Source organism: Allomuricauda sp. d1, from assembly GCF_039592695.1.
Classification (GTDB): domain Bacteria; phylum Bacteroidota; class Bacteroidia; order Flavobacteriales; family Flavobacteriaceae; genus Flagellimonas_A.
The window spans coordinates 1,093,189-1,150,859 of record NZ_JBBUTK010000001.1 but is presented as its reverse complement, the minus strand read 5'-3'; the positions used below and the strand labels follow the sequence as shown (position 1 = coordinate 1,150,859).

Below are 57,671 nucleotides of genomic sequence, written 5' to 3'. Positions count from 1 at the left end.
GATATTGTAGGCCTTAAGAAAAAATTCAAATTTCGTTTGTTGGTCGATGATGCCCATGGCTTTGGAACACTTGGAAAGACAGGCGCGGGCGCAGGTGAGGAACAGGGTATTCAAGACGACATTGATGTCTACCTCGCTACGTTCGCAAAATCAATGGCCGGTATCGGGGCTTTTGTGGCTTCGGATAAAGAAATTATCGACTACCTGAAATATAATATGCGTTCGCAAATGTTTGCCAAATCGTTACCGATGGTCTATGTCAAAGGGGCGTTGAAACGTTTGGATATGTTGCGCACCAAACCTGAACTGAAGGCAAAACTTTGGGAGAACGTGAATGCGCTTCAAAACGGACTCAAAGAACGCGGATTCGATATCGGTACCACTCAAAGTTGTGTGACCCCAGTGTATTTGAACGGCAGTATTCCCGAAGCGATGGCATTGGTCAAAGACCTTCGTGAGAATTATGGAATATTCTGTAGCATAGTGGTTTATCCTGTGATACCTAAAGGATTGATTTTACTTCGAATGATTCCTACGGCTACCCATACCATGCAGGACATTGAGGAAACCTTGGATGCTTTTTCAGCTATTCGTGAACGTCTTCAAAATGGCACGTACAAGCGACTTTCCGCTGCAGTTGCTGCAGCGATGGGCGAGTAATTCAACCACCTCTTTCTCCCGAAGCACTTCGCTTTCGGAATTCATTCTCTTCCTTGCAAAGGAGGAGAGTTGACTGTGGGACTAAATATTCTAAAAAATATCAGGTATAATTGTCCCCTTGAGGGGACGGCCAAAAGCGTGCTTTTGGTAGGGGTGTTATTCGAATCAATAAAAATACTTCTTCAAAATCCGCAGTACAGAACCTAAATAAGAACTGCCAAACAGGTTTAGGTGTACCAGTAAATAGTACAACTGGTAAATATCTGTAAGTTCGGATTGATTCTCATTCGGCGGAATGATCTCATGATATGCCTTGTAAAACGATTCACCAAAACCACCAAATAGCTTTGTCATAGCGATATCCACTTCAGAATGCCCGACATAGACCGCTGGGTCAATCAAATAGGGCGTGCCATCAGTAGTAATAAGATAGTTGCCGCCCCACAGGTCGCCATGGAGCAGGGAAGGGGGCACTTCACCTAACAATTGCCGACACCGATTTAACAGTATCTCAGTTTCAGGAATTTGGGCTATTGTCAATAATGATTTCTGCTCTGCCATGTGCAATTGGGGCACCAAACGCTCTTGCACATAATACTCAGCCCAATTTTGATGCCGTTTGTTACACTGAGGCAAACTGCCGATAAAGTTGTCGTGATCGTTACCAAAAACAGCATCATTTTTTGCCTGGTGTAACGAAGCTAATTGGACTCCCAATCGTTCAAAATCTTGTAGATTTGGCCTTTTGGAAGCGATAAACTCCAATACTAAGTAGTCACTGCCTTCAAATTCACCTTTTGTAATGACTTTCGGTGTCGCTATGGTTTTGGTTGCTGCAATTTGTTGTAACCCCTTGGCTTCTGCTTCGTACATTTTCAAAGCTTGGTCATCAGACGAACTTTTTACGAAGTATGTGCTTTTTGCAGTATCAATTTTGTAGGCGTTTGAGATGTCACCTCCCGATACGTGAGATTTCTGCTTGATTTCTTCAGAAAGTTGGTCTTCAAGATGTTTTTGGAAGGAAGAGTGCAAGTTCTTGGGAGTTATTTATTCGTGCTAGCATCGAAAAACGGATGGCTTTCCAGCATTTTTTTGAATTGTTCAGGTTCATCAACATAAAAACCAAGTGCTTTAAATTTTTGGTTTATGCCGTAAATCCCACTAAAAAAGCTTTTCCTTTTGACCGTTAAGACCACATTGTGGCTGTCAAGCTCTCCTAAAAAAGATAGTTTTTTAAACCCATCTTCTTTTGGAAATGGGGTGGTGGTCAATTGAATATGCCCAATGTTGGATACATTGATTTCTGCTCCCCCCATAATTCCATACCTGAGTATAACCAAATTATCAGTAATACTGATGGGCCTTTTGGAGAGTGATTTTGCAAAAGCAAAAAACTGTATTGCCGTGTAAATGCTCAATCCGGTTAAAAGCCAAGCAATTATCGAATTCCACTTCATTAGTAGTATGTGCAAAATGTAGGTCTCAACACCTATTATCAAGATAAATGCTAGCAATAACGCCGGTGTGCCGCTATTCTTATGGTATGAAAACTCGTTGTCACTTAATTTGAGAGGTTTCCAGTGTAAAAATCCATAGTAGACCATGGCAATCTCTGTAGCAAACAGCGAAGCAATGTTTTTTGGTAGATATTCGGCACTCACACTTTTCATCAAATCGTAGAAATCCCGGGTTTTATTTTTCTCCTTCTTGAAACTTCTTGTGACCTGAACAAGCTTGAAACCCAACATACTGAAAATGGTCAACTCAATTACGGGCAAAAACCATGTTTTAAAAAGGTTGAGGTAGTTTTGATTCTCAATGGGCAATGTTAGTGAGCCAATGATAAGCCCCAATATCATAATGGGTATTATCGTAATTTTCGGGATGGATGCTCTTCGTATCGCTAAAAAATAGAACAGCGGTATCGTCAATAATAAGTCTAATGTAATCGCTAGGGAAAGCTCTTTGGTCAACGTATTTTTCTGACTTTGTATCAAAAGGATAAGTGCGATAAAGAGTATACCAACGATTAAAAATGGAACCCCTTTTTTTAGAAGACGAAGGTTTTTCACCATAATAACACATTCTTAATTATTAGTGGTTATGTATAAGGGAATGTTACAAGTCTTGTCGATATGTCTGCCGTTTTTTATGGGTCACAGGGTCAAAATGCTTCCACATTTGGCGTATGGCGACATTCTCTTCCAACTCTGGGGTGCGGATGCAGTTATCGATACCCTTTTCTGAAAAAGTATGGTAGTATTCGTTAAAAATGATGGCTGTGACCCCCTTGTTTTGGTATTCAGGATGGATTCCTATCAAATAAAAAATAACGTCCTTGCTTTTCTTTTTTGCCCGCAACAGATGGTAAAATCCAAACGGAAACAAACGACCGTTCGCCTTTTGCAGCGCTTTTGAAAATGACGGCATCACAATGGCAAAGGCAATCAGGTTATCCTCTTTATCAACCACAAATTTGATGTATTCGGGATTGATAAAAGCGATGTATTTTTTCTTGAAGTATTCTTTTTGTACATCGGTAATTTTGACAAAAGAGGAGAGTTTCGAGTAGGTCTCATTGAACAAATCGAACATTTTATCTACCCAAGGCATGATGTCACTGCTTTTGGTAAAATTCATCTCGCGCAGGCCAAACCTTTTTTTGATGAGCAGGTTGGCCTTTGCAAACAATTTAGGGTCGGCCGCAGCAGCCTTGAATTTGTTCTCTAGATACCCTTTTTCCTTTACGAATCCGTAATGTTCGTAATGTTTTGGGTAGTAGGCGTGGTTGTACCAGGTAATCATGGTGCCGATATGGTCAAAGCCATCCGTTAGTACCCCGACCTTATCGAGATTTGAAAACCCGACAGGACCTTCCATGTATTCCAAATCGTGGGATTTCCCGATTTCAACTACTTTATCCAAAAGTGCTTTTGAAACTTCCAAATCATCCACAAAGTCAAACCAACCAAAACGCATTTTTTTAAGGCCCTGTTCGTTGACTTCGAGCCAGTTGATGATGGCGGCAACACGACCCACTAGCTGACCATCTCTAAAAGCCAAGAAAAATTGGGCCTGGGCATTTTCAAAAACGGGATTTTTATCGGTGTCAAAACTCTCCAATTCTTCCTTGATGATGGGGGGCACCCAATAGGGATTGCCCTTATAGAGCTTAAAGGGAAACTTGACAAACTGGCTTAAATCTTTTTTGGTGGTAGCCTCTTTAACGGTAATCATTCAATCGATGTCTTAGAAGTTGAATGTAAATGTAAGGGTAAGTTGGGTAAATGTACTTCTCGATTCTTCTGGTCAGGAGAAAAAAGTCCCCTCTCCAACTGGAGAGGGGACTTACTGGAGAGGATTAAAAATCAACCTTGTCTTTCTTTCTATTCTTTTTGCGTCCCTTTTTGCGTTTTTTCATTGCTTTTCGCCCAATCTTGCTTTTTGGCTGTTGCTGTTGCACTGGTTTCAACTCGTCTTTATGGAAGTCCAATCGATATGAAAACCCCGTGGAAATAAAAATCCGGGAAGGGGTGCTTTTGAAACTGGCCCCAAGGTTGAAATCGGCCTGAAAGTTTTCACTGAACAAATGGACAACGCCCGTACGCAACAGCAAATCGGAATAACGGTCACTGTCAATGCCCTGGTGTTCGACAAAAACGCTCCATTTCGGATTTCGAAAGGCATGTTGCAACGACACCAAATAGCTCAGCTCAGGAAAATCGGTCGAGATACGGTCATAGGCCACATTGGTAATCAACACAAATCTTGGGGTCAGTCGGCTCTGTGTGGCCACCATACCGCGGTACGATATGGTCGGGTCCTCAGGGTAGAACGGATTATCGCCCAAATTAAAGGTTGCCCCGCCGTACAAAGATACAGAGGGAATCAAATTCCTTAGTTGAAATAAATTGTCTTTACGCCAGCTATAGAGGTTGGGCTTGTCATTTTTGTAGCGGTCGTAAATCAAATATTTTAATCCCAATCGGTTGCGCGAAAAATCCGTGCGGCGTTCCTCAAGGTCAAAGTTGTCAAAACTGATGTTTTGGCTCACAAACGTGCCTTCATAGTTGATTTCCAATTCTTCAAACAGCAATCCGTATCGTAGGGATAAATCCGCTCCAAAAATATTGGATGTCGTATTGAGGTCGGCATGGTCACGCTGTTCGTACAAGGGGCCAAATTCAGCCTGTACCACATTTTTGCCAACTGCATAGGCACTTACAGAGAGCCCTGGCCGGTTTGAATTGATCACGTCGGTATACTGCGAAATGGCAATCGAGGGTACTGCAATGAATAAAAGGGTAAGCCATTGAGACGCCTTTAAAATTGATTTTAATACTATTTTATGATACATAAAAGGTTTTTGAGAGACCAACAATGTAATTTTGAATCATATTAAGCGAAAATGGCTGTATTACAAACGATTTTAATCCTCATATTAGTATACTACGGACTCAAATTGACCTTGAAATGGTTGGCTCCAAGAATACTGAATTATGCCGCCAAAAAGACCCAAGAACGCTTTCAAGAGCAGTTTGGGCACTACCAAAACACTTCCGATACCACTGACCATGGCGATGCGACCACGGTGAAGAGAAAATCACATCGCAAGTCAAATCCTTCAAAAAAAGTTGGCGAATACATCGATTTTGAAGAGATTGAGTGACAATTAGGGGTTAGAATCTTAAAATCACCTTTAATTTTTAGAAAGCTGGCTGACTGCTGCTTGAGCAAATATTTTCACAAATTGTTATTAAGTTATTCGTTACTTTGCTGTTGTTTTCATGAAACATTCACCCAATGACCAGTAACTTATAAGGTATGAACCTTTCCGTTAAGGAATTTCTCAACGTATTTTTTGTAATCGTTTTTTTTGTGGTCGCCGCATTAGCCTATTTCTATCCCGTATTGCAGGATAAGGCCATTTACCAATCTGATATCGCCCTTTACAAGGGCATGGCGAAAGAGCGTGATGACTTTAAGGAAGCCACAGGTAATGAATCATACTGGACCAACAGTGCCTTTGGCGGTATGCCCACCTATCAGTTGGGGGCCAATTATCCACATGATTACATTAAAAAGTTTGACCGCCTGATTCGCTTTTTGCCCCGCCCTGCCGATTATCTCTTTCTGTATTTTTTGGGATTCTTCATTTTGATGCTCAGTTTGAAGGTAGAATATCGATTGGCCATCTTAGGGGCGCTGGCCTTTGGTTTTTCCACCTATCTGATTATTATTTTGGGAGTTGGTCATAATGCCAAGGCCCATGCGTTGGGCTATATTCCGATGGTATTGGCAGGCATTGTGCTCGTCTTTCGAAAAAAATACGTGCTCGGTTTTCTTTTGACGGCACTGGCCATGGCGTTGGAAATCAATGCGAACCACTATCAGATGACCTATTATTTTATGCTGCTGGTTTTGGTTTTGGGCGTGGTGCAATTGATTCATGCCATTAAGAAAAAACAACTGAAACATTTTTTTGTTTCCGTGGGAATTTTGATAGGTGCCGTACTGTTGGGTATTGCCACCAATGCCACCAACCTTATGGCCACCAAGGAATATGCCGATTGGAGTACCCGCGGGAAATCAGATTTGACAATAAATCCGGATGGGAGTCCGAAAGAAGCTACTACTGGATTGGATAAAGAATATATCACCCAATACAGCTATGGAATTTCAGAGTCATTGAATCTTTTTGTGCCGAGATTGTATGGCGGTAATAGTAGTGAAGACCTGGGCAAAGATTCCGAAGCCTATGAATATTTGACACAACAAGGACTTTCGCCTACGAAGGCTCTCGAATTTTCATCCAGTTTACCATTGTACTGGGGCAATCAGCCCATTGTGGCCGGCCCGGCCTATGTGGGAGCCATAGTCATATTTCTGTTTGTTCTGGGGCTTTTTCTGGTCAAGGGCAGACGAAAATGGTGGCTTGTGGGCGGTGTGGTGTTGTCGCTATTGCTGTCTTGGGGAAAGAACTTTCCAGCCTTGACCAATTTTATGATCGATTATTTCCCGTTGTACAATAAGTTCCGTGCGGTATCATCAATTCAGGTGGTATTGGAGCTTTGTATTCCGGTTTTGGGAATTTTAGGGATGCGCGAGCTTTTTAGAAAATCCGTCAAGAAAAAGGCAAAGTTGAATGCCTTGAAACTTTCTACGATTATCGTTGCTTCCCTTGGGGTGTTGCTGTTGTTGGCAAAAGGACTTTTTGATTTTGAGGGGTTGCGTGATGCGACCTATCAGCAATATTTTGGCGCACCGCTGATGGAAATGATTGTAGAAGACCGTGAAGCGGTATATGTTAGTGACAGCTTGCGTTCAATCATTTACGTATTGTTGACAGCATTTGTGCTGTGGTTGTTCATCAAAGAGAAGATCAACAGAAACATTGCTGTAATTGCACTCGGGCTCTTACTTGTATTTGACCTTGTTGGTGTTGCCCAGCGTTATGTAAATGAAGACGATTTTGTGCGCCAACGTAGGGTCGAGCGACCATTTCAGGCATCACCAATCGATGAACAGATAAATACCGACGATTCCATTTTTAGGGTGTTTGACCCCAATGAAGGCCTGAACGGTTCACGAACTTCCTATTTTCACCAATCCTTGGGCGGGTATCATGCGGCAAAACCAAGACGGTTGCAAGATTTGTTCGAGTTTCACCTCTACAATAACAATTTGCAGGTCTTGAACATGCTGAATGCCAAATACATCATTCAAGAAGATGAGGAGGGAAGGAGTTTCCCCGCTGTTAATCCCGATGCGAATGGCAACGCATGGTTTGTCTCAAAAATCATTCCCGTAAAAAGTGCGGATGCCGAAATCAAGAAATTGGGAAATTTCGACAGCGAGATGGAAGCTGTGGTCGATACCCAAAAATACCCCAGGGTCACCAAATTGTCGTATGCTGTTGATTCTATGGCGACCATACAACTGACGGATTATCGGCCCAACGCCCTGAAATACGAATACAGCAATCTGAATGAGGGCTTTGCCGTTTTTTCTGAAATGCACTATCCCCATGGTTGGAATGCCTATTTGGATGGGAAACCAGTTGACCATCTTCGTGTCAACTATGCACTTCGCGGAATGAAAACTCCCGCAGGCAACCATACCATTGAATTCAAGTTTGAACCTGAAGTTGTTAAGACAGGCAGCCAAATCGCCTTGGCCAGCAATATTTTGTTGGGCTTGTTGATTGTTGGGGGAATCGTATTTTCGTTTTGGAAACCAAAACGGGAATCAGAAAAAAAGTGAAAAAAGTATTGGTCATCGCTTATTATTGGCCACCAGCAGGTGGCCCAGGGGTACAGCGGTGGCTGAAATTTGTAAAGTACCTTCCTGAGTTTGGTTACGAGCCCATTGTCTATGTTCCAGAGAACGCCGATTATCCCATTGTTGACAAATCGATGTTGGATGACATTCCTGAAAACCTGCGAATTTTAAAACAACCGATTTCAGAACCGTATCGATGGGCCTCTTTTCTATCCACCAAAAAAACAAAGCGCATCAGCTCTGGAATCATCCCCAAAGAGGAAAAACAATCCGCTTTGGATAAATTATTGCTTTGGATACGGGGCAACTTTTTTATTCCCGATGCGCGAAAATCGTGGGTAAGGCCGTCTGTCAGTTTTCTTTCCAAAATCATCCAACAAGAAAATATCCAAAGTATCATCACGACAGGGCCGCCGCATAGCCTGCATTTGATTGGGTTGCAACTGAAGCAGCAATTCCCCAATATTCAATGGACGACCGATTTTCGAGATCCTTGGACATCCATCGGATACCACAAAAAACTTAAGCTCACCAAGGCATCACAACAAAAGCACAAAGCGTTGGAACATCAGGTACTCATCAGTTGCGATAAGATCGTGGTGACCAGTGGGACAACGAAAAATGAGTTCAGGGCACTCACCCAAAAACCCATCAAGGTCATCACCAATGGTTTTGAGCCACTTGTTGCGAAAGCCGGTACGTTGGATGAAAAGTTCACCATATCGCATATCGGCTCCTTGTTGACGGATAGAAATCCCACAGTACTTTGGGACGTACTGCAAGACTTGGTTCATGAGCATAAAGCTCTTGGTGAACATTTAAACATTCGATTGATCGGGGTGGTAGGGGAAGCTGTTCTGCAGTCACTTGAAAAATATGGTTTGGCAGACTTTGTAACAAATTTGGGATATGTCGGGCATGATGAAGTGTTGCAATACCAACATCGTTCACAAGTGTTGCTTTTGACAGAAATCAATGCTGAGGAAACCAAGGGCATCATTCCAGGCAAACTTTTTGAATACCTGAATGCCCAGCGCCCCATACTGGCCATTGGCCCGATGGGGTGGGAGGCAGGCCAGATGGTCGAAGCAACCGAATCAGGGGTCTATTTTCGTTCAAACGACAAAAACGGATTAAAAAAAGTACTTTTGAATTGGTACGGGGCCTACAAAAACAACAGTTTACAGGTCGCTCCGAGCGGTATTGAGAAATACAGTCGCCGGTCACTGACCAAATCATTAGCTGAGTACATCGCATGGGAATCGTCTTAAAGCAATCCTTTCAAAACACGGTGATTACATACATCGGTTTTGGTATCGGTGCAATCAATACGCTTTTTCTGTATACCCAGATATTGTCCCCGGAATATTACGGCCTTGTGACTTTTATATTGGCCACTGCCGCTATTTTGATGCCTTTGATGGCTTTTGGCGCACATAACACCTTGGTTAAATTTTACAGCTCCCAACCCAAAAATGACAAAAGCGGCTTTCTCACCTTAATGCTTTTATGCCCATTGTTGGTTTTGGTGCCCTTGGCCATTTTGGTATGGTTGGGGTACGATACCGTGGCCTCTTTTGTCTCTGAAAAAAACACCATTGTCTACGATTACGTATGGCATGTTTTCTTGGTCGGTCTTGCAATGGCTTACTTCGAGGTTTTCTATGCGTGGGGCAAGGTACAGCTAAGGTCGGTTTTCGGTAATTTAATGAAAGAGGTGTTTGCGCGGCTTGGGGCGATGCTCTTGCTGGCACTGCTTTATTTTGAGCTCATAAGCCTTGATGTCTTTTTTATGGCCTTGGTCGGTATTTACCTGCTCAGGACCTTGATCATGAAACTATATGCCTACCGATTGCGCTGGCCCAAACTGGATTTCAATTTTCCGAAAGCAACGAAAGAAATATTGACCTACAGCCTTTTGATTATTTTGGGAGGCTCAGCTGCTTTGATTCTGTTGGAAATTGACAAGTTCATGATCAATCAATTCATCAAAATCGAAAATGTCGCCTTCTATGGGGTTGCTGTCTACATAGCCATGGTCATCATTGTTCCCTCAAGGGCCATGCACCAAATCACCTATCCGTTGACTGCAGAATTTCTGAACAAAAATGATTTAGAAGGATTAAAAGCACTGTACCAAAAATCATCACTGACACTTTTTATCGCATCCGGATTGTTGTTTTTGCTGATTGTTTTGAATGTGGAGGATTTGTTCCTTTTGCTTCCTGAAGCGTATCGCGGTGGCTTTTATGTCGTATGCCTGATAGGTTTGGCCAAAGTGGCCGATTCACTGTTGGGAAACAACAACTCTATCCTGTACAATTCCAAATACTATAAAACAGTACTCATTTTTGGGGTTTGCCTAGCCATTGTGACCATTCTTCTGAACCTATGGTTGATACCCAAAATGGGCATTGAGGGCGCAGCATTGGCAAGTTGTATCGCCATTGTAATCTTTAATATATTGAAAGTGGGCTACGTGCAATTGAAATTCGGGATGCTTCCCTTCACCAAGGGAACTTTTAGAATACTGGCCCTGCTATTGTTGGTGGGTGCGCTGTTTTGGTACTTGCAGTTTCCCTTCCACCCCATCATCAATATCCTTTTAAAGTCAACTTTGATGATCTTGATGTATGTGGGAATGCTCTATCGGTTCAATATTTCAGAAGATGTGACCGGATTGATTTCGAAGATCTTGAGACGAAGGGAATGATTTTTACACACCCCTTAATCCCCTCTTTTTAGAGGGGAGACAAAAGCTCCTCCCCTCAGATATTGCATCCAACGAACGTAGTGAGAGGAATGCATAGGTGTAATCCCGAAGAATTTTGGGATGACGAAAGGGATTGAAGATTTCCCTAAATACAGTTTTATGCTCAAAAGAGATTCCCTCCTTCCGATAGCTATCGGGAGCGGGAATGACGAAAAAAGGCTATAAGATAAAACCCCGCAGCAAGTAAGTACTTACTACGGGGTCAAACAACTAACCAACCTAAAAACTGCTTTAATATTATCTGTTCACTCTAGAACTTCTGCTTCTTGAGCTTCTAGAGCTTCTAGAGCTCGTTGCATTTCTACTACTTCTTGAGGTACTGCTTCTACTCACGGTACTTCTTTTGCTCGGCGAAGAACTCCTACTGACGCTACTGCGCTTTGGGGCACTTCTTTTTACAGTAGACGACCTCTGTACGCTCCTTTTGTTGCTCACTACAGAACGATTGGTTCTGGCTTGAGGCTTTCTATAGGTCTTAGAGCGCTGGGTCACCGTTCTTTTACCTGGTGAACGTGTCACCTCTTTTTTAGTGACCGTCGTTCTTCGAGGCGTTTTGGTCACACTGCGTTGGGTGACTGTATTACCTCGGCTTGATCTATTTACCGAACTGCTTCTTCTGCTGACGGTATTGCCATCTCCTCTACGGACATTGCTTCGCTTCACCGATTTGTTACGGTCAACGGCCACACGGTTTCTGTTGGCGCGTAATCCATCACGGTTTGACCTAGAGACCGTTCTTCTTTCGGTCACTGCATTGCGACTGGTATAGTCCCTATTGCTGCGGCCACGGTTTTGGCGTACGGCAACCCTATTGTCGTTGCGATAGATTTTCGACCTTCGCGAATGATTGCGGTAGCTGTAGCCATTGTCATAGCGGCTGTATCTTCTACCGAAATCGTATATCGGCCTCCTGAAATTATTTCGATAGGGTCTGTACCAGGTATATCGAACAGGAGTATAAAATCTTCTGTAAGGGGTATTCCAAACGGTACAGAAACCAACTGCTGGGCGTGCAAACCACCTGTGAAATGGTCGGTACACATAGAATCTATTCCATCTGTTGATGAATCCTGTATAGTGGCTGAAAACAGCACCGTTCCAGAATACGTTCAATCCACCCAGACGTCGTACGCGACCGTTACGGTACCAGACATCTACACTACCAATCAGTGATACACGACCATAGAAGTCGTAAAATATGGGTACGTTCTCAACTTGGATCACCGCACCATAATCATCATACTGTACGAAAGGGTTGTAGTTAAAGCCAGAATTGAAGGTAACACCTACATTACCGATTCGAGCCCCAACCCCAACGTTCACTTGATTGTCAATATAAAAATCAAATTCACCATCGGGATATACAGAGAAGGTCACTCCGTTTTCAACAAAGATGAAGGAGTTGCCATAGCCCCGTACATAGTTGGGAACCAACCTGTCTTCGCTACGCTCAGCTGCTTGGGCCCCAAAGGCCGTCAAGAACAGCACTGCTAAAATGGGTACAAACTTTTTCATAATATTGGATTTAAGGTTCCGAATGCAACTATTTACATCCCACCCACATAGTATCAAGCAGCGTGCCAAAGTTGGCTTATGATTATTAAGTTATTGATTATCATTATATTAAAATAACATGGTAAGCTCCCCTCCTTGAGAGGGGTAATTCCGATAATTATCGGAATTGGGGTGGGTTTTGTCAACCCCTTCCGACCCCGACAGTATCGTCGGGGCCACCTTTCCCTAGCTATGGAAAGGAGCTAAAATTGTCCCCGTGCGCATGTTACTCTGAGCATGTCATGCTGAGCGCAGTCGAAGCACAGTCGAAAGAGAGAAATTTAACCATTCATCAGAGTTTGTGTAGCTTGGGGGTCTTATATTTTTTCTTCAACTTCGTTGACGAGAGAACATCGTGTAACCCCTTTTCTGTTCCAAATAGATAAGATAAAGGGTCTATTGGTATTAGCCTGATTAACGACCTCTTCAGTATCATTAAAAAACTTGCCCTGTCATCATTTTTGCTGACCACATAGGTGCTTGTTACCATTTTACCAAGGGTTTGCCCAAGTACTGATTCTAAAATCAGGTAGTAAAAAAAGAACAATAGGTAGAAGATTAGGATTTTAACTTGTGAGGAATCAATGAAAAAAGCAATCAAAATCCACACCAAGAAAATTGCAAAATAATCTATGAGGTAGTTGGTGAGTCGTGTGCTTTTATCAATTTTCTTCACGTATTATTGAATTCTTTCGGCCTGCCTAAATTTTACGAAATAGCACTCTATATTTTCTCTTTCAAATACCTTGCTGTGTGCGACTCCTTACTCTGCATCACCTCTTCAGGAGTACCCTCAGCCACTAAATGCCCGCCGTTTTCACCACCCTCAGGGCCAAGGTCAATGATATAGTCGGCACATTTAATCAATTCAATGTTATGCTCGATGACCACAATACTGTGCCCTTTTGCAATGAGTTCGTCAAAAGACTTCAACAGTTTTTTGATGTCGTGAAAATGGAGTCCCGTCGTGGGTTCGTCAAAGATGAACAAGGTTTTGTCGGCATTGCTGCCCTTGACCAAAAACGAAGCGAGCTTGATGCGCTGTGCTTCACCGCCCGACAGCGTAGAGGAGCTTTGGCCCAAGGTTACATAGCCCAAACCTACATCTTGCAACGGTTTTAACTTTTGTACCACTTTCTTTTGTTCGTGTTTCTCAAAATGGGCAATGGCATCGTCAATGGTCAAGTTCAGAATGTCATTGATGTTCTTGCCTTCAAACTGTACCTCGAGCACCTCTTTTTTAAAGCGCTTGCCCTCACAGACATCACATTCGAGATGTACATCGGCCATAAATTGCATTTCTACCGTGATTTCACCTTCGCCCTTACATTTTTCACAACGACCACCATCGACATTAAAGGAGAAATGCTTCGCCTGATAATTTCGAATCTTGCTCAGTTTCTGTGAGGCAAACAAAGCCCGAATATCGTCGTAGGCCTTGATATAGGTCACGGGATTACTGCGTGACGACCTACCGATGGGATTTTGGTCCACAAACTCCACTTGCTTTATCTGCGAATATTTACCTTCGATTTTGGTGAATTGCCCAGCTTTTTCACCATACCCACCGATTTCTTTGAGCAGTGCAGGGTAGAGTATTTTTTTGACCAAGGTGCTCTTGCCACTCCCTGAAACTCCGGTCACTACCGTCAGCATGTTCAATGGAAAGGTAGCATTGATATTTTTTAGGTTGTTCTCCCGGGCTCCGACAATTTGAATGTAATTTTTAGAGTTGCGTCGTTCTGAGGGAACTTCTATTTCCATCGAGCCATTCAAATATGATGCAGTGAGCGTTTCAGTTTTCAAAATGGAATCCAAAGTCCCCGTAGCGACCACTTCACCGCCCAAGGTACCGGCTTCTGGACCAATATCAATGACTTCATCTGCCGCCTTCATGATATCCTCATCGTGTTCGACCACGATGACCGTATTGCCCAAATCACGCAGGGATTTCAAAACGGAAATCAAATTTTCGGTGTCTTTGGGGTGCAGGCCTATGCTGGGTTCATCCAAAATATACATAGAACCGACCAAACTGCTTCCCAAAGAAGTAGCCAGATTGATGCGTTGGCTCTCACCGCCCGAAAGTGTATTTGATTTTCGGTTGAGGGTGAGGTAGCTCAATCCAACCTTGTCGAGAAAATCCAGTCGTGTGGTGATTTCTTTCATCAACCTTTTGGCGATGGTCTGGTCGTGTTCCGAAAGTTGGAGTTCCTCGAAAAAGGGCACCAACTTTTTGATGGGCAGTTCAATCAAATCTGAGATGGAGCTGCCATCGATTTTCACATAATTGGCTTCCTTTCGTAAACGCTTTCCACCACATACCGAACATTTCGTCTTGCCCCGATAGCGTGAAAGCATCACCCGGTTCTGTATCTTATAGCTCTTTTCCTCCAGCATTGAAAAGAATTCATGAAGCCCGGTGAAATGCTGGTTGCCGTTCCACACCAATTGTTTTTGCTCTTCGGATAGCTCAAACCACGGTTTATGGATAGGGAAATCAAATTTGTAGGCTGAATTCACCAATTGGTCGCGGTACCACGACATGCTCTCGCCCCGCCATGGAAACACTGCATTTTCATAAATCGAAAGTGCCGTATTGGGTACCACCAAATCGGGGTCGATGCCGATGACATCTCCGTAGCCCTCACATTTGGGGCAGGCCCCATACGGATTGTTAAAGCTGAACAGGTGTACATTGGGCTCTAAAAACTTCATGCCATCGAGTTCAAATTGGTTGCTGAAGGTTTGCAGCTTCCCACTTTCCAATACTTCAACTGCGCATCGGCCCTTGCCCTCAAAAAAAGCATTGTCAATGGCATTGGCAAGGCGATTTCTGAAATCCTCATCATCCTTGACGACAATCCTATCCACCACCAAATCAAACTCCCGACCAATATCATCAGGAACTTGGTCAATCCGCATGACCTTTCCATCATATTTTATTCGTGCGTACCCCTGTTTGGAAAACAATTGCAGCGATTTCAATACTTCCCGCTCTGGCGGAATCACTATCGGGGCCAATAACAAGAGCTTGGTGCCCTCCTCAAAACTGACCACATGGCGAACCACATCGGTGACAGTGTGTTTTTTGACTTCCTTTCCTGAAATGGGGGAGATGGTCTTGCCTATTCTTGCAAACAATAATTTGAGATAGTCATAAATCTCGGTGGTCGTGCCGACAGTTGAACGTGGATTCGTAGAATTTACCTTCTGTTCAATGGCAATGGCCGGGGCAATACCTTTTATATAGTCCACCTTGGGTTTATCCAACTTGCCCAAAAATTGACGTGCGTACGACGATAGGCTTTCCACATAACGGCGTTGGCCTTCAGCATACAACGTATCAAAAGCCAAACTTGACTTGCCCGAACCTGAAAGCCCGGTGATGACCACCAGCTTGTTTCGGGGTATTACGACGTCAATATTTTTGAGATTGTGCAGTTTGGCACCTTTTATGATGATACTCTGCTTGGGGTCAATATCTTTCAATGCAATCATTTAGCGAAATTATGAAATCAGAGAGGCTCATTTGCACTTAATCATGAGATTATTAACTTTGACATCTAAAATAACGCAACTCACAACATAAGTTTCATTACAAACACTTCATCATCCTATATTTGAAGTGTAATTAAAATCTGAATAGGCCTATACAGTATAATTACTTTTTAAGATTAAACTAATAGCTCCAAAGCCTTTCTTGTAAAGGGAAGGTATGTGATTTAACCAAAAAAGTAATTTGTATGGAACTACAGATAGACGACTCGGTACTTGTCAGAAATTATATTGACGGAGACGAAAAAGCCCTCGAAACCTTAATCAACCGCCACAACCAAAGAATTTCAAGTTTTATCTATTCAAAGGTCTTGGATAGGGATATCACGGAAGACATCTTTCAAGATACGTTCATCAAAGTGATAAAAACCTTAAAAAGAGGTTCTTATAGCGAAGAAGGCAAATTTTTGCCTTGGGTCATGCGTATCGCCCACAACCTTATCATTGACCACTTTCGTAAGAACAAGCGTATGCCCAAATTTGAAGGCAGTGATGATTTCAACATTTTCTCGGTCATCAAAGATGATAAATTGAATGCTGAAAAACAGTTGATAAAAGACCAGATCGATAGCGACCTATCCATTTTGATAGAAGAACTGCCCGATGACCAAAGAGAGGTTTTAATGATGCGTATCTACAAAGACATGAGCTTTAAAGAAATTGCAGAAAACACTGGTGTCAGTATCAACACGGCTTTAGGAAGGATGCGCTACGCACTGATCAACCTCAGAAAGATTGTCAACAAGCACAATATCGTTTTAACGAATTAATCGGCAGCTGGTCGAACGAAACAATATTTCCATTTTGGTGGCGTTATTGATATATAACTATAACGCTGAAATATGGAAGGAATTTACTCTGAAGAACGACAAAAATGTAAAATCGTAAAAGCAAGGCCCGAAACGGTCAAGTTTTTATTGGGATTTTCAAAATCATTACAAATTACTGATTATCAAGATATTAAATTCGAGTCAATTTTGAATTAATATCCGGAAAGAACAATATAAAAGCCGCTTTTAGCGGCTTTTTTTATGTTTGTACCACTCGTTGATGACCGATTTTCTGCCGATGGTCTTCGTGATGATGTCGTTCTCAAAATCCCAACCACGTGCGGGAGAATATTCCCGTCCGTACCAAATAATTTGAAGATGCAATCGATTCCACAGTTCTTTTGGAAACAATCGTTTGGCATCTTTTTCGGTCTGCACCACATTTTTCCCGTTTGAAAATCCCCAACGGTACATCAATCGGTGGATGTGGGTATCCACAGGAAAAGCAGGAATGCCAAAAGCTTGAGAAACCACCACGCTGGCCGTTTTGTGGCCCACGGAAGGTAGTTCTTCCAACAAATCAATATCCTGTGGCACTTTTCCATCGTATTTTTCAATCAAGATTTTTGATAGACCATAGATGCCTTTGGATTTCATGGGCGAAAGCCCGACAGGTTTGATGATTTCACGGATTTCATCCACCGAAAGTTTGACCATATCAAACGGATTATCGGCCCGTTCAAAAAGCAAAGGGGTAATCTGATTGACCCGTACATCGGTACTTTGGGCAGAAAGTAAAACGGCAATAAGTAACGTATATGGATCTTTATGCTCCAATGGTACCGGAATAGTGGGATAAATCTCATTCAAAGTGTTGATTACAAAAGTTACTTTTTCTGATTTGGTCATATTTTGTTTAACTTTGAATAAAAATAATTAAACACTATAAAAACTACGATGAATACATTAAAAGAAGGAGCAAAAGTACCTGATTTTTCGGCAAAAGACCAAGACGGCAACACCATTAACCTCTCAGATTACAAAGGCAAAAAATTGGTCGTTTTTTTCTATCCTCGTGCCAATACACCCACATGTACCACAGAGGCCTGTAACCTTCGTGACCATTACAAAGAACTTCAAGATTCTGGTTATGAGATTCTTGGCGTAAGTGAAGATTCACAGCGCAAACAATCGAACTTTAAAAAGAAATTTGATTTTCCGTATCCCCTACTGGCCGATGAAGACCATACGGTGATTGAGGCGTTTGGGGTTTGGGGACCAAAAAAGTTTATGGGCCGTGAGTTTGACGGTATTCACAGAACCACCTTTGTCATTGATGAAAATGGCGTTGTTGAGCGGGTAATCGATAAGGTAAAGGCCAAAGAACACGCAGCACAGATTTTGGAAGGGTGATTTGTTCGATGCCCGATGCTAGGTGCTCGATGTTTGAAAATTATTTTTCTGTTGAGCATCCAGCATCCAGCTATTGCTCTAACTTTTGTTTCCTAGATATTTCCTTTCCAACAAAAACTTTTTTCTTCATTGTTTCGGGAATACTTATTTAGGAATCCTTTTTTTGATGTGCGAGATTTGACCCATGTGAACGGCTTGGTGTTCCATAACGTGGTACCAGGCCCAATGGTGGCTTACTTCACCATCGGGTGTTTCAGCGAACCATTTATCGTCTTTTTGTTTCAATCCTGATAAGGTTTTACTTCTGACCTCATCCCATATATCCAAGTAATGCGTTATGGGCTTACCCTTGATTTTCTCTCTGGATGCAATGCCCAAACCGGCTCCGAGCATCCATTTTTCTTCTTCCTCTTTGTTAAATGAGCGATTTTCGAGACTTTCTATCTGATAATAGGCTTCCGTAGAGGCCAAGTGTAAAATCAATGCCCCAATACTGTTAGCATCCTCATCAATGAGATAGTCTATTTGTTCGGTACCCATATCTTGCACCATCTGTGTTATACGACCTTTTAGCTCTTCGAGCATATATACCATGTTTCCTATTTCTAAAGTGTATCCCTCTGGCGGCTCCACTTTATATTGTGAGTAGCTAAATCTAAAAGAGAGTAAAAGGACTAACAGAAGCATAATTTTTTTCATTGGATAAGATTTAAGTAAGAATAACTAAAATATGCATCACAACATCAAATCCATCTTAAGAAAAATCTAAATTGTACTATTGGAATATGTTACAAAGAAGCCTCAAAGTCGTTTGACCGAACATACGCTCGGTGGAGGTTTATAACAATTGGCAATCAGAATATTAAACTTTTTCCTTTTTTTCCTTGGCCTGGTTCTCGGGCTTTTCTTTTTTGATTTTTTTGACCTCCTCTTTTGGGGTCTCTTTTACGGGCAATTGCTTTCTGATAAAGAGATTTTTTTCTTTGATGACTTCTGAAATTCCCTCGGGCAGCATTTCTTCCCAACCGTCTTCGCCATTCATGATTTTCTTGAGCACATCCCTTGAGAAAATATGCATGATGTCAGGATCGTAGTCAATGATATCCATCACCTTGCCGTTATATTTGAAGAACTTGTAGAGCTCTTTCATACGGGGGTGCACCTTTACATTGTTGCTCGTCAAAATCTGCCCAGTTTCTGGGTCTTTCATTGGGTAGAGGTAGACCTTTAAATCTTTGAAAAAGAGCTTTCCAAAGGCCTCTAAGATGCCGCCACTTAGGTGGCGGTAATATTTTTCGTCGAATACATCGATCAAATTGTTGATGCCCATGGTGAGGCCAATCCTGTTTTTGGTGTAGTTGTTGAAATATTCGACCAGCTTATAATATTCCTGAAATTTGGAAATCATCACAAAATGCCCTAACGAGCATAGCAATTCGGCCCGATCCATAAAATCACGCTCATCAATCTCACCCGAGGCCCGAAGGTTTGATAATGTTATCTCAAAGATGACGATGGTGTTGTCATAGTCGACGGTCTGCTCACGGATGAAGATGTCGTACGATTTCTGGAACATGTCCATATTCACCTTGGTCACCGGGCGAAAACTTCCGCGAAGTGCCAGAATGTTCTTTTTGTACAATACAGATGCTGGTAAAAGATTGTTGCCGTCTGGCCCGAACATCACGGCATCGGTCATGTCATTTCTAATCAGCTGTAGGCTCATCAAGCGGTTGTCAACACCTGAAAAATTAGGACCCAAAAAGTTGATCATGTCAATCTCTACGGTATCACGGTCAATATGGTCGTACAGGTATTTCAGCAATTTTTTGGGCTTGTCATGCTTGAAAAAAGCGCCGTAGACCAGGTTGACCCCCAAAATACCCAGCGTTTCTTGCTGTAACCGTGCCTCGTTTTGCTTAAAGCGTACATGCAAGATGATTTCATCGTACGCCTTCTGTTTGGGATCTAATTGAAACTTTATACCTATCCAACCGTGACCTTTGTAGCGTTTTGAAAAATCGATGGTGGCGACGGTGTTGGCATAACAGAAGAAAAGCATATCAGGACGGTTTGTCTTATCGATACGCTCTTCCATGAGGTTCATTTCATGGTCCAGCATTTTTTTCAACCGGCTCTGGGTCACATAGCGCCCGTCGTCTTCAACACCGTAAATCGCATCGCTGAAAGCTTTGTCATAGGCACTCATGGCCTTGGCAATGGTACCCGAGGCACCGCCGGCCCTGAAGAAGTGTCGCGCGGTTTCTTGACCTGCGCCGATTTCGGCGAAAGTTCCATAGATATCAGGATTCAAATTAATGCGGAGGGTTTTCGCTTTGATGGAAGGAATGTTTTCAAATTCACTTTCCTTGTCGAGAAAGGGAGCCATGCGGTCAGTTTTAACTCGATAATCGAGATTTATATGCGTTGGTCCCAATAACTCCCGATAACTATCGGGACGGGACTGTCGAAATTTTAAGCTGCTGTTGCTTTGAATGCCTCATGGGCTTGCCCCGAGGTAGTTCACTATTTACAAAGTTAAAAAGTTGCCCCACTTAATTACATAAATATGTTATAATTTTGATTTGGATGGATGAACGGTTAACGATTACCTTTTTGGGCACGGGTACCTCTCAGGGTATTCCGATTATTGGCAGCCAGCATCCTGTTTGTTTGAGTGATGACCCCAAAGACAAACGACTTCGGGTTTCGGTCTTGGTTTCATACAACTCCTTCAATTACGTCATCGACTGCGGCCCAGATTTTAGGCAGCAGCTATTGACCAACCCCATAGAAAAATTGGATGGCATTCTGTTCACCCACGAACATGCCGACCATACTGCGGGATTGGATGATATTCGACCCTTTTTCTTCCGGCAGGGCGATATTCCGATTTATGCCGATAAGCGCGTCATCAAATCCCTAAAAAAACGGTTCTATTATATTTTTGCTGATGGTGACCGTTATCCCGGGGCACCGGCGGTAAAGGTCAATAAAATCAATAAGGATGAACCCTTTGATTTGAATGGGCTTATGGTCGAACCTATCGAGGCCTTTCACAATCGATTGCCCATTTTTGGCTTCAAAATCAAGGATTTTGTATATCTCACGGATGTCAAACGGATGGAGGATGCCCAAATCGAAAAAATAAAGAATGTAAAGGTCTTGGTCGTGAATGCCCTGCGGAAAGAGCCCCACCATTCGCATTTTAACTTGGAGGAAGCACTCGATTTTGCCAAAACTGTGGACGCCGACACCACCTATTTTACCCACATCAGCCATTTGCTGGGATTTCACGAAGCAGTGGAAGCCAAGCTGCCGCCCAATGTGCACTTGGCCCATGATAATTTAAAAATCAATGTATAAATGAAACGCAATATATTTCTCTACCTTTTCGTGTTTATGGCCTTGATTGCCCTGTACCTTTTTGTGAGCTCAAATAACTATCAGAAAACACAAAACGCTAAGGTTGAACGTCTTGAAGAAAAAGTTTCAAACCTCGAAGATTCCCTGAAGGCAGAAAAGCTTCGCTTGTTGGATATGCAATATTTTTCTTTGGAGAACAATGACGATGCCCTGGCCTATTACGACCATTTGAATTTAAAAAATCCGACCCGATATATTGAAGACAAGCTCTTGGAAACCAATGAACGCAAGGGAGACAATCCCCTGATTCCCTATGAGGGTATGGAAAGTGATTTTAAAATCAACAAAATAAAAGTGTTGAACCACAAATGGATTTTGGCCGATTTTTCAGACGGTAAATATTGGGGCGATTTGGTGATCCAGTATGAGTTGAAAGACGATTTTGGAGTGGATTTTACGCTACTTGACCATTTGTTGTATGCGAGGAGTCAGTAAATGCCCCATAACTCTTTTTTACGATTTGTTACCCTTTGCATAAAAGAACAGTGAAAAAAGGAGGATTGAAACAATGAAGGTGATAATCAGTTTTGAGTAATTTATCCCATTTTTGAATATCAAGTCATAAATGGTAAGGCCCAACGCAACTCCAAATCCAGTCAAAACGGCTTTTTTGCTAAAAAACTATGTCACCTATACTAATTTTAGTGTTACATCCGTTCCTCCAACCAGCTTTTAAATGAATAAAAATTCTGTGGCGAAACGCCATGCCCTATGGGAAATTCCTCGTATTTGTGGGCAATACCTAAATTCTTAAGAAAATTAGGGGTCCTTTGGGCCCATTCCAACGGAATGACCTGATCTACCTGTCCATGGGAGGCATAGATGTTCAACCTAGAAAAATCATTGTTTTCATAGCCATCCACCAAAATGGCTTCGTTAATGTAGCCGCTCAGCGCAACAACATTCTTGATTTTTTGAGGGTATGAGAGTGCCACCGCATAGCTCAATACCGTACCTTGGCTAAAGCCGATCAACGTCACATTGGTTGAGTCTGCACCATAGACTTCAATGGCCTCGTCGATAAAAGCCACAATTTTTTCACGTGACTCAATGGCCTGTTTGTCATCGCTCCATTTTCCATGGGCTGCATCAAAATTGATGGCATACCAGGCATGACCGAACATTTCAAGATTATGTGGGGCACGGGCCGAAATGACCAACAATTCTTCGGGCAGCTCAGAGGCGAATGAAAAAAGGTCTTCTTCATTACTGCCATAACCGTGAAGCAGCAATGCCAAAGGCGGATTTTCTTTCTGGCTTGAAGGCCGTACAAGATGTTCTAAAGGGAGTGGGGCGGGGGACATATTTTAATTATGAGTTACGAGTTATCAGTTTAGAGTTACCAGTTCAGAGTTATGGTTTTTTTTAAGAATTAAAAAAAGTCTAAAATCTCAAGTCTACTGTCTAATATCTATTTATGAAATAAAAGTAAACCATTTTTGAAAATAGCTTCCCAGTATCGGCAATGCTATTTTTTGATTTTTAGAGGCTAGAAATAATCCATAAACAAGCAAAAGCAGGTAGCAAAGCGTCAATATTTGCCATGCCAAAAAGAAGTCATAACTGCTGAAGACAAAGGCTATGGCATGAAAAATCAGGTGAATTCCGAAGGCCTGTCGCATATGGAATCTTGCAAACGCATGCTTTGGTTCTAGATTCATGGTGATGGCAATCAAACAGCCCACGATGGTACAATAGGCAATAATGGCTGTGGTTTTTCCTTCTACCCTTTCTGCCATTATTCTTGAAGTATGCCATTGTTGATGACTCCGTAGACGCTACCTTTTAACGGAGCACCCAAAAACATGCTATTTTTTGAGGTAGAGCGAAGGTCTTCTTCAGAAAGTGTTTTTTCAACATCTGGATTAAACAACGTGATACTGGCTTTCTCTCCTTCTTTTAATTTGGGCACTGATATTCCAAACCGTTCACGGCCCTTTGTCAACAACGAAATGGCTTCATCTGTTGAGAAGAGCTGGTTGAGAATACCGAAAGCACTTTCAAGACCAAGGGTGCCGTAAGCTGCATTGTCAAACTCAACACGTTTGTGCTCAATATCCATCGGCGTATGGTCGGTAGTCACAAAATCGATGGTACCATCTTTAAGTCCTTTTAACAGGGCCTTTTGATCATTTTTGCTGCGTAGTGGTGGAATCACCTTAAAATTGGGGTCGAAATCAGCCAAAACGTCGTCGGTAAAGAACAGGTTGTGCAACGCGACACTGCAGGTGACATCCAATCCCTTTTTCTTGGCGTCGACAATCAGCTTGACCGATTTAGCGGAGGAAATCGTCGGAATGTGCAACTTACCTCCAGTATATTCTAGTACAAATAAATCGCTATTTATTTGAAGTTCTTCCGAAAGCGACGGAAATCCCTTCATGCCCAGTTTTGTCGATACTGGCCCCTCGTTGACATTGCCATGGGATTTGATCTGCTCATTTTGAGGGAATGAGCACACCAATCCCTCAAAATTCTGGACATATAACAGTGCAATTTTCAAAAGGTTCGGATTTGACAGCGCATGTTTAAAATCATAAAATGCTACCGCGCCGGCTTTCTGCATATCAAAAAGTTCCGCTAAATCCTGACCTTTTCCACCTACGGTCAAATTGCCAATAGGGTGCAGGTTGGTTGCAAAACCTTTGGCCCGCTCTTTCAAAAAGATGATATCTGAGCTGGTATCTGGCGTGGGATTGGTATTGGGATTCAGTAAAACATCAGTAAACCCACTGGCAGCGGCTACGTTCAGTCCATTGGCAATGGTCTCACGCTCTTCATAACCGGGTTCGCCAAAGCCCACCCCCGAATCGAACCACCCTGTTGAAACATGCAGATTGTCATAATCGATGGCCCTAACATTTTTTGGGACATCTATTTTCGCCGCTATTTTTTCTATGGTTCCCTTTGAAATCAGAATATCCCGCTTTTTGCGATGTAATGACGTGTCATCGGGTGAAAGTATGGTAGCAGACTTCAGAACAATGTTCATGCAACGAATTTTTGAATGAGAACCTCAAGTAGCGCAAAAACCAAGGCTAAAATAACAAACCATTTCCAATACGGGGTCACTTCACTCGCTACTTTCAAGCGTTCAAAAAGCGAACTAATATCCGTATCGGAATTTTCTGTCTCGGCATAGCGCAGTTCACTTTCATTTCTCGGATAGTTAAAACTTATGTTTCGGTAAACACTGTCCTTATCCTTGACTTGATAGATGCCCGCTTCGGCAACACTATCGTCAAAAAAAAGGGAAACTTTATTGGTGTAAGATTGCTGTCTTGGTATCAATTCTACATCTTCCTTTGAAAGACTTAAAATATTATCGGGCCCCAGAGATACTTCGATATCAACTGTTGCTGGCTCACTGATTCTAAAATAAGGTTCTGGACTTTGCAAACTCTGCACTGCCATATTGTAGAATGTGGGTACGATGAGCGGTGAATTTTTGAAATTCGAGTTCTCATCATCAATCGGTGCCGTAAATACATACAGTCTGTCACCGCCCGTCAAAAAAGGGGCACCACCCTGAAATGACAGTATCGGCAGCACATTGGAATTCACCGAAAAATAGTTATTCACCTCTGGGTTCTGAAAGTTTCTGATGCGTTTCTCAAAAACATTGCGGTACAACGGGTGGTCAAAGGCAATTTCAGAGATTTTTTGTGTTTCAGATATCAATTCCCCAAATTGAATTCTGGTAAAGTTTGACAATAACGAGTTATATGTGGTAACCTCACTTTTGTTGGAAGGAATAATCACCAGACTCCCCCCATCGTCATAGAAGTTCTTCAACACACGCTGCAAACTTGTGGGTATTTGAGCCAAGCCATCTAAAACGATGAGATTTTGACGGTCTATCTGGCTATAATCCAACTGATCTAGGCTTGATAGGGTTAGATTGAACTCCTCTTGTGGAAACAGCCGTCTCAGGTATTCACCATCTGAAGAAGCGATGCCCATAACGTTGATAATGTGCTTCGCATCGATATTGAAGTAGAGTGTGTTGTCGTACGATAGGCCGCCATCAACGATGAAAACACGGCCATTGATGGTTTGCCCGGTGGGAAGTGAGAAGACTGCTTCGGCATTGCCGTCTTCATTCAAATTGGCTGAGGATTTTGCAATCAGGTTTTCACCATTGTAAAGGGAAATAGGGATGTTTTCATCAGCGGAAGCTCCCGATACACGAACCGTGATCTCTGATGCAGATGAGGTGCTGTCGTCAAAAAAAAGCGAGTCAAGTGAAACATTGGTGATGGCATCGGCCTGTAATGCAACAAGATATTCTTTGATGGTTGAAACCGTATCAGGACGTATCGAACGGTTTTGAAAATCTGATAAAACAATCAATTGCTTTACCGTGGCATCATTGTTCTTGAACAAAGTGCCGGCCTTGAGCCGAACGGCATCCATGTTCAATTGATTGTGCGAATACCTTAATGCCAACAGCTCGTTTTGAACATCCTTGATAGTGGTTTCCCTAAAGGTTTTATTATTTGTGAACAGGCTAAAACTGGTTTCTTCGTCAATGCTCTTCGCCAATTCTTGAACGGCACTTTCCAGCAATGAAAATCCGTTTTTCTTGGCCTGCATACTAAAGGAATTGTCGAGGTAGATTACGGTTTCCTTCGGTGTGAGTGCCGTAGTTTCAGCTGAAAAAGGTTGTGCAAAGGCAAAGACCAGTGCGGCCAACAATCCCAATCGCGACAAAAGCAACAACCATTTTTTTAGCTGGTTGCTCTTGCGAGACTCTGATACCACTTTTTGCAGCATGGCAACGTTGGTGAACGGGGTCTTTTTAAAGCGACGTAATTGAAAAAGATGTATGAAAATGGGAATCAGGAGCAAGAGTAGGGCCCAAAGAATTTCTGGATGTTTGAACTGCATTCCCAATACGATTGGCCAAATATAGTCAATATGTTTATTGTTGAAGTGTTTGTTGTTTAGAGTTTATGAGTTTAACAGTTGTTTATGTGAATGGCTGCGATAGGCTGGGTCGGGTACAATGCACAGTCGATACCAAGCCTTTAGACTTCTTTCAGCAAAAGAAAAAATAATCATCCATCGGTTGTTGCCCCAATTTGGTGAGATATCCAACAATTTCTTTTTGTGCTTCTTCATTGGCAACGGTCACAATACTTTGCGGATTTTTAAGCGTTTCGAGAACTGAAAAATGTCGCATGGGCTGCCCATAGATTTTTTTGTCGATTTTATTGGGATTGTCGCATAGCCATGTGAAGTCAATGTTTTGGTTTAGCAGCTTTTTGGCAATGGTTTTTCCTTTAAATCCTGCGCCCCATACTACCAATGGGCGATGGGGATCGTAATCCAACTTTAAGAAATAATGCAGTTTGATATCCAAAAAATAATTCTGCGCATAGTGTTCATGGGTACGTGAGGTACGTGTGTCATAATCGCGCCACAGGTGAAGCACCTTTGAACATGGTATCACTTGTAACCTCCTCTCGTAGAACCGAAAAGTCAAATCGTAGTCCTCAGGATATCGGTCAGACCGAAAGGCACCACATTTTTCAAAATCGTCTCGATAGACAATCCAACAGGGTGAGGGAATCACGCATTCCTTGTAGATTTCTGAGTAATTCTTTCCTTTGGATGTCAACTCGTTCAACCACTTTTCATATCGGTCGTAGCCATCGCTGATACCGCGATCAGAAAAATAGTGGACCTGACCCACAGCCACATATCCTTTACCAGATTTCTGCAAGGATTCGACCATGACCTGTAGCCGATTCGGCTTCATGATATCGTCAGAGTCCATTCGGGTGATGAATTCTCCGCTGGAATGTTGGTAGGCGGTTCGTAGGGCGGGTATGATTCCGATTCCATCATTCTTGAAGACCTTGATTCGCTCGTCTTTACGGGAAAAGGATTTCGCAAACTGAAAACTCTCATCCTCAGAGTGGTCATCCACAGCCAAGACTTCCCAATCGGTATAGGTTTGATTTTGAATGGAATCTAAGCATTCCCCCAAAAAATGGGCTGTGTTTTTAAAGGGGATGAGGATACTTACAAGACGGGATTGCATAGGTCGAAATTAATCAATTGACCAAGAAGACTTACGTCGTATTGTTTTTGAAATACTTTTACTCTTAGCGACTAATATCCTACGAAAGAATTTAAGACCGCTGATAAATGGGTGCTTTTTCCATCTACTTTTCTGAAACAGTCGTAATATTTATCGGTAATCGGATAAAATTTTTCTACTTGTTTAGCTTCTGACCACCCTTCCTTGATTGACTTAAATGTTTCAGGTCCGGTTTCATGTAGGTTCACCAGCAGCGTGATGATCCTTTCTTTATCAAGCCCTGAAAATTCTTTGTTGACTAAAACTGGCCCCAAGGGAATCTCTTTTGACATCCAAAGCACTTTGGTCGATTGTAAAAGTGTGGAATCTTTTTGAAGCTGTTCACAGTATTCATTGCTGCCAATGGCACAGATATCGGTCTTACCAGTTTTAAGTTTTTCGAGGGTCGTTGTATGATTTCCTCCGTAGTTTACTTCTTTGAAATGTTTCTCTGGAGATTCTATACCTATTGAACTCAAAAAAAGCCGTGGTACAAGGTTACCGGATGTCGAACCTGTTGCCACAAAGGTCATCGACAACTTATCGGCATTTTTTTTCAATGAAGTTGAATCAGTAATATCTTCATTATTTGTCAAAAGAACCGTTTTATAATTGTCTACTGCATCATCCCTTACCTTGAGGGTAGCAATTGGCTGCATATTTTTGTTATCCAAAGAAAGAAGTAAATAACCCAGCGTATTAATAAATCCGATGTCAACATCGTTGGATTTGATACCATTGATGAACGATAATACATCCGGATAACTTTTTATCTCTACGCGCCGTTCCAAAATCTTTTCCAAATCGTAGGATAGTGGTTTTAAATTATCTATCCGATTGTTTGTTGAATAAGTATATGTAGCTAAAGTCAATGCATCCTCTTTATTTTTACATCCAGAAAATGCTAAAACAACCGTTACGAGTAAGTATATAACCTTGGTAATCAATTGTAATCTTTGAATCATTTGGTAGTTTTTAAAGTATGGGATATTTCCATTTCATTTTGCAGTTGATATTCGAGCTTAAAATCAACAGCTATTGTTTTGGCAATATTGCCTGCCAATAGTGGTGGAATTTTTATGTTGTAGGTTTCTACCAATGTTTCAAAACTTCCCGTCAAGGTAATGTCATTGCCTGATTTTTTGATTTTTGCCTTGATTACCAGTTGTTCCGTAACTCCATGCATGGTAAATGCCCCTTGTACCATTTTTACCTGGGTGCCTTCTACCTTAGGTTCAAAATCTAAAATTTTACCTGTAAACGTGGCTTTTGGGTATATATCAGATTCGATATAATTCTTGTTGAAATGTTCATACATCAAGGCCTTCTCAAACATAAAGGCATTCATAAGCATGCTAATTTCAATTTTAGAATTTTCTGTATCAATGGCGCTAAAGACCTGATTGTTCTGGGCCTCTATGTTCTCAACTGAGGTATATGAAAAAAAAGAAATTTGACCTTGTCTACAGATAATCTTTTGAGAGTGAAGGCTCTGTATACAAAAAGCACTCGTCAAAAAGAGAGTAAGTACTTTATTCATTTTTGAAATTTTTTTCATGGTCATGATTTATCAGGTTTTTTTTGTGCCAGCGGTATTTTGTAAAGGGAAGAGCAACACCTTCAGCAATGGGCACAAATCCTAATCGTTCATATATTTTTCCTGCCCTTTTTAGGGATGAATCGGTTTCTAGATAGCACTCTTGGTACTTCAACTCACGGGCCTTTGCCAAACAGCATTCAATCAGTTCCCAACCCATACCAAATCCTCGCCATGATTTTTTGATGTAAAACTTTTTAAGCTCACAACCGATTTGTCGATTGGTGCGTAAAGGTTGTATGCCTATGGTGCCAATGATTTTGTCATTGACGGTGAGTACCCAAAACGCAGATTTTTCTTCGTGATATGCTTCGAACATGTTGTCAAGTTCAGGGTCGCTCAGATGATGCTTGTCAGCTTTGAGCTCCCTCCAGACTTCCAAAATCAGTTTTTTTATAGGTTCATTATCTGATGGCAGTACGTGGCGAATCTTAAATTTGCCAAACCTTTTGTAATTGATGATTGGACCAGATACTTCGGTAGTGTTCATCGTGCGTCTAATAAATGGTTACACCAAAAAATTTATCCAAGACGTTCAGTATAAAGACAGCGCCAAGAATCCACGGACATAAATATGTAATGGAGAATCCCAAAAACTTGGAGATGAACCTATTGGGGTGGCCTTTTTCTCCGTTTGAAATCTCTTTAAAAAGCTTTTCCTTCCTCCATATAAAAGCGACAAAAAGCGCTATCAGAAAACCTCCCAAGGGCAAAAATGAATTGCTGGCCACATCGGAAATCAGGGTCATAAAATCAGTCGGCCCTGATGCTCCAAAATAGGTGACAAACTGAGTGAAAAACGAAGAGTAGCCATTGGATAGTAGCGACGGTATTCCCAATAGAAAAATTCCGCCAGCGACCAGCCACACCGCTTTGGGTCGTTTCATCGCTCTCTCATCGACCAGATACGAAACCGGAATCTCCAATATGGATACTGTTGAAGTCAGGGCGGCAAAGGACAACAACAAGAAAAAAAGTGTTCCAACAACAGTGCCTAATACAGTTCCCATGTCGCCAAACACTCTTGGCAATGACATAAAGACCAATCCGGCCCCACCATGGGTGTCCAATCCCTGAGAAATCACAATGGGGAACAGCATCAGCCCGGCCAAAAAGGCAATACCTACATCGAGCAATGTTATGGCAACTGCTGAACTGATGATATTATCTTCTTTGCTGACATAGCTTCCGTATGTAATCATAGCGCCCATGCCCAATGACAAGGAGAAAAAAGCGTGTCCCAAGGCATTGTAGACTACCTTTCCCGTAATTTTTGAGAAATCAGGCAGAAGGTAAAATTCCACCGCTTCGGCAGCCCCCGGTAGGGTCATTGCGTAAGCGGCCAACAGAATAATGATGAAGAACAAAATGGGCATCAGGAGTTTTGCAGCCTTTTCAACTCCTTTAGAAATGCCCTTGGAAACAATATATGCCGTGGTAGCCATAAAAATAACGGAATAGCCCCCCACTTTGATGATGTCTTTGACAAAAAGGGGAAACTGCTCGCCAATGGAAAAATTGCCCAGCAATATTTCTACCAGATAGCCAAAGCACCAACCAGCCACTACATTGTAAAAAGACAAAATCAGAATACACGAAAAAAGGCCCATTTTTCCAATGAATGACCATTTGCCATGCCCCAGAACAGTAAACGCACCCACGGGGTTTCTCTGGGTCTTTCTGCCAATGGCAATTTCAGCCACCATCAAGGGAAAGCAGAGCGTGAAGCAAAATATCAAATAGATGATTACAAAAGCCGCTCCACCGCTTTCACCCACTTCAAAGGGAAACTTCCAGATGTTTCCCAAACCGACTGCTGATCCCGCTGCCGCCGCTATAAATCCAATCTTGCTCGAAAACCCAGTCCTTGCTTCTTGCATCAAAAATGATTTCTAGTTTTCTTCCTTTGAAACATCTTTGAACAAAAGCATATCACTCACTTTAGACGACGCCCCATCGTAAAACCCTGTTTCGTGGTCATACCCTTTCGGATTCTTGAACGTTCCGAACAGAATATCAAAGAGCGATATATCAGAGTAATTATAGGCATGAATGCCTTTAGCGTGGTGTATTGCATGGGCTTCAGGTCGCTGAATAAGGTACCCGACCCATACAGAGGTCTTGATATTGCTGTGCTGAAAAATTGAAAAGAACGTAGTAATCAAAATGATCAGTGTTGTGGCCTCTGGTGTAAAACCGGCAATTACGACCAGACAGAGACTCCCCAAAAATGTAAAGCCAATCATGTCCATCGGACTGAAATAAAAGGCGCCATAGCTATCCAAACGTTCGGCACTGTGGTGCATTTGGTGAAATACCTTCCAAAGCATATTGCTGTTGTGCATGCTTCGATGCCATACATAGACCCCGAGCTCATAAACCAAGACCCCAACGACCGCACCCCAGCCCGTACCCAAAATGGTCAAATCAAAAAGTTGGTATTTGGCCAAGTAAGTGTCCCAAATCAAAGGCAGGTATGATGATAAAAAGAAAAATAGGGTAAATGCGATGAAGCCTTTTAGCTTCCAATATTTGATTTTTGGCAGTTTACGGGCGGGCAACAATGCTTCCCAAGCCATCAATACGATGTAGATACCATATACTATGTATGAAATGGGGTCAAAAACCAATTCTAATGGGGTTGGTAAATTTGATAGGATATTCTCCATCTTAAAAAAGTTTTTTATTCAACTTGAGTTTCACATTTTCTTTGCGCCATGACCAATACATTTTTAGTGTCGTACGCCTCTGCATTTTCTCTGTGAGATTGTTTTTCATCGCTTATTTTTTTGATGGGCCAAAACTAGAGCAGTTGTTCAAAGGCGTAAAGAAACCATGGTATACACCAGGTCTACAGGCTCATGACAATAGGTGGACAAAGTAAAGGAGGTGTTAATTTTAGGGGTACATCAAGTGAACATTGAAAAGCAAAAGACTGATTTTCAAAAAGATAAAAAGTATGGATTTTAAGAATTTCTTATCGCTCCAATTGCATCAAATAATCCAAAAGCTCGGTCTCGGGTGGCAGGTTGAGCTTTTTTCTGAGGCGGTAACGGGCAGTTTTTGCACTTTCAGGAGAAATTCCGAGTATGTTGGCTGTTTCTTTGATACTGAGATTCAAACGAGCCAAAGCACAGATTTTCAAATCGTTCGCACTGATCTCGGGATGCTTTTCCTTTAATCGGGAATAAAAGTTGGTGTGCACCTCTTCGAAATACCTTTTGAAATCTTCCCAATCGTTATCGACACTGGTATGTGATTTAATCTTTCTGCGAATATCAGTCAGTATTCTTGATTGCTCTTTTGGCGAAGCGTTCTGAACGGTGTTTATCTGCTCTTGAAGTTCACCAAAAAGTTCGTTTTTTCTTGCAAAATTCAGGGTATATGAGGTTAGTTCCTTGCTTTTGAAATCAAGTTTTTGCTGCAGCTCTCGTTGTTTCAATTCAGCATTTTCAAGTTCGGTCTGTGCCAATGCCTCTTTTGATCTCAACAATTCCATCTCCTTCTTTTCACGTTGCTTTTGATGTCGCAACATGAGCAAAGCAATAATGGCCAGGGCCACCAAGAGCAATGAGAGCAACACGTTCATCAATGTGCGGGTACGTTTGGTTTCTTCGAGCAGGGCTATTTCATTTTCCTTTTCTCGGAGCTCGTTGTCAAATTCAAGGGCCGCTATCTGTTTTGACTTTTCATTGTTGATAATGGAATCTTTAAGGGCAATAAACCGATCATAATAGCCCAGTGATGCTTCGAGTTGGCCTTCTTGGCGCTTTAGCAGTTTTAATTCTTTTAATGCCCCCAGTTCATATTTTCTCAGTCCTTTCCCTTTGGCTTTGTTCAAAGCAGCATTGAGATGGGCCTCTGAAAGTTCATTCTTGTTTTGCAACCGGTATAGCTTTCCCAACTGTATAAGGTTGCTTATCTGCCCATCTTCATCATTGACAGATACGCCTATTTCCATCGACTTTCGAATATGGTAGTCGCCAAGCTCCAACTCATTTTCCATCAGTGATAATATTGCCAATCGATTGTGGGCTTCAGACATTCCGTAGACATAACCGTCTTCTGAATGCATGTTCAAGGCATTGGTCAAGTGCATTTTGGCTTCTGAAAGTTTGTTTTGCTGTATCAAGACAGAACCAATCTTGGTAAACGTTGTAGCGATACGTCGGTTCAGGTTTAGTTGCGTAAACTTTTCAATCGACTGTTCATAAATCTCAAGCGCCCTTTCATACTCACCGATATCGGCATACACCATTCCAGAGTTCATCAATGCGTTGGCCGCTCCTTCTTGATTATCAATGTTCAGATATAATTCTCGAGAGCCATATAGGTTTTCAAGCGCTTTCTTTGGTTGGCCGAGGGTCCAGAATGAAACCCCCAACACCCGCTTGGCCATGGCTGCCCCTTGGGTATAGTTTATTTTTTCTGCCAAGGTCAGGGCTTGCTTGCCATATTCTGCCGAGGTTTTAGAGTTTCTGATCCAGTATTGGTATCCCAATTGGTTGAGGAGGTCAACTTTTGCTTCAGAATTTGTTGCCGTCGACTGCAGTTCAGTTTCTAGGCTATCAATGGTCTGCTGTAATTGCCCTTGTACTATAAAAGTTCCAATAAGGAAAAAAGCTATGATTTTTTGGATAGACATGATTGTATAACTGACCACAAAGATAGCCAAGTAGCGTTCAGCTCAACAGATTATAAATAACCAACAACCGCCCCTCTTCTCGCCATCGTATCCATCCTTCACCGACCTTATTGAAATTATCGTTCCAAAGTTCGACCAGCATCCAGTCATCACGAACTAGAATCGGATGCATAAACGAGAAGGACATGTTAATATCACTCGACGCTACAAAAGGCCTTTCTTTGACTTTTTGGTTGGATTCTGATGGAAATTCCACGGAATGCACACCCAATAAAAATTCGGGCCATAAAATAATGTTACCACGATGATTGTTCACATAAGCGGTGCGGCCAGTTTGATTGTTGACCACGACTTCGGCAAAATCTTTGCCCAAGGAGCGGATTTGAAAATAGAGCAGGTCGTAATCAAGTTTTAAATGTTCGGGCACCAACCAAGGGGGAGCTTGAACGATATCAAAACCTCTGTGTTCTATTCTTTTGAATACCACACTATCGGTGGGGGAATGCTCCATGACCGATTTTTCAAGATTTGGGTTTCCGTAAAAAAATACAGTCGAATGGTCATAAAAATTCGGAGCGAAAAAACCGAGTCCCATTTTTGTTGTCGTTTGAGAGATAACATGGTTGTCAATCTTATTCATTGCAATGAGTTTCCCATTATCAACTGGAGCGGTAGGTGTCTTGGGCTGTTCTTGATAATTAGGTTTACGGTTTTGCTGCCTTTGTTTGAAGCGGTAGCGAAAATACCCGAAAGAAACCAAAAGAAACACCGCCAAAACAATGTTTCCGATGACGATGGTGCGATGTCGGGCATGATGGGTCAAAAAGAAAGAGGCGATAAAGGCAATGCCCCCGAACAATACTCCATAGCCCAAGACAATAGCACCTGCTGCCAACATTTGACCTTTACCAGCATCAATCCAACCCGCAAAGAGCAATCCCAGCACAAAAAAGGCCAATAATACCAAAAGATTGAAGAGCAGTGAAGCGGGTTTAAACAGCTTTTTCATTCTTGGATTTTCTTTCTCAACTCCTCAATTTGAAAGTCAGTTTTATAAAGTCTACTGTTTCCATTTTCGTAAGAATTGATATAGGTTTCGAATGTTGTAAATTCATCGAATCTCGAATTGGGCAATGTGACCCGTCTACTGGTGAAATAGATGGTATTGTTTTCTTCGTCAACAAAAGGGCAATAGTCCATCTGTGCCGAGTTGATAGGCTTGGGCAAGGGCTTTGCCTGTGACCAATTGCCTTTACCCTCATTGAAACTGATATAAATGTCGCCACTACCCAGGCCATCTTCCCTATTGTATCCCCCGAACAACAAATATGATTCGTCATGTGATATGTACGCATTATACTCAAAGCCCTCTGAGTTTATGTGTTCACCCAATGAAATGGGGTCTGTAAAGCCACCATTTTTAAAAGCACTGAAAAAGATATCGTCCCGACCTTTGCCTTTGGGATTGTCACTGGTAAAATAAAGATTGCCATTTTTTGATAGGGCAGGGTAAAATTCGTTGTGCTCTGTATTGATAGGATTGCCCATATTCACGGGTTCTGACCATTCTTCTATTAAATTGGCCCTTTCTACATACCAAATATCAAAGTCTTTTTGACCAGGGATGGAATCATTCAACGGCCTATTGGAAACAAAATACAAACGCAACCCATCTTGGGTCAGAAAAGCTTCAAGGTCTTTGTACTTCCCTGAGAATGAAGTGATTTTTGGTGTTGACCAATCGCCATTTTTTTTAATGGATGTACAGATGACCGAAACTTCTTCTGTTGGCGATTGTAGGGTGTAGTAGGCTTCATTACCCGATTGGGACATGGTAAAATCCCTGACCTTATCGAACTTTTTCAACCCCTCGATTGCCGCAGTGGCCCCATCATTTTCTTGTGCTAAACCACTGGTCACAATCATTGAAATAAAGACAATTATTGTAGTTCTCATTTTTATTGGTTTAAGACGGAATTTATAGCTTCTTCCACTAGAGGCTCCATAATGACGTACCCCTCTTTAGTGGGATGCACCTCATCATCGGCATATTTTTTCGGGAGACCGTTTCGGTCGTCTGCCATGGCCGAAAAATAATCGAGATAGGGCACGTTTTCTTCTTCAGCGAGTTTTTTGAGCATGTCGTTCAGTTTGGGAATTTTGATATTGGGCTGCAATCCGGGCCGCCACGGGTAGTCGTAAGCGGGAAGTACCGAGCAAACAATGGGCACAATTTCATTGGCCTTTGCCAACTCAACCATAGAATGGATGTTATCTCTGATTTGCACAAGCGTCATGGCCCCCGTGTTCCCAGCTATATCGTTGGTGCCAGCCAAAATCACGACGATATCTGGGTTCAAATCAATGACATCTTGTCGAAAGCGCAATAGCATCTGGGGTGTGGTCTGGCCACTGATACCCCGATTGACATAGGCTTTACTGGCAAAAAAATCTGGGCGGGCCGCCGACCAGCCTTCCGTAATGGAGTTGCCCATAAAAACGACACGGTGTTTTACCTCTGGATTCAAGTTGGCATTGGCCACTTGGTATTTTTTTAGATTGGGCCAGTCTTGTGCTTGTGCAGTATTGAACAACAATCCTATCATAGAAAGAATTATTAATATACATTTCATAAGAAAAGGCTTAGAATGATCAAGATAGTATTTTGTTGAAGATGCGGTCAGAGTATGTTATTTTCTGTTACTTTTCTCCCAGTTCTTTTATAGAGTTGGCCATCGCTTTGAAAGTCAGTACACTACTATAACCCTTTTCATCTATTTTGTGAGCAGGATTCTTGTATTCTTTCATGAATTTTTCAGCAGAAGACCAGTAGGTATGCATAACGCCCAAATACCGGGAAGCCATTTTTTTATTTGAATTGCTTTTGAAATCAGTTATCATCTCAACCTGTTCTTTTGCTACATTGGGTTTACGCCATGGGCATGCCACTACATTAAAACCTTTTGTTGCGAAATAGGCCGGTGTCGGATAGGCCTTTTCATAGTGCCAATCACAAATAACCACTGATTTTGGAATTATATCAATAGCCCGGGCAGTATTGTTCATGCTGGCTTCCCACATACCAATGCCTGTTTCGGCACCATCGATTAGACGATCGCCCCAAATCCAAAGTCGGATATCCTTTTTGGCTAGATGGTTGTTGATTTTGAGCACTTCGTTGGCAAATAACTTGGCTGGATCATAGCCGTTACACCTTTGGCAGTCTTTATGTGCGAGATAAAAGACCTCGTCCATACCCGCATGAAAGGCCTTGGCTTTGAAAACTTCTACAATCTCGTCAACCAAATCAAAAACAACATCGTGTACATTGGGATGTTGCGGGCAATAGCTCTTACAGTATAGCCCATCTTCATTTGGCCATTCATAAGTGTCGGGCAATTTTATGTTTGGGGTCTCGTCAAATTCAGGATATACCTCTAATAGTTTAGTGGCCTTTGAATGCCAGCTTTGATGACCAAGAAGATTTAGTTGTGGAATGATCTCAATGCCCAAATCTTCACAGGCATCCACCAGTTTTTTGACTTGTGCTTTACTCATTGGATTTTCACCCCGTAATTCGGGCCGTGACTCATATTGATAGCGATAATCAACCCGCAACACTAAGGTGTTGATGCCACTTGGCTTTAATTCTTTGGCCGCAAAGTCGATGAAATCATCCAAAAATTCAGGTTGCGGTAAGGCAATGCAAAGGCCCTTGATCTCTAAAGCCTGTTGGGCATACAGATTTGTGAATCCAAAAAACCAAAACAGGAAAAAAAAAGAGCTTCGATAAATCACTCGATTCATAGCGTCGTAAATTATTTGTCTTTTGGCGGGGTAATCATGATATGTGCCCGATGGGTGCCCGGATCCATCAACCAAGCATGGCCAGGTGGAGTGGGAGTAGTGGGCAAGCCAGTACTTTTGCCCGTAGCATACGGAATGTAGAACACGTACCGCACATACGGATTGTCAACTTCTTTTGTTTCTGGGTTCACATCCCCAGTGAAAACACAGAGCGTAGCTTTGTCGGGCATTTTCAGCTTTCCGGCCTTGACCTCGCTTTCACGGATATCAAAAATCTCTTTCCCATCTTTGCCCTGTGAGCGAAGTTGTCGTCCGCGTGTCATAAAAGGCTCCAAATCTCTATGGTAAGCCGCAGTGGAAAACTTTTCCTTTTTCGGGTCATCTGCGATGGCAATGTAATCATTGTTTCCTTCTTGTAGTGTCACAAAATTTCCATCGGAATCATAACCGTACACTTTGGCGTCCTCTTGGTAATCAATTGGCACCGCCATCAGGGCTGTCTTTATTTGCCAATCTTTTGGGGGTATTTCTTGCGTCCATCCAAAAATGGGAAGCAAAATGCCCATGTAAATAAGCTTGATTTTTTTCATGTTTTCAATATTTAGCGGATTCTCCTTGGGTCATCGTTCTTTGGATAAAAACTCTCAAATCATCATTTGCCTTTTTCAAATCTTCACGGCGCAAATACATCATGTGGCCTGACCGATACCCCTTGAACTCAAAACGGTCTTTCATGCGCCCACTGGGGTCAACCTGCCACATCGTGTACTTTGCATTAAAATATGTAGTCGCACCATCGTAGTAACCTGATTGCACCAAGACATTCAAATAAGGGTTTTGTGCCATGGCTTGGCGCAAATTGTCACGGGTGTTGTCATCATCGTTGTTCCAAGGCCGTACAGGGCCGAACATGTTGTATTTGATATCTGTCTTAAAGTTGAGCTCTTCTTGCAGATAGTAATTGATGGCCGGGGTAAAGCTGTGCAGCCATGAGGTCAGTTCTGCCGAATAATCGGGGCCGTCTCCGAACAATTGCCGATCGATGCCCAAATAACGGCTATCGAGTCGGCCAACATTGTAGCCACCTTTTTCTTTGAGCAGGTTTTTCCAAAAAAAGCGGGTGGGCACATCTAAATTGTGGTCGAGGATGTCTTTTTTGTCCAACCCAGAATAGTGGGCCATTTTTTCCGCTACGGTATTACGTTCATTATCAGAAATAAATCCGCCCTTGGCAATGGCAGGAATCAGCGTATTAATGGTATAATCTTCCGATTCGGGAAGCACCTCCAATAAATCCTTGCTTTGCAATTCTGGTGGCAAAGCTTTGTGATGCCATGCCGCTGCCGTGTAATAGGGTAGGTTTAATGCACTTGACACAGGACCACCGACCCGAATGACCTTGTAATCTGCCGGACTTACCATGATGACACCATTTAGATACATCCACTGTTGGTTTTGAAGCGCCAATGAAAGGCCCATGACACGGGTGCCACCATAACTTTCACCAATGATATATTTTGGCGAACGCCAACGGTTATTGCGGGTCACAAAGGTGTTCATCCACTCTGCCAAATATTTAATGTCTGCATTGATGCCAAAGAATTTATCGCGGTCGACCTCATCTCCTTTTTCTGGAATCGTTCTTGAATAGCCCGTGTTTGCTGGATTGATGTAGACGATATCGGTAACATCCAACACCGAAAATGGATTTTCCTTCACCCCATACGGTTGCACGGGGTACCCTTCATCATCAATTTTCAATACCCGCGGGCCTGTGTATGCCAGATGCATCCAAACAGAACCAGAACCTGGCCCGCCATTAAACGAAAACAATAGGGGTCGAGTTGCCCTGTTTTTTATATTGTTTCGTGTGTAATAGGTGTAATGCAGCGAGGCAATGGGTTTGCCCATCTCATCCCAAACCGGTTGGGTTCCAGTTGTTGCCGTGTAATTGATGGGCGTGCCGTTGATGTTCACGCTGTGCTGGGTGGTCACCGTGGTGTCAATGGGCAGTTTTCGTTCTTGTGCCCAAATTTGGAATGTCATCAGTGCCGAGGCCAAAAAGAGTATTGAATGCTTCATAAAAAGGTTGAATTAGTCTTGATACTAAAATATGGATTTTGTTTAAGAAACATTAAAGGCAACCCATTGCGCATGCTATTTTTTATCTTTAGAGACATCATCACATCCCATGAAAACAATTACTCGAAGAAAATTCAGCGGTACATTGGCAAGGGGCATTGGGGCGTCTGCCGTTGCAGCCCATTTACCGCTCGCATGCGCCATGAAGAATAAACAAACATCAGATAAATTAGGCATTGCCCTTGTGGGTCTCGGCAGTTACAGTACCTATCAACTGGCACCCGCACTTCAAGACACGGAACATTGCTTTTTGGCAGGTATTGTAACCGGCACACCCGCAAAAGAGAGAACCTGGGCAAATAAGTACGGAATACCACAGAAAAATATCTACAACTATAAAAACTTTGACTCCATCAAAGACAATCAAGATATCGATGTGGTCTATGTGGTCTTGCCCAATAGCATGCATGCTGAATTTTCGATAAGGGCTGCACAGGCAGGTAAGCATGTAATTTGCGAAAAGCCCATGGCCATGAATGTTGCTGAATGTGACACCATTATCAAAGCTTGTGATGAAAACGGGGTGAAACTCGGTATGGGCTATCGGCTACATTCGGAACCTTATACCCAAGAGGTGAAACGGTTTGTTCGAGAGAAAACGTTCGGTGATATTCTCTATGTCTCTGCGGATGCGGCTTATCGTTCAACTGGCAACCCGAACCAGTGGCGGTTGAACAAAAAACTTTCAGGTGGCGGAGCTTTGGTGAACATGGGGGTTTATGCCATTCAGAGTGCTATTTACAGTACGGGGCAGAATCCGATTTCTGTATCCGCTCAAGAGTATAGTACACGTCCCGCATATTTTAAGGATACCGATGAGACCATAACCGCACAATTTGAATTTCCCAGTGGGGCAGTGGCGAACATTATGACCTCGCACAACATTCGGGCCAATAGATTGTACGCCACTTGTGAAAATGGCTGGTTTGAATTGGATCCTGCCAGTACTTACATTCCATTGGCGGGCAGAACATCCCGTGGGGAATTGAATTTCAAACAAGAAAGCCAACAAAAATTGCAGATGGATGATTTTGGCAAGCATATTCTTTTTGATGGCCCCAATTTAGCACCCGGTGAAATGGGCAGACGTGACATGGTCATTGTCGAGGCGGTTTATAAATCCATTAGAGAGGATGGCAAGAAGCAAAAACTCAATTTCGAAACTGATTATGGATTTGGGGGCTGACCTCTTCCAAAGTTTTTGTGGAACGCTAGAAAAAGCACAGTAGTGCAAATTAAAATCCATAGATTTCTGTAAATCAAATAGTTAAATTTAATTTCTTTCTTCATCATCTTACCGTGACCTAAAAAGATGTTAAACAATCTTCCATTTTATTAATATCCAATCTTAATAATAACATTCCCTTAAAGATTTAACGTTTTAATGAAGTTTAGTTCAATGTATGACCACATTGAGTTAACGTATGTAGGTGTTGCCTCTGGGTACATTTGTTAAGAATCCTATAAAAAATATTAACCCTTCATTTAAAACTTTAAAATCAAAATGAGAACACTAAGAAATGTAATGCTATGCTTTGGCTTTTTGGTCGCTGCTACCTCCTGCCAGAAAATTGATGACTTCGTTGGCGGCGGAGGTGATGACGATGAACCAGACATGGAAATGGAACCCTTAACTAGCTCTGTTGTTCCAGATGGCGTATTTACACTGAAAGGCGACTTTGCTAGTAGTGCAGATTTAAAAATGATCATGTCTTCAGCGGACATCCTTCCTTCTGACCCTTCATTTGTTTATGGTTCGTTTATGGATGGTGCTGCACTGTACCCAAATGGAGATGGAACTTACGCTTTCATCAATAACTTGGAATCTGATTTTTCCATCGCAAGAATTATGATGAATTCTGATTTGCAACCTTACGAAGGAGAGTACATTGTCAGCGCAACAGCTACGGCGTTTACTGCACAATGTTCAGGATCTTCGATTACTCCTGATGAGCACGGATTCGGACCTCTATACCTTTCTGGAGGTGAGTGGGGCGGTAATGCCAAGGGTGTTTATTCTGTAAACCCTTTCCGCAACTCAGAAGACAGGGTTCAAGCCGACAGACTACCTGCCTTGGGTGAATGGTCCACTGAAAATGCTGTGGTAATCGGTAAAAATGCGTATCCAAACACAACTGTGGTCTTCATGGGTGATGATGATAGTAGCAATACTTACCCAGAATCACACTTTGCCATGTACGTTGGTGGCCTGGGAGATTTAAGTGGTGGAAACCTCTACATGCTTAGAGGGAAAAATCCTGTGGAAACTGGTATCGGTGAAGGAGGCCAGCTGTTCGAGATGGGTATGGCTGAAGGTACTGAATACGATGTAGAGTGGGTTGAGGTTACTGAAAGAACCTTAGATGAATTGAACCAAGAAGGTATAGATTCTTTGGCCATTGGTTTTCAAAGAGTGGAGGATATCGATTGGAGAAGAGGCTCTGCTGAAGCGAACAGAGAAGTGTACTTCAATGCTACTGGGCGTTACCGAGCTGACAATCCTGACTTGGCAACCAGAGGTACAACTTTTGGCCGTGTTTACAAATTGACTTTGAATCCAGATGATCCAACTGGCGATGCCAAATTGGAAGTAGTTATGGATGGAGATTTGGAAGGCGGTAAGGCTGACGGTATGCACTCTCCTGACAACATCTTTGTTACTGAAAACTATGCCTATATTCAAGAAGATCCCAATGGCTATGCCGATTTGAATCCAGATATTCAGGGTTGGGCTAAGCTTTGGCAGTTGAATTTGAACACTGGCGAGGTCAAAGAAGTAATGGAGTGCAACCAAGATGGTGCCGCTGCTCTTGGTTACGGTACTGCCGAGGATACGTATTGGGAAATTACCGGTATGATTGACGTGACTGACATTATTGGTGCTTCTGAGCCAACATTCTTAGGGGGTGCTCAAGTTCACTCATGGAACTTTAGCACAACACCAGAAACTGCGGTAAGGCCTGATGGAATGAAATTTTTCGATCCAACAGCACTTACGGAGGATGCGGCGAGATTGGAAGGTTCTTTCTTGTTTAAGATTACAGGTCTCCCAAAGTAGCTTTTAAATAAAACATCAAAAAAAGGGTTCCCGAAACCGGGAACCCTTTTTGTTTCCTAAATTATTTTTTTCGCTATGAGTTTTAGAAAACATCCTTTTTTTTTACTTATTCTCTTAACTATCATTTCCTGCAAAAAAGAAGAAAAGTTATTGGCATTAGCTACTTCGGATGATGATGTGTCCATGTTCAACGATGCTATACGGAACCACTATTTTAAAACTTTGGATAGTGCCGCCTTTTATATACAAAAGGTGGATACCTTAAAATTACTGGAAGAGAACAAGGCCAATTTTCTTAAAAGTAGGGAATGGTACAAACGTGCCGAGCCCATGTTGATGGCTTATGACAATGAGAATTACCTTTCAATGAATGCGCCCAATTTGTTAAAGGTCGAGATTGATGATTATCAAGATATTAAGGTGATCAAACCAAAAAGCTACCAAGTTCTTGTGGAGCTTTTGTATGCAGAAGAAGGATTTGAAAATAAGGATGTTGAGTACGTCATCGAATATTTAAAGGTTCGTATACCTTATATCCGAAAAAACCATATTCTGATACGCCAACGAGATCGCCATCATCTAAAAATGGTGCGCGATGCCATCGTCAATGTAGCTACAAAAGGGATAACCGGTTTCGATTCACCCATGCTGGCCAACTCATTGAATGAGGCCATTTACAATTACGAGACCATACAAGAAATTTTGGGTATTTACGAACCCGCCTTTGCCTCCAACGAATTATACCAATCTTGGATTGACGAAATCAAAAAAACAATCTCAGATTTAAGGGCTGGGGATTTTGATTCGTTTGATCGATATGCCTTCATAAAAAACCACACCAACAGACAACTTGAACTCATCAATAAAACCGCGGAGGATTGGAACATTGAACTGAATACTTCCCGCCCTTTAAATCCAACGGCAACCAATCTTTTTGATAAGGATTTCTTCAACATCAAACTTTTTTCGGTGCCGCGTTCACCAGAAATTACTGATGAACGTATAGAACTGGGAAGAATGCTGTTCAATGATGAGTCACTTTCAAGTACTGGAAATATTAGCTGTGCCACCTGTCACCACAAGGAAAAAGCCTTTACGGATGGACTCAAAAAAGCTCGTGGAATAGCAAATGTAGAACTGCAACGAAACACCCCAACCTTGACCTACGCAGTGTATCAAAAAACCATGTTCTATGATGGCAGGGCTACGGGACTCGAGGACCAAATCGTGAATGTGGTCAATGACAAAAACGAGTTCCACATGGATTTGGATAAACTGGAACACCGAATAAAGGAAAATCCGCTATATGTCCAGCAGTTTGATTCGCTCTATAATGGGAAAATCAACAATAGAAACGCCCGTCACGCCATTGCCACCTATATCAGAAGTTTGGCTCCCTTTGATTCCAAGTTCGACAAGAATATGCAAGGTCATGAAGATACTTTAACTGAAGAGGAAATTTTGGGTTTCAATCTTTTTATGGGCAAGGCTGCTTGTGCCACTTGCCATTTTCCACCGGCATTTAATGGTACGGTTCCCCCAAAATACATGGAAACTGAATTTGAAAATTTGGGAGTCCCTCAAAATGCAAGTTTTGAACATCCTATTTTGGATAAAGACCCTGGACAATACTATCCTTATAAAGTAGAGGAAAAACGAAATTTCTTTAAAACATCCACGGTTCGGAATGTGGAGTTGACCGCGCCCTACATGCACAATGGGGTTTACAAAACCCTTGAGGAAGTCGTAAATTTTTACAACGTCGGCGGTGGACAAGGTATGGGGTTGGATGTACCCTACCAAACCCTGCCGCCAGATTCACTCCATTTAACCGAAAAGGAATCCAAGGCATTGATTGTTTTTATGAAAACGCTTACCGATACGGCCTTTGAGAACAAATCAGATGGATTGGTCGCAGAGCGATGATTTCTGATGGTACTGCAAAAACAAAAACTTAAGATTGAACTAACCATCCCTTAAAATAAGATTCGCCATATCCATACGTCAAAACTGTACTTTTAAAAATCAACTAACACTTCTAAAATGAAAATGAAATCACCCCTCTCAAAATTTGGATTGATTGCTATTGCCGTTCTCTCCTTTTTAGTGTTTTCCTGCAACAAAAACGATGACGACGGAAGCATGCCCACCGAGGATGTGGAAGGTGGCACTACAGACGACATGCCAGATGACGGGCAAGGTGGCGAAGCGTTGCCCAACATCGTGGCTCTGGCCCAATCAGAATCGTCGTTGAGCAATTTGGTGGCGGCACTCTCCACCGCGGATGCTGATTTGGTGGAGACATTATCCGCTGAAGGCACGTTCACTGTATTTGCTCCTTCAAACGATGCTTTCGATGCCTTATTGGGAGAATTGGACGGATTCAGCTCGTTGGATGATTTTGATGAAGACGATGAAAAGGCGTTGTTGGCAGAAATTTTGAAATACCATGTCATCAGTGGTACGGCAACATTTTCAGATGGTCTTTCTGAAGGTATCGTTTTGACCACTTTACAGACTGAAGAACTGACCGTAAATGTAGATGCTTCCATCTTTATTGAAGATAAAACCGATGTAGCTGCTGAAGTCACAGGGGCCGATAATGAAGCCTCAAATGGGGTGGTGCACATTATCGATAAAATTTTATTGCCCGATGCGGTTTTGGAAGTCATTTTCCCAAAACCTTCCATTCCAGAATTAATCCAAGAAACCGAAGAATTATCGTTGTTGCTCGAAGCTGTTGAAAAAGCCGGTTTGACCGAGGATTTAAGCGCAGATGGACCATTTACTGTCTTTGCTCCCTCAAACGAGGCCATACAAGAATTGTTTGATTTGCTCGGCGAAGGTTTTGCCAACTTTGATGATTTTGATAACGCGATTGAAATCCTGATACTCCAAGACCTTTTAAAATACCATATCGTGGCCAGCAATACGTTGTCCACGGATTTGGCAGCGGGTAATGTTCCGACCTTATTGGATGGTGAGAGCCTTGAGATTATTGCTTCAGGAGATGAATTTACGATTGGCGATGCAACCGATGAGGATGCAAATCTTACCTCCATCGATAACGAAGCCGCAAACGGGGTCGTCCACATTGTGGATAAGGTACTGATACCGCAATTTGTACTGGATTTTTTGGACGATAATGGCGGACAAGCAACATCAAAAAGCATATCAGATTTGGTTACAGAATCGGAAGATTTCTCACTTCTAAAGGAAGCTTTGGAGCTGACAGGTCTGCTTGACACTTTGGATGGTGAAGGTCCGTTCACGGTTTTCGCGCCATCGCAAGAGGCCTTTGAACAGCTTTTTTTTATCATTGGCGCAAGCAACATAAACAGTTTGAATGAATTTGATACCGAACTTGAGATTGGCTTGTTGCGAACGGTACTTTCGTATCATGTGAGTCCTGTTGAACTGACTTCCAATAGTTTTTCTGAAACCGATTTGGGCACGCTTTCTTCTGGAGATAACCTGCATTTGGTGAATCGAGACGGGGAATTTGTTTTGGTCGATGCTGTCGGCCTGGATATCGACTTTGAATTAAATGACATTCCCGCGGGAAATGGTGTGATTCATATTGTTGATAGAGTGCTTGTGCCACAATCGGTGATTGAATTGGTGTTGGATGAATCGACTATTGCGCTCATGGATTTTTTGGATCAACTAGACAGAGAAGATGTGTATGCTTTGGTCTGTATGTTGGGCAATCAATATGAAGAAGTATTGCAGAGCGATTTCACATTTTTCCTACCCACAAATCAAGCTTTCTTAAATCTTTTTGATTCACTGGACGGTATCAATTCCATAGCAGATTTTGATACCCAAGAAGAATTGGAACTTTTGGCAACGATATTGTCATACCACTTCGTACCAGACAGTACATTCACCTCAGATGCCTTGGTAAATTGTGGTACAATGGAAACCTTTCAGGGTGAAACACTGGAAGTGCGCATGGGTGAAGATGGGGCCTACATCTTAGACAAATCTGGTGCACCCTCAAAAGTGACTTCTGTTGACAATACTGTTTTGAATGGTGTGATTCATTTTATAGACAAAGTTTTGTTGCCCAATGAGGTACTGAATCAATTGTAAGTATCCACTCAAAACTTCTCAAAGACCCCTAATCCGAATAAAGCAAAGTCGTATTTGACAGGATCTTCGGCATCCAATTTCCGAAGCGATTTGTCCAACTCGGCCAATGCTTTGGCATCGTTCTGCTTTCGTCTTAGGAGTTTGAGCTTTCGGGCGACATTGCCGGAATGCACATCTAAAGGGCATGAGAGTTGACAGGGTGATATATTTTTCCAAAGGCCAAAATCCACTGATTTTGTGTTGGGGCGCACCATCCATCGCAAAAACATATTGATGCGCTTGGCGGCCGAACCTTTTTCAGGATTCGATACATGTTTTGCGGTACGTTGAAGATGTGGCAGCTCAAAAAAAAGGTTTTTGAAATTCGTAATGACGGGCTGCAATGAATCTGGGCTGGTATTTTCAGTAAACACGGTTTCGAGTCCACCGTGGTTGTTGTATATGTTTTGGAGGGACTGCACAAAGTATTGCAAATCGGTACCATTGAACGTTCGGTGCACAAAAGGGGAGAGCTGCTGCAGGTCACTTTCTTGATGGTTAATGACAAAGTCGTATGGACATCCATCCAACAACTTCATCATACGGGCAGCATCGTTGATAATGCTCTTGCGGTTGCCCCAAGCAATGGTGGCCGTCAAAAAGGCACTGATTTCAATATCTTCTTTCTTTGTAAACCGATGTGGAATCTGAAGTGGGTCTGTTTCCAGAAAAGTGGGATTTTCATAGAATTCAGCCTTTGCATCCAAAAAGTCTTTGAGTTCGGCCTTTGTCATGATTATGACACAATCAATCCATCGACCATGGTCAGTTTGCGGTCTGCCATATCGGCCAACTCTTCATTGTGGGTCACAATGACAAAAGTTTGGCCCAGCTCGTCCCTGAGCTTAAAAAATAGTTGGTGCAAAGTGTCGGCACTTTCAGAATCAAGGTTGCCGCTGGGTTCATCGGCAAAAACAATCGAAGGATTGTTGATTAAGGCACGGGCCACGGCGACCCTTTGTTGCTCACCACCCGAAAGCTCACTGGGCTTGTGGTCGTATCGGTCTTTTAATCCCAATAAATCCAAAAGTTCTTTTGCTTTGTTTTCAGCGTCTTTACGGGGTGTTTTTTTTATAAAAGCGGGAATGCAAACATTTTCCAAAGCCGTAAATTCAGGTAATAGCTGATGGAATTGAAAAATAAAACCGATATGCTCGTTGCGAAAGCGGGCCAGTTTCTTATCCTTGAGTTGTAATATATCCTCTCCGTTGATTTGCAGTTCACTATCTGAGCTGTTTGATGGACTATCCAATGTGCCCAAAATCTGTAAAAGGGTTGTTTTTCCAGCACCTGAGGCTCCTACGATAGAAACGATTTCACTTTGGGAAACGGCAAAATCTACACCTTTCAATACTTCTAAGTTGCCATATTCTTTTTTAAGGTTGGATGCCTTTATCATGGTTGAAAAATTCAAAGGTGAAAAGTACACATTCCTGCAATCTGATAAAAATCGGCTGCAATTAAGTTTTATGCGTTGTTTGCGACATAAATATTCGTTAAACCATGGTACGAAGTAACCTATTACTTAACTTTGTTGAACTTTTAAGATATATGGATAAACAAAAAAATACTGCAGTTGAAACCGCTATCCTAGCTGGGGGATGTTTTTGGTGTACTGAAGCCGTGTTTCAACGGTTGGAAGGTGTCATTTCTGTGGAATCCGGCTATACCGGAGGGCATATTAAAAATCCAGCCTATCGAGAGATTTGCTCTGGTAGAACAGGGCATGCAGAAGCTATAAGAATTCAGTTTGACCCAACGAAAATAAAGTATCCTGACCTGTTGGAGATTTTCTTTGCTACCCACGACCCGACAACACTGAACCGACAGGGCAATGACGTGGGCACACAGTACCGAAGTGAAATTTTTTACACCACTGACGCCCAGAAAGAGCAGGCAGAAGCGTATATTTCACTGTTGGTAAAAGAAAAAGTATTTACCTCGCAAATTGTGACCACAGTTTCTGAGGCTGAAATATTTTACAAGGCAGAGGAAGACCATCAGAATTATTATGATGAAAACCGAATGCAACCGTATTGCCAGTTTATCATTGACCCTAAGGTCAAAAAATTAAGGACTCATTTTGCAGACAAACTAAACCCAGTCAAGAGTTGATATGTCACCATACCGAAATTTAGAGGAATACAACATCAATATCACCAATGAGGTCAAAGAGCGTTTTTCAAAAATCATTGATGAAATAGGGGAGGATGTCACCCGTGAAGGCCTAGTAAAAACCCCAGAGCGAGCGGCAAAAGCCATGCTGTTCTTGACCCAAGGCTACAAACAAGACGCCGAAGAAATCTTGAAAAGCGCCATGTTTGCCGAAGAGTATGACGACATGGTGATTATCAAAGACATTGAACTGTACTCTCTATGCGAGCATCACATGCTTCCTTTTTTCGGCAAGGCGCATGTGGCGTATATTCCCAATGGCCATATCGTGGGTCTGAGCAAAATTCCACGTGTGATAGACGTATTTTCTCGACGCTTACAGGTACAAGAACGGTTGACACATGACATCTTGGAATGCATCAATACGGTTCTGAAGCCCAAGGGCGTAGCAGTTGTCATTGAAGCTGCACACATGTGCATGATGATGCGGGGGGTACAAAAGCAGAATTCGGTGACCACCACTTCGGGTTTTCGGGGCCAATTTGAGAAGATAGAGACACGAAACGAGTTTTTAAAGCTTATCAGTTCTGATTTATCGTAGTCGGATTTTTCTGGTTCGAAGCGATTTCCTATTTTTCCAACATGGGTGAAGAAAAAAACCATAGATACAGAAACCTGCTGTATAGTGTGCTTTTGGATGGAGTCGGAATGCTGTCCTTTTTTATCCCCGGTATCGGAGAATTTTCAGATGTCATTTGGGCACCGATAGCCGGATGGCTCATGACCCGAATCTACAAAGGAAAAGTAGGCCAGGCTGCGGGTGTCATCACCTTTGTCGAAGAGCTGATACCTGGGCTTGATGTGATACCCACTTTTACCTTGACTTGGATTTACACATACCTGATCCAAAAGGATAAATGACACATCGCCGACGGGCTAAAATTTTAATTCTCGTTACTGTATTTTCAGATTTCTTTATACAAATCCGTTAAAGATTCAAGCATTACGGCAACCCAATCCACTGGTTTTAAATAACTTTGTTGAAATGGTAAAATCCAAGAACTATGAGAACATTGACCTGTATTTTCGCATTTGCATTTTTGTTTATAAGCTGTGACGACCAGAAAAAACAACTTGCCGAGAAGTTTGACAAACTACAGACCCAGCACGATAGTATCGCCCAAGTACATTCTGAATTCAAGTCTGTACATACAGCCATGTTGCAAAAACATCAAGAATTCAAATCTAGATTGGAAGGAATGGAAGTCCAAGATTCAACTATATTTGAGGATGTGGCCAAGCATGAAGCCATCTTGGTCGAACACGATGCCTTACTAGAAGGTCATGATGAAATTATCAGTGCCCACAAAGAACTGAAGAAGGGTTTTGGTGAAAAGTCTGCCGCTGAAATGGAGGCTCAACTATCTCAAATGATGGAGACCCATGAAAAGTTGATGGAAGAACACAGCGACATGGAAAAAGATCATGAAATGATGCAAAAAGAACACGAAACCATCATGGCGAAACTGGACAGCACACAGATTGATGCTTCTTGATTTAGAATGAAGAGTCATGGAAAAGCCGCGTTTTGCGGCTTTTTTTGATTCGGAAATGTTTTGTGATTATGAACGAACGCCATCGTTTTTCAAAAGACTAAAAAACTCTTCACGCTTGTCAGGGTCTTCAAAGGCCCCACCGTACTCCACGGTCGTGGTGAGACTGTCTTTATCCTTGATGCCCCGCGAAGAGACGCAGAGATGCTTGGCATTAACGACAATGATGACATCCTCGGTTTCCAAGGTTTTTTGAAGATCTTCCAAAATTTGGAGGCAAAGGCGTTCCTGCAATTGTGGACGATGGGCGTAATAATCCACCAAACGGTTGATTTTTGAGAGTCCGACCACTTTATTTTTTGGTACATATCCTACATGGGCGTGACCAACAATGGGCAAAAAGTGGTGCTCGCAAGAGGAGTCAATGGTGATGTCTTGCTCTACCAGCATTTTTTGATATCCATATTTATTCTCAAAAGTGGATATCTTGGGGCGGTTTTCAGGATTTAACCCATAAAACAGTTCTTTGACGTACATTTTGGCAAAGCGATATGGAGTTCCTGAAAGACTGTCATCGGTGAGGTCCAACCCCAAGGTTTCCATGATTTTCTGAAAATGATGCTGTATATGTTCGATTTTTTCAGCATCCGAAGCAGAAAATGCGTCGTCACGCACCGGTGTTTGAAGCGAAGTGGAAATGTGTTGGTCACCCAGTGCTTCTATTTTTTCAACATCAATCATAATCCCATTAAAATTTTTAGGTATCTACCTTTCATTCCCAGAATTTTATTCTTCTGCGCAATGATGACAATATTTTCGGTTATAGAGGTGGAAGAAAACAAGCGCGACCGCAGGCACATAGATGGCCTCTTCCACAAGATGGAACCAAGAAAGCTTTTCATTCAATACCATAACGGCCAAAACGACCCAGCTCGCCCATAGCGCATTTCGCATCCATTTTTTTGAGGTCGTCTTGCCCGACCACCATACGGCAGCGAACGAAATGACCAAAAAGAAGATATCAAGAAGCCCCCACCATAGCGGGTGGGCCTCGCCATGCTCGACCAATCCTGCCTGTGCCACAAACAAAAATGGGGTGGCCAAACAGTGAACCAAACAAAGACCACTGGCCAGTGCCCCTACCGTGTCAGATTTTGAATGTAATTGCAGGATATTCATGTCTTTTTTTATCGTTCTTTTAACGAAACGCAAAGGTAGGTTAAATATTTACAAATGCAACTTGGTTGCATTTGCATTATTTTTATTTTTGCCCAATGGTCAAAACAGCTGATTTACATTTTGAATACCCGGGAGGTGAGTCCTTTACTTTTCCAGATATCGCTTTACCTCCCAAAGAACATCTGCTCATCTTGGGTCCTTCAGGTATCGGTAAAACTACCTTGCTTCATTTGCTATCGGGCATACTACCGGCATCACGAGGCATCATATCCATTGATGGCGTTGAAATCACTTCGTTGAACCGAAAGGCATTGGATGAATTCAGGGGGGCAAACATTGGACTCGTTTTTCAACAATACCATTATGTTAAATCATTGAACGTCGAAGAGAATTTAAAGTTGCGCCAACATTTTCCAAAAAAGTTGGTGGACAAGGAGCGACGAATCGCCATAGCGGAACGATTGGGCCTCGGCGACCACCTGAACAAGAAAGTGACCGAGTTGAGTCAGGGGCAACAGCAGCGTTTATCCATTGCGTTGGGATTGATTCATCGACCGAAAGTCGTTTTTGCCGATGAGCCCACCTCCAATTTAGATGATTCTAACTGCGAACAGGTCTTGACGCTCTTAAAAGATGAGGCGGATCTATGTGAAAGTAGCCTTGTCATCATTACCCACGACCATAGGGTCACCCAACATTTTTCAAACCAGATTGTGCTATGAACTTAGGGTATTTGGCATATCGAAATATGATTTCAAAACCGTTGAACCTGGTTTTGAGCCTATTGCTTTTGGTATTGAGTGTATCGTTGGTCACTTTTATATTGCAGCTCAGCAAACAATTGAATGGGGAGTTGAACAAGAATATTGCTCCGGTCGATATGGTTGTTGGCGCCAAGGGAAGTCCATTACAGTTGGTGCTGTCTTCTGTTTTGCATATTGATGCCCCAACTGGAAACATAAAACTGGAGGAAGCAGAGCAAATTAAAAAACATCCTTTTGTGGGGTCTGCCATCCCAATTTCTTATGGCGACAATTATAAAGGGTACCGTATTTTGGGTACGGAGATGGACTATTTTGAAAATTACAATGCCGTATTGAAGGAGGGCCGTTTCTTTTCAACATCCTTTGAAGTGGTCATAGGCGGTAGCGTTGCCAAAAAGTTGGGACTTAAGGTAGGAGATTCTTTTACAAGTTCCCATGGTTTGGCAGCCACGGGGGGCGAGGCACATGAAGACCATCCGTTTACGGTTGTGGGCCTATTGGAACCCACGGGAACGGTAATTGACCAGTTGTTGGTCTGCAATTTGGAAAGTATTTGGGATGCCCATGCGCATGAAGATGGGGAACACGATGAAAATCGTGAAGCACATGGTGACGAAGAGCACGATCACGAAGAGGATGCACACGAACATAGCGAAGATGGGCATGACCATGAACACGGGGATGATGAACATGACCATGAACATGGGGATGAAGAAGACGACCATGAAGAAGAACATGCAGAGGAACTTGAGATTACCTCGCTGTTGGTGAAATTCGAAAGCCCATTGGGGCTAGTGCAATTGCCCCGTTTTATCAATGAAAACACGAACATGCAAGCCGCGCTGCCTGGATTCGAAATACAGCGCCTCATGGGCTTAATGGGCTCAGGTGTAAAGACCATCAACGGCATCGCCCTTGCCATTTTGTTGGTTTCAGGTTTCAGTATTTTCATCAGCTTGTTAAAGACCATTCGCGAAAGGCGGCAAGAACTGGCCTTGTTGCGCACCTATGGTTTGGGCACAAGAAAACTGTTGTATCTGGTATTGGTAGAAGGGTTGTTGTTGGCTTTCTTTGGATTCTTGTTAGGGTGGTTGTTGGGCCGTTTGGCACTATTATTGGTCTCAGAATACATCGAGTCCGGCTATGGCTATGTTTTGGCATTAAACGGACCTGATTTTACCGAATTCTTGTTTTTTGTGGCAACCTTGGTAATTGCGATAGTTGCAGTAATTTTGGCATCCACATCCATTTTTAAATTGAACATATCAAAAACATTGTCTGATGTATAAACGATATCTTTTGCTATTTTTTCTTCTTGTGGCTCAGGACATTTTCGCACAGTCGAAATTGACGTGGAAAGAGTTTGCCGATGTCAATTTTGAACCGGAATACAACGAAAAATACGGGGTGAATTTTTTAATGCCGACCTTCGGCGAAACAATAAAGTCGTATAAGGGCAAAGAAGTGAGCATCAAGGGCTATTTTTTGGATATTTCAGGAAGCGGCGAAGTGTTCTTGGTTTCCCAAAACCCTATGGCTTCCTGTTTTTTCTGTGGGGGTTCGGGGCCAGAGACCATTATAGAGGTCAACTTCAAGGAAAAACCACCGTTCAGGACGGATCAGATAATCACGGTCACCGGGGTACTCGAACTGAACAGGAACGATGTAGATCATTGTAATTATATCTTAAAAGGGGCCACAGGCAATCTGGTGAATTAAAACGATGCGATATTATCTCTTGATATTACTGATTGGGTTGGGAACAGATGCCCAAGCACAGACCTTTTTGGATTGGTCAGATCTCTCCGATGGAATTTCATATCGAGCACTTTCGTTAGAAGACCCTTTTCCGGGTTTTAGCAAAGCAACGTTTTCTGAAAAGTTAGCAGTATTGGAGGGAAAAGAAGTCATTCTCACAGGTTATTTTTTGGTTTTGGATGGCAATCAATCCTTGCACATGCTTTCCAAGAATCCAATGGCTTCCTGTTTTTTCTGTGGCAATGGGGGGCCAGAGACGGTTGCTGGCCTTCAATTTCAGGAAGAGCCATCGTTCACCACAGACGACTTGCTGTCCGTAAAGGGCATTCTGCGCTTGAACCGTGACAACCCCAACCAATATTATTATCGAATCGAAAAGGCCGATGCGATACGCCTCAAATAACAAAAAACAAGGAAAATGAATTCCCGACAGGCAGAGCAATTGTTACAGCAAAAGGGACTGAAACGAACAAAGCTAAGACTGGCATTGCTGTGTCACTTTGTCAAAACTCCGCATGCACAATCCTATGCTGACATAAAATCGGCCTTGGTGGGAGAAACGGATAAATCAACCCTCTACCGAAACTTGGCCACTTTTGAAGAAGTGGGCCTTGTTCATAGCATCAATGACCATTCGGGGGTAGCCAAATATGCCTTTGGTCAATCCCCGACGCAAGGTAATGAACACGCTCATTTTGTGTGCGAATGTTGCGAAACGGTGTACTGTATGGATGAATTGACCCCGTTACGGATTGATGTTCCGAAAGGATTCAAAACCAACAACGTACAAACCGTAATCAGGGGCATTTGTGCAAATTGTTGAATATATCAAGTGTCAAGTTCAAATACAATTTCAAAACCATTGGCGAAAATTCGTGAAATTTGTGTCCAAAAGAGCCATGAGCCCAGAACCAAGAGCCAAGATGGTAGGTGGTATGTAAGTTTTAGGAACAAACCCCACGGCCACTGGAACAGATTCTTTTCACAGTATTCAAAACACAAATCCGTTGTCCCCGTCTAAAGTCTAACATCCAACGTCTCACTTCTAAAATCAAAATATGGCATATAATCGTAGGGAATTTATCAGTTTTTTGGGCAAGGCAAGTATGGGAACGGCTATTTTGCCCCCATTTTTAAAGGGCTGTGGTAATTTGGCATCTCCGGTCACAAACAATTTGTTAACCAGTGAGTCAACTCTGGATGCTTTGAAGAGCGTAAACCTTGAAGGGCTTTCACCTTCCAATGTAGATGATTTGTTGTTGGCCAAAGGGCTGGACTATCACGTAATTCTACGATGGGGCGATGAAATTAGTGAAAAAGATAGCTTTGGTTTCAACAACGATTTCACCTGTTTTTTACCCTTCAACGAAGAAGATGCTACCGATGGCTTGCTTTGGGTGAATCACGAATATGTGAATCCCCTGTTTGTTTCTGGGTTTGACCACAGAAAATATCAAAACGCCGAAGAACATCGAACAAAAGAACAGGTCGATAAAGAAATGTACAATATCGGGGGAAGCATCGTTCGCGTCAAACAGACCGATGGCAAATGGAAAGCAGTAAAAAACGACCCACATAACCGTCGCATTACTGCCAAGACTCTGATGAAGTTCAATTGGGACAATCCCATCAATGGGGCTTCCACGGCAATAGGCACAAATAGTAATTGTTCAGGGGGTATTACGCCTTGGAAGACTTTTTTGACCTGCGAAGAGAATTACGATAGCTTTTTTGGGGAAACGGAATATGATAATGATGGCCGACCATCACATCGGGATAGTTGGCAAGGCTGGGAAAAATTTTATGCTTATCCGCCAGAGCATTACGGCTGGGTGGTCGAAGTAGACCCGAAGACAGGTTTGGCCCAAAAGCACGTTGCCATCGGTAGATATGCCCATGAATGTTGTACGCTTTATGAATTGGCGGATAAACGTGTAGTAGCTTATTCAGGGGATGACAAGAACAATGAACATTTGTACAAGTTCATCTCGTCCAAACCGGGCTCGTTGAAGGAGGGAATACTCTATGTGGCCGATACCGTAAACGGAAAATGGTTGGCCCTGGACTGGGAAAGCCAACCCGTATTGCAAGAAAAGTTCAAAGACCAGACCGAGGTGTTGGTCCGCACGAGGGAAGCGGCCAAAATTTTGGGGGCCACCGAGCTGAACCGCCCCGAGGATATTGAAATCGACCCCATTACGGGAAGTATTTTTGTAGCATTGACCAACAATTATGATAAAAATGATTTTCACGGATCTATTTTGAAAATCGTAGAGACCGATGGTCAATACGATGCCTTGACTTTTAAGGCCTCAACTTATATGGCAGGGGGCGAGAAAAATGGCTTTTCGTGTCCCGATAACTTAGCCTTTGACATGGCTGGAAATTTATGGTTTACCTCAGATATGTCGGGCAGTAAGATGAACAAAGAAGATGGGCCGTATATGGCGTTCAAGAATAACAGTCTTTTTGTGGTGCCCCGTCATGGAAAAGAAGAAGGAAAGGTCATTCGCCTAGCTTCGGCCCCCAATGATGCTGAACTTACGGGCCCGTGGTTCTCACCCGATGGTAAAACCTTGTTTTTAAGTGTACAGCATCCCGGCGAGCAGACTTCAGATATCAATGACCCGACCAGTACATGGCCTTTTGATGGAGACGGTATTCCCAAACCGGCCGTGGTGGCCATTACAGGCGATTTGATTGAAAAGATGAACAAACTGCACCTGCTGTAAAGGGCCTAACAACTAAAAACGGCGGGTTTGGTCTGGATGCGAAAGTATAATTAAATCCTTTGAAAAGAATGTTTACGGAATTACTGCAATTTTCCATGTAAGAATTTAATATCCTGCGGCATGCCCATCCTTACGACTTTCGGAAGCGCCGTGGTAGACTTTGTTTTCATCATCCCATAGAATGGCTTGATAGCCCCCGTAGATTCCTCTTGCAGTGCCTATGCGGTGGCCTTTGTCCATCAGCCCACGAATCGTGGAGTAGGGGATTCCCGATTCGGTTCGTATCGTGCCCGTATCTTCGGTCATTCTTCCCATAGGACTGGCTCCCCCAGTATGGTCCCAACGGGGTGCATCGCCCGCTTCCTGAATGTTCATGCCGAAGTCAACCAAATTCATCACGATTTGGGTATGCCCCATGGGCTGAAAATCACCGCCCATCACCCCAAAACTGAGATATGGTTTGCCTTCCTTGGTCACAAAGGCAGGAATAATGGTATGAAAGGGTCTTTTGCCAGGTTCGTAAGTATTGGCCTGCCCACGTTTTAAGCTAAACAACTCGCCTCGGTCTTGGAGCATAAAGCCCAATTTTGGTGGAGTCATGCCCGAGCCCATACCGCGATAGTTGCTTTGTATCAAAGATATCATGGTGCCCTCTTTGTCGGCT

The 57,671-nt window shown here is 42.6% G+C and carries 54 protein-coding genes (2 of these 54 only partly in view); 23 read left to right on the top strand and 31 right to left on the bottom strand.

What is annotated here, in order from left to right:
• On the top strand, positions 1-660 hold the 3' portion of the coding sequence (locus AAAH86_RS05360) for an aminotransferase class I/II-fold pyridoxal phosphate-dependent enzyme (RefSeq protein WP_343486486.1). Its footprint begins 600 nt before the window's first position; only the last 660 of its 1,260 coding nucleotides appear in the window; the start codon falls outside the window, past its left edge; the stop codon is at positions 658-660.
• A gap of 165 nt (positions 661-825) precedes the next feature.
• Here the strand turns inward: AAAH86_RS05360 and AAAH86_RS05355 are convergent, their stop codons facing one another.
• The 4 genes from AAAH86_RS05355 to AAAH86_RS05340 all read right to left on the bottom strand — a co-directional run bounded on the left by AAAH86_RS05355 (position 826) and on the right by AAAH86_RS05340 (position 5,017).
• Complete coding sequence (locus tag AAAH86_RS05355; RefSeq protein ID WP_343486485.1) at positions 826-1,692, bottom strand: fructosamine kinase family protein; 867 nt, start codon at positions 1,690-1,692, stop codon at positions 826-828.
• 11 nt (positions 1,693-1,703) lie between these two features.
• Positions 1,704-2,735 (bottom strand): hypothetical protein, encoded by a 1,032-nt coding sequence (locus AAAH86_RS05350; RefSeq protein ID WP_343486484.1) that lies wholly within the window; start codon positions 2,733-2,735, stop codon positions 1,704-1,706.
• Positions 2,736-2,778: 43 nt separating this feature from the next.
• Complete coding sequence (locus AAAH86_RS05345; protein ID WP_343486483.1) at positions 2,779-3,897, bottom strand: GTP cyclohydrolase; 1,119 nt, start codon at positions 3,895-3,897, stop codon at positions 2,779-2,781.
• Between the two features lie 124 nt (positions 3,898-4,021).
• Entirely contained in the window at positions 4,022-5,017 is a 996-nt protein-coding gene (locus tag AAAH86_RS05340; RefSeq protein WP_343486482.1) for a transporter, read from the bottom strand.
• Positions 5,018-5,068: 51 nt separating this feature from the next.
• On the opposite strand from AAAH86_RS05340, the gene AAAH86_RS05335 reads away from it, so the two are divergent.
• From AAAH86_RS05335 to AAAH86_RS05320, 4 genes are all read left to right on the top strand, one after another.
• Positions 5,069-5,329, top strand: coding sequence for a DUF4834 family protein (locus tag AAAH86_RS05335; protein WP_343486481.1), 261 nt, complete (start codon positions 5,069-5,071; stop codon positions 5,327-5,329).
• A 155-nt stretch (positions 5,330-5,484) separates the two neighbouring features.
• Positions 5,485-7,923 carry a YfhO family protein gene (locus AAAH86_RS05330; protein WP_343486480.1) on the top strand — a complete coding sequence of 813 codons (2,439 nt, stop codon included), beginning with the start codon at positions 5,485-5,487 and terminating at the stop codon, positions 7,921-7,923.
• Positions 7,920-9,212, top strand: coding sequence for a glycosyl transferase family 1 (locus AAAH86_RS05325; RefSeq protein WP_343486479.1), 1,293 nt, complete (start codon positions 7,920-7,922; stop codon positions 9,210-9,212). Before AAAH86_RS05330 ends, AAAH86_RS05325 begins: the two co-directional genes overlap by 4 nt.
• Positions 9,197-10,654, top strand: a complete 1,458-nt coding sequence (locus AAAH86_RS05320) for an oligosaccharide flippase family protein (protein WP_343486478.1) — start codon at positions 9,197-9,199, stop codon at positions 10,652-10,654. The genes AAAH86_RS05325 and AAAH86_RS05320 overlap by 16 nt, the downstream gene beginning before the upstream one ends.
• A 297-nt stretch (positions 10,655-10,951) precedes the next feature.
• On the opposite strand, the gene AAAH86_RS05315 is transcribed toward AAAH86_RS05320, so the two are convergent.
• Positions 10,952-12,229: a hypothetical protein gene (locus AAAH86_RS05315; RefSeq protein ID WP_343486477.1), complete on the bottom strand. Its 1,278-nt coding sequence runs from the start codon at positions 12,227-12,229 to the stop codon at positions 10,952-10,954.
• Between the two features lie 762 nt (positions 12,230-12,991).
• Positions 12,992-15,769: an excinuclease ABC subunit UvrA gene (gene uvrA / locus AAAH86_RS05310; protein ID WP_343486476.1), complete on the bottom strand. Its 2,778-nt coding sequence runs from the start codon at positions 15,767-15,769 to the stop codon at positions 12,992-12,994.
• A 245-nt stretch (positions 15,770-16,014) separates the two neighbouring features.
• Here uvrA and AAAH86_RS05305 point away from each other — a divergent pair, with 245 nt between their 5' ends.
• Complete coding sequence (locus AAAH86_RS05305; RefSeq protein ID WP_343486475.1) at positions 16,015-16,596, top strand: sigma-70 family RNA polymerase sigma factor; 582 nt, start codon at positions 16,015-16,017, stop codon at positions 16,594-16,596.
• Between the two features lie 246 nt (positions 16,597-16,842).
• Here the strand turns inward: AAAH86_RS05305 and nth are convergent, their stop codons facing one another.
• Positions 16,843-17,505, bottom strand: a complete 663-nt coding sequence (gene nth / locus AAAH86_RS05300) for an endonuclease III (protein WP_343486474.1) — start codon at positions 17,503-17,505, stop codon at positions 16,843-16,845.
• Between the two features lie 48 nt (positions 17,506-17,553).
• Between nth and bcp the strand changes: the two genes are divergently transcribed.
• Positions 17,554-18,009, top strand: coding sequence for a thioredoxin-dependent thiol peroxidase (gene bcp, locus AAAH86_RS05295; protein ID WP_343486473.1), 456 nt, complete (start codon positions 17,554-17,556; stop codon positions 18,007-18,009).
• A 144-nt stretch (positions 18,010-18,153) separates the two neighbouring features.
• Here bcp and AAAH86_RS05290 read toward each other — a convergent pair whose 3' ends face one another.
• On the bottom strand, positions 18,154-18,696 hold the full coding sequence (locus AAAH86_RS05290) for a DinB family protein (RefSeq protein ID WP_343486472.1): 543 nt from the start codon (positions 18,694-18,696) through the stop codon (positions 18,154-18,156).
• A 175-nt stretch (positions 18,697-18,871) separates the two neighbouring features.
• The gene (locus AAAH86_RS05285) at positions 18,872-20,398 is read right to left on the bottom strand and encodes a TonB-dependent receptor (RefSeq protein ID WP_343486471.1); all 1,527 of its coding nucleotides are present in this window, start codon (positions 20,396-20,398) and stop codon (positions 18,872-18,874) included.
• Positions 20,399-20,598: 200 nt separating this feature from the next.
• On the opposite strand from AAAH86_RS05285, the gene AAAH86_RS05280 reads away from it, so the two are divergent.
• On the top strand, positions 20,599-21,375 hold the full coding sequence (locus tag AAAH86_RS05280; protein ID WP_343486470.1) for an MBL fold metallo-hydrolase: 777 nt from the start codon (positions 20,599-20,601) through the stop codon (positions 21,373-21,375).
• Positions 21,376-21,870, top strand: coding sequence for a hydrolase (locus AAAH86_RS05275; protein ID WP_343486469.1), 495 nt, complete (start codon positions 21,376-21,378; stop codon positions 21,868-21,870).
• Between the two features lie 212 nt (positions 21,871-22,082).
• Here the strand turns inward: AAAH86_RS05275 and AAAH86_RS05270 are convergent, their stop codons facing one another.
• From AAAH86_RS05270 to AAAH86_RS05190, 17 genes are all read right to left on the bottom strand, one after another.
• Complete coding sequence (locus AAAH86_RS05270; protein WP_343486468.1) at positions 22,083-22,739, bottom strand: alpha/beta fold hydrolase; 657 nt, start codon at positions 22,737-22,739, stop codon at positions 22,083-22,085.
• A 111-nt stretch (positions 22,740-22,850) separates the two neighbouring features.
• Complete coding sequence (locus AAAH86_RS05265) at positions 22,851-23,174, bottom strand: hypothetical protein (protein WP_343486467.1); 324 nt, start codon at positions 23,172-23,174, stop codon at positions 22,851-22,853.
• Entirely contained in the window at positions 23,174-24,427 is a 1,254-nt protein-coding gene (locus AAAH86_RS05260; RefSeq protein ID WP_343486466.1) for a dihydroorotase, read from the bottom strand. Before AAAH86_RS05260 ends, AAAH86_RS05265 begins: the two co-directional genes overlap by 1 nt.
• Complete coding sequence (locus AAAH86_RS05255; protein WP_343486465.1) at positions 24,424-26,325, bottom strand: BatA domain-containing protein; 1,902 nt, start codon at positions 26,323-26,325, stop codon at positions 24,424-24,426. The genes AAAH86_RS05260 and AAAH86_RS05255 overlap by 4 nt, the downstream gene beginning before the upstream one ends.
• Before the next feature lie 151 nt (positions 26,326-26,476).
• Positions 26,477-27,484 (bottom strand): glycosyltransferase family 2 protein, encoded by a 1,008-nt coding sequence (locus AAAH86_RS05250; RefSeq protein ID WP_343486464.1) that lies wholly within the window; start codon positions 27,482-27,484, stop codon positions 26,477-26,479.
• Between the two features lie 71 nt (positions 27,485-27,555).
• Positions 27,556-28,488, bottom strand: a complete 933-nt coding sequence (locus AAAH86_RS05245) for a PhnD/SsuA/transferrin family substrate-binding protein (RefSeq protein WP_343486463.1) — start codon at positions 28,486-28,488, stop codon at positions 27,556-27,558.
• Positions 28,485-29,063 carry a YceI family protein gene (locus AAAH86_RS05240; RefSeq protein WP_343486462.1) on the bottom strand — a complete coding sequence of 193 codons (579 nt, stop codon included), beginning with the start codon at positions 29,061-29,063 and terminating at the stop codon, positions 28,485-28,487. The genes AAAH86_RS05245 and AAAH86_RS05240 overlap by 4 nt, the downstream gene beginning before the upstream one ends.
• A complete protein-coding gene (locus AAAH86_RS05235; protein WP_343486461.1) occupies positions 29,056-29,610 on the bottom strand; it encodes a GNAT family N-acetyltransferase in 555 nt (184 codons plus the stop codon). Before AAAH86_RS05235 ends, AAAH86_RS05240 begins: the two co-directional genes overlap by 8 nt.
• A gap of 7 nt (positions 29,611-29,617) precedes the next feature.
• Positions 29,618-31,000: a sodium-dependent transporter gene (locus tag AAAH86_RS05230; RefSeq protein WP_343486460.1), complete on the bottom strand. Its 1,383-nt coding sequence runs from the start codon at positions 30,998-31,000 to the stop codon at positions 29,618-29,620.
• Positions 31,001-31,012: 12 nt separating this feature from the next.
• Positions 31,013-31,789: a sterol desaturase family protein gene (locus AAAH86_RS05225; protein WP_343486459.1), complete on the bottom strand. Its 777-nt coding sequence runs from the start codon at positions 31,787-31,789 to the stop codon at positions 31,013-31,015.
• Between the two features lie 308 nt (positions 31,790-32,097).
• Complete coding sequence (locus AAAH86_RS05220; RefSeq protein WP_343486458.1) at positions 32,098-33,765, bottom strand: tetratricopeptide repeat protein; 1,668 nt, start codon at positions 33,763-33,765, stop codon at positions 32,098-32,100.
• A gap of 37 nt (positions 33,766-33,802) precedes the next feature.
• Positions 33,803-34,774 (bottom strand): hypothetical protein, encoded by a 972-nt coding sequence (locus AAAH86_RS05215; RefSeq protein ID WP_343486457.1) that lies wholly within the window; start codon positions 34,772-34,774, stop codon positions 33,803-33,805.
• Complete coding sequence (locus AAAH86_RS05210; RefSeq protein WP_343486456.1) at positions 34,771-35,721, bottom strand: hypothetical protein; 951 nt, start codon at positions 35,719-35,721, stop codon at positions 34,771-34,773. Before AAAH86_RS05210 ends, AAAH86_RS05215 begins: the two co-directional genes overlap by 4 nt.
• A gap of 2 nt (positions 35,722-35,723) precedes the next feature.
• The gene (locus AAAH86_RS05205) at positions 35,724-36,371 is read right to left on the bottom strand and encodes an SGNH/GDSL hydrolase family protein (protein WP_343486455.1); all 648 of its coding nucleotides are present in this window, start codon (positions 36,369-36,371) and stop codon (positions 35,724-35,726) included.
• Positions 36,372-36,465: 94 nt separating this feature from the next.
• On the bottom strand, positions 36,466-37,572 hold the full coding sequence (locus AAAH86_RS05200; protein WP_343486454.1) for a family 20 glycosylhydrolase: 1,107 nt from the start codon (positions 37,570-37,572) through the stop codon (positions 36,466-36,468).
• 11 nt (positions 37,573-37,583) lie between these two features.
• The gene (locus tag AAAH86_RS05195) at positions 37,584-38,162 is read right to left on the bottom strand and encodes a hypothetical protein (RefSeq protein ID WP_343486453.1); all 579 of its coding nucleotides are present in this window, start codon (positions 38,160-38,162) and stop codon (positions 37,584-37,586) included.
• A gap of 4 nt (positions 38,163-38,166) precedes the next feature.
• Complete coding sequence (locus tag AAAH86_RS05190) at positions 38,167-39,654, bottom strand: carboxypeptidase (protein ID WP_343486452.1); 1,488 nt, start codon at positions 39,652-39,654, stop codon at positions 38,167-38,169.
• 109 nt (positions 39,655-39,763) lie between these two features.
• Between AAAH86_RS05190 and AAAH86_RS05185 the strand changes: the two genes are divergently transcribed.
• The 4 genes from AAAH86_RS05185 (at position 39,764) to AAAH86_RS05170 (ending at position 46,867) form a co-directional block, all read left to right on the top strand.
• Positions 39,764-40,900 carry a Gfo/Idh/MocA family oxidoreductase gene (locus tag AAAH86_RS05185; RefSeq protein ID WP_343486451.1) on the top strand — a complete coding sequence of 379 codons (1,137 nt, stop codon included), beginning with the start codon at positions 39,764-39,766 and terminating at the stop codon, positions 40,898-40,900.
• 318 nt (positions 40,901-41,218) lie between these two features.
• The gene (locus AAAH86_RS05180) at positions 41,219-42,772 is read left to right on the top strand and encodes a phosphatase (RefSeq protein WP_343486450.1); all 1,554 of its coding nucleotides are present in this window, start codon (positions 41,219-41,221) and stop codon (positions 42,770-42,772) included.
• 75 nt (positions 42,773-42,847) lie between these two features.
• Positions 42,848-44,698: a cytochrome c peroxidase gene (locus AAAH86_RS05175; RefSeq protein WP_343486449.1), complete on the top strand. Its 1,851-nt coding sequence runs from the start codon at positions 42,848-42,850 to the stop codon at positions 44,696-44,698.
• Positions 44,699-44,821: 123 nt separating this feature from the next.
• Positions 44,822-46,867 carry a fasciclin domain-containing protein gene (locus AAAH86_RS05170; protein ID WP_343486448.1) on the top strand — a complete coding sequence of 682 codons (2,046 nt, stop codon included), beginning with the start codon at positions 44,822-44,824 and terminating at the stop codon, positions 46,865-46,867.
• 8 nt (positions 46,868-46,875) lie between these two features.
• Here the strand turns inward: AAAH86_RS05170 and AAAH86_RS05165 are convergent, their stop codons facing one another.
• Together AAAH86_RS05165 and AAAH86_RS05160 are read right to left on the bottom strand one after the other, a co-directional pair.
• Entirely contained in the window at positions 46,876-47,640 is a 765-nt protein-coding gene (locus AAAH86_RS05165; protein ID WP_343486447.1) for a TIGR02757 family protein, read from the bottom strand.
• A gap of 2 nt (positions 47,641-47,642) precedes the next feature.
• Complete coding sequence (locus tag AAAH86_RS05160; protein WP_343486446.1) at positions 47,643-48,305, bottom strand: ABC transporter ATP-binding protein; 663 nt, start codon at positions 48,303-48,305, stop codon at positions 47,643-47,645.
• Positions 48,306-48,457: 152 nt separating this feature from the next.
• Here AAAH86_RS05160 and msrA point away from each other — a divergent pair, with 152 nt between their 5' ends.
• The 4 genes from msrA (at position 48,458) to AAAH86_RS05140 (ending at position 50,577) form a co-directional block, all read left to right on the top strand.
• Positions 48,458-49,021 carry a peptide-methionine (S)-S-oxide reductase MsrA gene (msrA, locus tag AAAH86_RS05155; protein ID WP_343486445.1) on the top strand — a complete coding sequence of 188 codons (564 nt, stop codon included), beginning with the start codon at positions 48,458-48,460 and terminating at the stop codon, positions 49,019-49,021.
• A 1-nt stretch (position 49,022) separates the two neighbouring features.
• Complete coding sequence (gene folE, locus AAAH86_RS05150; protein WP_343486444.1) at positions 49,023-49,622, top strand: GTP cyclohydrolase I FolE; 600 nt, start codon at positions 49,023-49,025, stop codon at positions 49,620-49,622.
• A 41-nt stretch (positions 49,623-49,663) separates the two neighbouring features.
• Positions 49,664-49,942 carry a hypothetical protein gene (locus tag AAAH86_RS05145; protein ID WP_343486443.1) on the top strand — a complete coding sequence of 93 codons (279 nt, stop codon included), beginning with the start codon at positions 49,664-49,666 and terminating at the stop codon, positions 49,940-49,942.
• 143 nt (positions 49,943-50,085) lie between these two features.
• On the top strand, positions 50,086-50,577 hold the full coding sequence (locus AAAH86_RS05140) for a hypothetical protein (protein WP_343486442.1): 492 nt from the start codon (positions 50,086-50,088) through the stop codon (positions 50,575-50,577).
• Between the two features lie 66 nt (positions 50,578-50,643).
• On the opposite strand, the gene folE (AAAH86_RS05135) is transcribed toward AAAH86_RS05140, so the two are convergent.
• Positions 50,644-51,312 (bottom strand): GTP cyclohydrolase I FolE, encoded by a 669-nt coding sequence (gene folE / locus AAAH86_RS05135; RefSeq protein ID WP_343486836.1) that lies wholly within the window; start codon positions 51,310-51,312, stop codon positions 50,644-50,646.
• A gap of 48 nt (positions 51,313-51,360) precedes the next feature.
• Complete coding sequence (locus tag AAAH86_RS05130) at positions 51,361-51,753, bottom strand: MerC domain-containing protein (protein ID WP_343486441.1); 393 nt, start codon at positions 51,751-51,753, stop codon at positions 51,361-51,363.
• A 95-nt stretch (positions 51,754-51,848) separates the two neighbouring features.
• Between AAAH86_RS05130 and AAAH86_RS05125 the strand changes: the two genes are divergently transcribed.
• From AAAH86_RS05125 to AAAH86_RS05100, 6 genes are all read left to right on the top strand, one after another.
• A complete protein-coding gene (locus AAAH86_RS05125; protein ID WP_343486439.1) occupies positions 51,849-52,475 on the top strand; it encodes an ATP-binding cassette domain-containing protein in 627 nt (208 codons plus the stop codon).
• On the top strand, positions 52,472-53,806 hold the full coding sequence (locus AAAH86_RS05120; RefSeq protein ID WP_343486438.1) for an ABC transporter permease: 1,335 nt from the start codon (positions 52,472-52,474) through the stop codon (positions 53,804-53,806). The genes AAAH86_RS05125 and AAAH86_RS05120 overlap by 4 nt, the downstream gene beginning before the upstream one ends.
• A complete protein-coding gene (locus tag AAAH86_RS05115; RefSeq protein ID WP_343486437.1) occupies positions 53,799-54,236 on the top strand; it encodes a hypothetical protein in 438 nt (145 codons plus the stop codon). Before AAAH86_RS05120 ends, AAAH86_RS05115 begins: the two co-directional genes overlap by 8 nt.
• 4 nt (positions 54,237-54,240) lie before the next feature.
• Positions 54,241-54,678, top strand: coding sequence for a hypothetical protein (locus AAAH86_RS05110; protein ID WP_343486436.1), 438 nt, complete (start codon positions 54,241-54,243; stop codon positions 54,676-54,678).
• Between the two features lie 15 nt (positions 54,679-54,693).
• On the top strand, positions 54,694-55,098 hold the full coding sequence (locus AAAH86_RS05105) for a transcriptional repressor (RefSeq protein ID WP_343486435.1): 405 nt from the start codon (positions 54,694-54,696) through the stop codon (positions 55,096-55,098).
• Between the two features lie 235 nt (positions 55,099-55,333).
• A complete protein-coding gene (locus AAAH86_RS05100; RefSeq protein WP_343486433.1) occupies positions 55,334-57,007 on the top strand; it encodes an alkaline phosphatase PhoX in 1,674 nt (557 codons plus the stop codon).
• 105 nt (positions 57,008-57,112) lie between these two features.
• On the opposite strand, the gene ggt is transcribed toward AAAH86_RS05100, so the two are convergent.
• Positions 57,113-57,671 carry the final stretch of a gamma-glutamyltransferase gene (ggt, locus tag AAAH86_RS05095; RefSeq protein WP_343486432.1) on the bottom strand. 1,139 nt of this gene lie beyond the right edge of the window, so 559 of the gene's 1,698 nt are visible here — the last part of the coding sequence; its start codon lies beyond the right edge, outside the window; it ends in the stop codon at positions 57,113-57,115.

What these genes read in the sequence shown, in the direction of transcription:
- AAAH86_RS05140 (WP_343486442.1), top strand. Translation starts at nt 50,086, where the DNA reads ATGAGAACATTGACCTGTATTTTCGCATTTGCATTTTTGTTTATAAGC.
- AAAH86_RS05205 (WP_343486455.1), bottom strand. Translation starts at nt 36,371, where the DNA reads ATGATAGGATTGTTGTTCAATACTGCACAAGCACAAGACTGGCCCAAT.
- AAAH86_RS05265 (WP_343486467.1), bottom strand. Translation starts at nt 23,174, where the DNA reads ATGGCAGAAAGGGTAGAAGGAAAAACCACAGCCATTATTGCCTATTGT.
- AAAH86_RS05185 (WP_343486451.1), top strand. Translation starts at nt 39,764, where the DNA reads ATGAAAACAATTACTCGAAGAAAATTCAGCGGTACATTGGCAAGGGGC.
- AAAH86_RS05250 (WP_343486464.1), bottom strand. Translation starts at nt 27,484, where the DNA reads ATGCAATCCCGTCTTGTAAGTATCCTCATCCCCTTTAAAAACACAGCC.
- AAAH86_RS05115 (WP_343486437.1), top strand. Translation starts at nt 53,799, where the DNA reads ATGTATAAACGATATCTTTTGCTATTTTTTCTTCTTGTGGCTCAGGAC.
- AAAH86_RS05350 (WP_343486484.1), bottom strand. Translation starts at nt 2,735, where the DNA reads ATGGTGAAAAACCTTCGTCTTCTAAAAAAAGGGGTTCCATTTTTAATC.
- AAAH86_RS05335 (WP_343486481.1), top strand. Translation starts at nt 5,069, where the DNA reads ATGGCTGTATTACAAACGATTTTAATCCTCATATTAGTATACTACGGA.
- AAAH86_RS05225 (WP_343486459.1), bottom strand. Translation starts at nt 31,789, where the DNA reads ATGGAGAATATCCTATCAAATTTACCAACCCCATTAGAATTGGTTTTT.
- AAAH86_RS05290 (WP_343486472.1), bottom strand. Translation starts at nt 18,696, where the DNA reads ATGCTTCTGTTAGTCCTTTTACTCTCTTTTAGATTTAGCTACTCACAA.
- AAAH86_RS05315 (WP_343486477.1), bottom strand. Translation starts at nt 12,229, where the DNA reads ATGAAAAAGTTTGTACCCATTTTAGCAGTGCTGTTCTTGACGGCCTTT.
- AAAH86_RS05235 (WP_343486461.1), bottom strand. Translation starts at nt 29,610, where the DNA reads ATGAACACTACCGAAGTATCTGGTCCAATCATCAATTACAAAAGGTTT.
- AAAH86_RS05320 (WP_343486478.1), top strand. Translation starts at nt 9,197, where the DNA reads ATGGGAATCGTCTTAAAGCAATCCTTTCAAAACACGGTGATTACATAC.
- AAAH86_RS05305 (WP_343486475.1), top strand. Translation starts at nt 16,015, where the DNA reads ATGGAACTACAGATAGACGACTCGGTACTTGTCAGAAATTATATTGAC.
- AAAH86_RS05130 (WP_343486441.1), bottom strand. Translation starts at nt 51,753, where the DNA reads ATGAATATCCTGCAATTACATTCAAAATCTGACACGGTAGGGGCACTG.
- AAAH86_RS05260 (WP_343486466.1), bottom strand. Translation starts at nt 24,427, where the DNA reads ATGAACATTGTTCTGAAGTCTGCTACCATACTTTCACCCGATGACACG.
- folE (WP_343486444.1), top strand. Translation starts at nt 49,023, where the DNA reads ATGTCACCATACCGAAATTTAGAGGAATACAACATCAATATCACCAAT.
- AAAH86_RS05190 (WP_343486452.1), bottom strand. Translation starts at nt 39,654, where the DNA reads ATGAAGCATTCAATACTCTTTTTGGCCTCGGCACTGATGACATTCCAA.
- AAAH86_RS05170 (WP_343486448.1), top strand. Translation starts at nt 44,822, where the DNA reads ATGAAATCACCCCTCTCAAAATTTGGATTGATTGCTATTGCCGTTCTC.
- AAAH86_RS05215 (WP_343486457.1), bottom strand. Translation starts at nt 34,774, where the DNA reads ATGAAAAAGCTGTTTAAACCCGCTTCACTGCTCTTCAATCTTTTGGTA.
- AAAH86_RS05255 (WP_343486465.1), bottom strand. Translation starts at nt 26,325, where the DNA reads ATGCAGTTCAAACATCCAGAAATTCTTTGGGCCCTACTCTTGCTCCTG.
- AAAH86_RS05340 (WP_343486482.1), bottom strand. Translation starts at nt 5,017, where the DNA reads ATGTATCATAAAATAGTATTAAAATCAATTTTAAAGGCGTCTCAATGG.
- AAAH86_RS05210 (WP_343486456.1), bottom strand. Translation starts at nt 35,721, where the DNA reads ATGAGAACTACAATAATTGTCTTTATTTCAATGATTGTGACCAGTGGT.
- AAAH86_RS05160 (WP_343486446.1), bottom strand. Translation starts at nt 48,305, where the DNA reads ATGATAAAGGCATCCAACCTTAAAAAAGAATATGGCAACTTAGAAGTA.
- AAAH86_RS05240 (WP_343486462.1), bottom strand. Translation starts at nt 29,063, where the DNA reads ATGAATAAAGTACTTACTCTCTTTTTGACGAGTGCTTTTTGTATACAG.
- AAAH86_RS05270 (WP_343486468.1), bottom strand. Translation starts at nt 22,739, where the DNA reads ATGTCCCCCGCCCCACTCCCTTTAGAACATCTTGTACGGCCTTCAAGC.
- AAAH86_RS05345 (WP_343486483.1), bottom strand. Translation starts at nt 3,897, where the DNA reads ATGATTACCGTTAAAGAGGCTACCACCAAAAAAGATTTAAGCCAGTTT.
- AAAH86_RS05275 (WP_343486469.1), top strand. Translation starts at nt 21,376, where the DNA reads ATGAAACGCAATATATTTCTCTACCTTTTCGTGTTTATGGCCTTGATT.
- AAAH86_RS05175 (WP_343486449.1), top strand. Translation starts at nt 42,848, where the DNA reads ATGAGTTTTAGAAAACATCCTTTTTTTTTACTTATTCTCTTAACTATC.
- AAAH86_RS05100 (WP_343486433.1), top strand. Translation starts at nt 55,334, where the DNA reads ATGGCATATAATCGTAGGGAATTTATCAGTTTTTTGGGCAAGGCAAGT.
- AAAH86_RS05330 (WP_343486480.1), top strand. Translation starts at nt 5,485, where the DNA reads ATGAACCTTTCCGTTAAGGAATTTCTCAACGTATTTTTTGTAATCGTT.
- uvrA (WP_343486476.1), bottom strand. Translation starts at nt 15,769, where the DNA reads ATGATTGCATTGAAAGATATTGACCCCAAGCAGAGTATCATCATAAAA.
- AAAH86_RS05280 (WP_343486470.1), top strand. Translation starts at nt 20,599, where the DNA reads ATGGATGAACGGTTAACGATTACCTTTTTGGGCACGGGTACCTCTCAG.
- AAAH86_RS05145 (WP_343486443.1), top strand. Translation starts at nt 49,664, where the DNA reads ATGGGTGAAGAAAAAAACCATAGATACAGAAACCTGCTGTATAGTGTG.
- AAAH86_RS05200 (WP_343486454.1), bottom strand. Translation starts at nt 37,572, where the DNA reads ATGAATCGAGTGATTTATCGAAGCTCTTTTTTTTTCCTGTTTTGGTTT.
- AAAH86_RS05220 (WP_343486458.1), bottom strand. Translation starts at nt 33,765, where the DNA reads ATGTCTATCCAAAAAATCATAGCTTTTTTCCTTATTGGAACTTTTATA.
- AAAH86_RS05110 (WP_343486436.1), top strand. Translation starts at nt 54,241, where the DNA reads ATGCGATATTATCTCTTGATATTACTGATTGGGTTGGGAACAGATGCC.
- nth (WP_343486474.1), bottom strand. Translation starts at nt 17,505, where the DNA reads ATGACCAAATCAGAAAAAGTAACTTTTGTAATCAACACTTTGAATGAG.
- AAAH86_RS05125 (WP_343486439.1), top strand. Translation starts at nt 51,849, where the DNA reads ATGGTCAAAACAGCTGATTTACATTTTGAATACCCGGGAGGTGAGTCC.
- AAAH86_RS05180 (WP_343486450.1), top strand. Translation starts at nt 41,219, where the DNA reads ATGAGAACACTAAGAAATGTAATGCTATGCTTTGGCTTTTTGGTCGCT.
- AAAH86_RS05105 (WP_343486435.1), top strand. Translation starts at nt 54,694, where the DNA reads ATGAATTCCCGACAGGCAGAGCAATTGTTACAGCAAAAGGGACTGAAA.
- msrA (WP_343486445.1), top strand. Translation starts at nt 48,458, where the DNA reads ATGGATAAACAAAAAAATACTGCAGTTGAAACCGCTATCCTAGCTGGG.
- AAAH86_RS05245 (WP_343486463.1), bottom strand. Translation starts at nt 28,488, where the DNA reads ATGATTCAAAGATTACAATTGATTACCAAGGTTATATACTTACTCGTA.
- bcp (WP_343486473.1), top strand. Translation starts at nt 17,554, where the DNA reads ATGAATACATTAAAAGAAGGAGCAAAAGTACCTGATTTTTCGGCAAAA.
- AAAH86_RS05120 (WP_343486438.1), top strand. Translation starts at nt 52,472, where the DNA reads ATGAACTTAGGGTATTTGGCATATCGAAATATGATTTCAAAACCGTTG.
- AAAH86_RS05285 (WP_343486471.1), bottom strand. Translation starts at nt 20,398, where the DNA reads ATGGCTCCCTTTCTCGACAAGGAAAGTGAATTTGAAAACATTCCTTCC.
- AAAH86_RS05230 (WP_343486460.1), bottom strand. Translation starts at nt 31,000, where the DNA reads ATGCAAGAAGCAAGGACTGGGTTTTCGAGCAAGATTGGATTTATAGCG.
- AAAH86_RS05195 (WP_343486453.1), bottom strand. Translation starts at nt 38,162, where the DNA reads ATGAAAAAAATCAAGCTTATTTACATGGGCATTTTGCTTCCCATTTTT.
- AAAH86_RS05165 (WP_343486447.1), bottom strand. Translation starts at nt 47,640, where the DNA reads ATGACAAAGGCCGAACTCAAAGACTTTTTGGATGCAAAGGCTGAATTC.